Source organism: Roseateles sp., assembly GCF_044373315.1.
Lineage (GTDB): Bacteria > Pseudomonadota > Gammaproteobacteria > Burkholderiales > Burkholderiaceae_C > JACDQM01.
Genome location: NZ_JBILQK010000031.1, coordinates 1 through 40,418, shown reverse-complemented (window position 1 = coordinate 40,418; position 40,418 = coordinate 1). Strand labels below are relative to the sequence as shown.

42 protein-coding genes, 2 tRNA genes and 2 pseudogenes are annotated in these 40,418 nt (G+C 63.6%); 19 read left to right on the top strand and 27 right to left on the bottom strand.

The features are described from left to right. Positions 1 to 2: 2 nt before the first annotated feature. The 6 genes from ACIQ67_RS09575 (at position 3) to ACIQ67_RS09550 (ending at position 3,881) form a co-directional block, all read left to right on the top strand. A complete protein-coding gene (locus ACIQ67_RS09575) occupies positions 3 to 794 on the top strand; it encodes an ABC transporter ATP-binding protein (RefSeq protein ID WP_397534136.1) in 792 nt (263 codons plus the stop codon). Next, positions 791 to 1,570 carry a lipid asymmetry maintenance ABC transporter permease subunit MlaE gene (mlaE, locus tag ACIQ67_RS09570; protein WP_397534135.1) on the top strand — a complete coding sequence of 260 codons (780 nt, stop codon included), beginning with the start codon at positions 791 to 793 and terminating at the stop codon, positions 1,568 to 1,570. The genes ACIQ67_RS09575 and mlaE overlap by 4 nt, the downstream gene beginning before the upstream one ends. A gap of 14 nt (positions 1,571 to 1,584) precedes the next feature. Then, entirely contained in the window at positions 1,585 to 2,064 is a 480-nt protein-coding gene (gene mlaD, locus ACIQ67_RS09565; RefSeq protein ID WP_397534134.1) for an outer membrane lipid asymmetry maintenance protein MlaD, read from the top strand. Positions 2,065 to 2,069: 5 nt separating this feature from the next. Next, a complete protein-coding gene (locus ACIQ67_RS09560) occupies positions 2,070 to 2,843 on the top strand; it encodes a VacJ family lipoprotein (protein ID WP_397534133.1) in 774 nt (257 codons plus the stop codon). A gap of 75 nt (positions 2,844 to 2,918) precedes the next feature. After that, positions 2,919 to 3,557: a phospholipid-binding protein MlaC gene (locus ACIQ67_RS09555; protein ID WP_397534132.1), complete on the top strand. Its 639-nt coding sequence runs from the start codon at positions 2,919 to 2,921 to the stop codon at positions 3,555 to 3,557. A gap of 3 nt (positions 3,558 to 3,560) precedes the next feature. After that, positions 3,561 to 3,881, top strand: a complete 321-nt coding sequence (locus tag ACIQ67_RS09550) for an STAS domain-containing protein (RefSeq protein WP_397534131.1) — start codon at positions 3,561 to 3,563, stop codon at positions 3,879 to 3,881. Positions 3,882 to 3,899: 18 nt separating this feature from the next. On the opposite strand, the gene ACIQ67_RS09545 is transcribed toward ACIQ67_RS09550, so the two are convergent. Beyond that, a complete protein-coding gene (locus ACIQ67_RS09545; protein WP_397534138.1) occupies positions 3,900 to 4,757 on the bottom strand; it encodes a MurR/RpiR family transcriptional regulator in 858 nt (285 codons plus the stop codon). A 19-nt stretch (positions 4,758 to 4,776) separates the two neighbouring features. Continuing rightward, a complete protein-coding gene (gene zwf / locus ACIQ67_RS09540; RefSeq protein ID WP_397534130.1) occupies positions 4,777 to 6,222 on the bottom strand; it encodes a glucose-6-phosphate dehydrogenase in 1,446 nt (481 codons plus the stop codon). A gap of 235 nt (positions 6,223 to 6,457) precedes the next feature. Here zwf and tal point away from each other — a divergent pair, with 235 nt between their 5' ends. The 3 genes from tal to ACIQ67_RS09525 are packed head-to-tail and all read left to right on the top strand — an operon-like array spanning position 6,458 to position 9,665. Next, positions 6,458 to 7,405, top strand: coding sequence for a transaldolase (gene tal / locus ACIQ67_RS09535; protein WP_397534129.1), 948 nt, complete (start codon positions 6,458 to 6,460; stop codon positions 7,403 to 7,405). Further along, positions 7,405 to 9,045 (top strand): glucose-6-phosphate isomerase, encoded by a 1,641-nt coding sequence (gene pgi / locus ACIQ67_RS09530; protein ID WP_397534128.1) that lies wholly within the window; start codon positions 7,405 to 7,407, stop codon positions 9,043 to 9,045. The genes tal and pgi overlap by 1 nt, the downstream gene beginning before the upstream one ends. Continuing rightward, positions 9,042 to 9,665: an HAD family hydrolase gene (locus ACIQ67_RS09525; protein WP_397534127.1), complete on the top strand. Its 624-nt coding sequence runs from the start codon at positions 9,042 to 9,044 to the stop codon at positions 9,663 to 9,665. The genes pgi and ACIQ67_RS09525 overlap by 4 nt, the downstream gene beginning before the upstream one ends. Here the strand turns inward: ACIQ67_RS09525 and ACIQ67_RS09520 are convergent. The 6 genes from ACIQ67_RS09520 to pilB form a co-directional block, all read right to left on the bottom strand. Beyond that, positions 9,648 to 9,848, bottom strand: coding sequence for a DNA gyrase inhibitor YacG (locus tag ACIQ67_RS09520; protein ID WP_397534126.1), 201 nt, complete (start codon positions 9,846 to 9,848; stop codon positions 9,648 to 9,650). The two genes, ACIQ67_RS09525 and ACIQ67_RS09520, sit on opposite strands and share 18 nt — an antisense overlap. Further along, a complete protein-coding gene (gene zapD, locus ACIQ67_RS09515; RefSeq protein WP_397534125.1) occupies positions 9,845 to 10,600 on the bottom strand; it encodes a cell division protein ZapD in 756 nt (251 codons plus the stop codon). Before zapD ends, ACIQ67_RS09520 begins: the two co-directional genes overlap by 4 nt. 102 nt (positions 10,601 to 10,702) lie before the next feature. Continuing rightward, complete coding sequence (coaE, locus tag ACIQ67_RS09510; protein ID WP_397534124.1) at positions 10,703 to 11,302, bottom strand: dephospho-CoA kinase; 600 nt, start codon at positions 11,300 to 11,302, stop codon at positions 10,703 to 10,705. Positions 11,303 to 11,338: 36 nt separating this feature from the next. After that, the gene (locus ACIQ67_RS09505; protein ID WP_397534123.1) at positions 11,339 to 12,271 is read right to left on the bottom strand and encodes a prepilin peptidase; all 933 of its coding nucleotides are present in this window, start codon (positions 12,269 to 12,271) and stop codon (positions 11,339 to 11,341) included. Between the two features lie 9 nt (positions 12,272 to 12,280). Next, positions 12,281 to 13,504: a type II secretion system F family protein gene (locus tag ACIQ67_RS09500; protein WP_397534122.1), complete on the bottom strand. Its 1,224-nt coding sequence runs from the start codon at positions 13,502 to 13,504 to the stop codon at positions 12,281 to 12,283. 71 nt (positions 13,505 to 13,575) lie between these two features. After that, positions 13,576 to 15,303 carry a type IV-A pilus assembly ATPase PilB gene (gene pilB, locus ACIQ67_RS09495; RefSeq protein ID WP_397534121.1) on the bottom strand — a complete coding sequence of 576 codons (1,728 nt, stop codon included), beginning with the start codon at positions 15,301 to 15,303 and terminating at the stop codon, positions 13,576 to 13,578. A gap of 297 nt (positions 15,304 to 15,600) precedes the next feature. On the opposite strand from pilB, the gene ACIQ67_RS09490 reads away from it, so the two are divergent. Then, positions 15,601 to 16,209 carry a c-type cytochrome gene (locus ACIQ67_RS09490; protein WP_397534120.1) on the top strand — a complete coding sequence of 203 codons (609 nt, stop codon included), beginning with the start codon at positions 15,601 to 15,603 and terminating at the stop codon, positions 16,207 to 16,209. Between the two features lie 70 nt (positions 16,210 to 16,279). Here ACIQ67_RS09490 and ACIQ67_RS09485 read toward each other — a convergent pair whose 3' ends face one another. The 8 genes and pseudogenes from ACIQ67_RS09485 to ACIQ67_RS09450 all read right to left on the bottom strand — a co-directional run bounded on the left by ACIQ67_RS09485 (position 16,280) and on the right by ACIQ67_RS09450 (position 23,421). Continuing rightward, positions 16,280 to 17,563 (bottom strand): FCSD flavin-binding domain-containing protein, encoded by a 1,284-nt coding sequence (locus ACIQ67_RS09485; RefSeq protein WP_397534119.1) that lies wholly within the window; start codon positions 17,561 to 17,563, stop codon positions 16,280 to 16,282. 620 nt (positions 17,564 to 18,183) lie between these two features. Beyond that, positions 18,184 to 18,522: pseudogene (locus tag ACIQ67_RS09480) on the bottom strand (transposase); the annotation flags it as partial. Continuing rightward, positions 18,501 to 19,655: a Fic family protein gene (locus tag ACIQ67_RS09475; protein ID WP_397534118.1), complete on the bottom strand. Its 1,155-nt coding sequence runs from the start codon at positions 19,653 to 19,655 to the stop codon at positions 18,501 to 18,503. The gene ACIQ67_RS09475 and the pseudogene ACIQ67_RS09480, both read right to left, overlap by 22 nt. A 341-nt stretch (positions 19,656 to 19,996) precedes the next feature. Then, complete coding sequence (locus tag ACIQ67_RS09470) at positions 19,997 to 21,364, bottom strand: type II toxin-antitoxin system HipA family toxin (RefSeq protein WP_397534117.1); 1,368 nt, start codon at positions 21,362 to 21,364, stop codon at positions 19,997 to 19,999. Between the two features lie 3 nt (positions 21,365 to 21,367). After that, a complete protein-coding gene (locus ACIQ67_RS09465; protein ID WP_397534137.1) occupies positions 21,368 to 21,655 on the bottom strand; it encodes a helix-turn-helix domain-containing protein in 288 nt (95 codons plus the stop codon). Positions 21,656 to 22,015: 360 nt separating this feature from the next. Next, positions 22,016 to 22,186: a hypothetical protein gene (locus ACIQ67_RS09460; RefSeq protein WP_397534116.1), complete on the bottom strand. Its 171-nt coding sequence runs from the start codon at positions 22,184 to 22,186 to the stop codon at positions 22,016 to 22,018. Between the two features lie 168 nt (positions 22,187 to 22,354). Next, positions 22,355 to 22,431 (bottom strand) — tRNA-Pro (locus ACIQ67_RS09455). Positions 22,432 to 22,491: 60 nt separating this feature from the next. Further along, a complete protein-coding gene (locus ACIQ67_RS09450) occupies positions 22,492 to 23,421 on the bottom strand; it encodes a polyprenyl synthetase family protein (protein WP_397534115.1) in 930 nt (309 codons plus the stop codon). A 319-nt stretch (positions 23,422 to 23,740) separates the two neighbouring features. On the opposite strand from ACIQ67_RS09450, the gene rplU reads away from it, so the two are divergent. The 4 genes from rplU to proB all read left to right on the top strand — a co-directional run bounded on the left by rplU (position 23,741) and on the right by proB (position 26,713). Then, a complete protein-coding gene (rplU, locus tag ACIQ67_RS09445; protein ID WP_195797624.1) occupies positions 23,741 to 24,052 on the top strand; it encodes a 50S ribosomal protein L21 in 312 nt (103 codons plus the stop codon). A 35-nt stretch (positions 24,053 to 24,087) separates the two neighbouring features. Then, complete coding sequence (gene rpmA / locus ACIQ67_RS09440) at positions 24,088 to 24,345, top strand: 50S ribosomal protein L27 (protein ID WP_397534114.1); 258 nt, start codon at positions 24,088 to 24,090, stop codon at positions 24,343 to 24,345. 170 nt (positions 24,346 to 24,515) lie between these two features. Continuing rightward, the gene (gene cgtA / locus ACIQ67_RS09435; protein ID WP_397534113.1) at positions 24,516 to 25,595 is read left to right on the top strand and encodes an Obg family GTPase CgtA; all 1,080 of its coding nucleotides are present in this window, start codon (positions 24,516 to 24,518) and stop codon (positions 25,593 to 25,595) included. Continuing rightward, positions 25,592 to 26,713, top strand: coding sequence for a glutamate 5-kinase (gene proB, locus ACIQ67_RS09430; protein WP_397534112.1), 1,122 nt, complete (start codon positions 25,592 to 25,594; stop codon positions 26,711 to 26,713). The genes cgtA and proB overlap by 4 nt, the downstream gene beginning before the upstream one ends. A 40-nt stretch (positions 26,714 to 26,753) precedes the next feature. Here the strand turns inward: proB and ACIQ67_RS09425 are convergent, their stop codons facing one another. Further along, positions 26,754 to 27,362: an RNA pyrophosphohydrolase gene (locus ACIQ67_RS09425; RefSeq protein WP_397534111.1), complete on the bottom strand. Its 609-nt coding sequence runs from the start codon at positions 27,360 to 27,362 to the stop codon at positions 26,754 to 26,756. Between the two features lie 132 nt (positions 27,363 to 27,494). Here ACIQ67_RS09425 and ACIQ67_RS09420 point away from each other — a divergent pair, with 132 nt between their 5' ends. After that, positions 27,495 to 29,240, top strand: a complete 1,746-nt coding sequence (locus ACIQ67_RS09420) for a proline--tRNA ligase (RefSeq protein WP_397534110.1) — start codon at positions 27,495 to 27,497, stop codon at positions 29,238 to 29,240. Continuing rightward, positions 29,237 to 29,851 carry a lytic transglycosylase domain-containing protein gene (locus ACIQ67_RS09415; protein ID WP_397534109.1) on the top strand — a complete coding sequence of 205 codons (615 nt, stop codon included), beginning with the start codon at positions 29,237 to 29,239 and terminating at the stop codon, positions 29,849 to 29,851. The genes ACIQ67_RS09420 and ACIQ67_RS09415 overlap by 4 nt, the downstream gene beginning before the upstream one ends. A gap of 25 nt (positions 29,852 to 29,876) precedes the next feature. On the opposite strand, the gene ACIQ67_RS09410 is transcribed toward ACIQ67_RS09415, so the two are convergent. The 6 genes from ACIQ67_RS09410 to hemA form a co-directional block, all read right to left on the bottom strand. Beyond that, positions 29,877 to 30,458 carry a UbiX family flavin prenyltransferase gene (locus ACIQ67_RS09410; RefSeq protein WP_397534108.1) on the bottom strand — a complete coding sequence of 194 codons (582 nt, stop codon included), beginning with the start codon at positions 30,456 to 30,458 and terminating at the stop codon, positions 29,877 to 29,879. 7 nt (positions 30,459 to 30,465) lie between these two features. Further along, positions 30,466 to 30,777 carry a Grx4 family monothiol glutaredoxin gene (grxD, locus tag ACIQ67_RS09405; protein WP_397534107.1) on the bottom strand — a complete coding sequence of 104 codons (312 nt, stop codon included), beginning with the start codon at positions 30,775 to 30,777 and terminating at the stop codon, positions 30,466 to 30,468. A 95-nt stretch (positions 30,778 to 30,872) separates the two neighbouring features. Next, complete coding sequence (locus ACIQ67_RS09400) at positions 30,873 to 31,499, bottom strand: hypothetical protein (RefSeq protein ID WP_397534106.1); 627 nt, start codon at positions 31,497 to 31,499, stop codon at positions 30,873 to 30,875. A gap of 123 nt (positions 31,500 to 31,622) precedes the next feature. Then, on the bottom strand, positions 31,623 to 32,465 hold the full coding sequence (gene prmC, locus ACIQ67_RS09395) for a peptide chain release factor N(5)-glutamine methyltransferase (RefSeq protein WP_397534105.1): 843 nt from the start codon (positions 32,463 to 32,465) through the stop codon (positions 31,623 to 31,625). Continuing rightward, a complete protein-coding gene (prfA, locus tag ACIQ67_RS09390) occupies positions 32,462 to 33,547 on the bottom strand; it encodes a peptide chain release factor 1 (RefSeq protein ID WP_397534104.1) in 1,086 nt (361 codons plus the stop codon). Before prfA ends, prmC begins: the two co-directional genes overlap by 4 nt. Positions 33,548 to 33,619: 72 nt before the next feature. Continuing rightward, the gene (hemA, locus tag ACIQ67_RS09385; protein ID WP_397534103.1) at positions 33,620 to 34,921 is read right to left on the bottom strand and encodes a glutamyl-tRNA reductase; all 1,302 of its coding nucleotides are present in this window, start codon (positions 34,919 to 34,921) and stop codon (positions 33,620 to 33,622) included. A 93-nt stretch (positions 34,922 to 35,014) separates the two neighbouring features. Here hemA and ACIQ67_RS09380 point away from each other — a divergent pair, with 93 nt between their 5' ends. After that, positions 35,015 to 35,287 (top strand): hypothetical protein, encoded by a 273-nt coding sequence (locus ACIQ67_RS09380; protein WP_397534102.1) that lies wholly within the window; start codon positions 35,015 to 35,017, stop codon positions 35,285 to 35,287. Here ACIQ67_RS09380 and miaB read toward each other — a convergent pair. The 3 genes from miaB to ACIQ67_RS09365 all read right to left on the bottom strand — a co-directional run bounded on the left by miaB (position 35,277) and on the right by ACIQ67_RS09365 (position 37,255). Continuing rightward, a complete protein-coding gene (gene miaB, locus ACIQ67_RS09375) occupies positions 35,277 to 36,614 on the bottom strand; it encodes a tRNA (N6-isopentenyl adenosine(37)-C2)-methylthiotransferase MiaB (protein ID WP_397534101.1) in 1,338 nt (445 codons plus the stop codon). The two genes, ACIQ67_RS09380 and miaB, sit on opposite strands and share 11 nt — an antisense overlap. Before the next feature lie 91 nt (positions 36,615 to 36,705). Continuing rightward, positions 36,706 to 37,104: a hypothetical protein gene (locus tag ACIQ67_RS09370; RefSeq protein ID WP_397534100.1), complete on the bottom strand. Its 399-nt coding sequence runs from the start codon at positions 37,102 to 37,104 to the stop codon at positions 36,706 to 36,708. A gap of 74 nt (positions 37,105 to 37,178) precedes the next feature. Next, positions 37,179 to 37,255, bottom strand: a tRNA-Met gene (locus ACIQ67_RS09365). A gap of 98 nt (positions 37,256 to 37,353) precedes the next feature. Here ACIQ67_RS09365 and ftsY point away from each other — a divergent pair. Continuing rightward, positions 37,354 to 38,412, top strand: a complete 1,059-nt coding sequence (gene ftsY, locus ACIQ67_RS09360) for a signal recognition particle-docking protein FtsY (protein ID WP_397534099.1) — start codon at positions 37,354 to 37,356, stop codon at positions 38,410 to 38,412. 79 nt (positions 38,413 to 38,491) lie between these two features. Here ftsY and ffh read toward each other — a convergent pair whose 3' ends face one another. Continuing rightward, the gene (gene ffh, locus ACIQ67_RS09355; RefSeq protein ID WP_397534098.1) at positions 38,492 to 39,883 is read right to left on the bottom strand and encodes a signal recognition particle protein; all 1,392 of its coding nucleotides are present in this window, start codon (positions 39,881 to 39,883) and stop codon (positions 38,492 to 38,494) included. 50 nt (positions 39,884 to 39,933) lie between these two features. Between ffh and ACIQ67_RS09350 the strand changes: the two are divergent. After that, positions 39,934 to 40,418, top strand: a pseudogene (locus tag ACIQ67_RS09350) (cytochrome C assembly protein); the annotation flags it as partial.

Below are 40,418 nucleotides of genomic sequence, written 5' to 3'. Positions count from 1 at the left end.
TGATCGAGTTGCGCGACGTCAGCTGCGGCTACGGCGATCGCGTCATCCTTGAACATGTGAATTTGCAGGTGCCGCGCGGCAAGGTGCTTGCGCTGATCGGGACCTCCGGCGGCGGCAAGACCACGGTGCTGCGCTTGCTGGGTCGGCAGATCCGGCCTCTGTCCGGCCAGGTGCTGTTCGACGGCCAGGATCTCGCGACGCTCAACAGTGATCAGCTGTATGCCGTGCGGCGTCGCATGGGCATGCTGTTCCAGTTCGGCGCGCTGTTCACCGACCTGTCGGTGTTCGAGAACGTGGCCTTCCCTTTGCGTGAGCACACCAAGCTGTCCGAGACCATGATTCGAGACCTGGTGCTGATGAAGCTGAATGCGGTGGGGTTGCGCGGCGTTCGCGATCTGATGCCCTCAGAGATCTCCGGTGGCATGGCGCGCCGGGTGGCCTTGGCCCGCGCGATTGCGCTGGATCCCGACCTGGTGCTTTACGACGAGCCGTTCGCCGGCCTGGACCCGATTTCGCTGGGCGTGGCCGCACGCCTGATCCGCGACCTCAATGATGCGCTGGGCCTGACCAGCATCATCGTCTCTCATGACTTGCACGAGACCTTCGCGATTGCCGATCAGGTGGCGATGATTGCCAATGGCCGGGTGGTGGCCCAAGGCACGCCCGAGCAGTTGCGGCACAGCGAGGATCCGCTGGTGCAGCAGTTCGTTGGCGCGCAGGCCGATGGGCCGGTGCATTTCCATCAGCCCGCCGACCCTGTGGCGCGCGATTTTGGTGTGGGGCTGGGCCTATGAAGCTGGTATCCGCACGCGTCGGGCGCGGTCTGCGCCTGCATCTGGCCAGCATCGGCTGGAGCGCCCGCCTGTTCCTGCAATTGCTCAAGCGCAGCCCGGCCGCACTGATGCGTTTCGGGCTGGTACGCGAGCAGATCTTTTTCTTGGGCAACCACTCCTTGTCCATCATCGGCGTGTCGGGACTGTTCGTCGGCTTTGTGCTGGCGCTGCAGGGTTACTACACGCTGCAGCGCTATGGCTCGGCCGAGGCGGTCGGGCTGCTTGTGGCGCTGAGCCTGGTGCGTGAACTGGGGCCGGTGGTGGCCGCGCTCTTGTTTGCCGGGCGGGCGGGCACCTCGCTGACCGCTGAGATCGGTTTGATGAAGGCCGGCGAGCAGTTGACCGCGATGGAGATGATGGCGGTCGACCCGGTGACCCGGGTGCTGGCGCCGCGCTTCTGGGGTGGCGTGATCGCGATGCCTCTGTTGGCTGCCGTGTTCTCGGCCGTGGGCGTGATTGGCGGCTGGCTGGTGGCTGTGAAGCTGATCGGCATCGATGAGGGTGCCTTTTGGTCGCAGATGCAAGGTGGGGTAGAAGTGTTCGCTGACGTGGGCAACGGCGTGATCAAGAGCGTCGTGTTCGGCGTGACGGTGACCTTTGTGGCCCTGCTTCAGGGCTATGCCTGCAAGCCCACGCCCGAAGGTGTGGCCCAGGCGACGACGCGAACAGTGGTTGTGGCCTCGCTGGCGGTGCTGGCGCTGGACTTCGTGCTGACCGCGATGATGTTTTCGATTTGACAGGGAGTACGAGCATGCAAGCATCTCGTCATGACGCATTGGTGGGTTTTTTCGTGCTGCTGGGTGGCGCGGCACTGTTGTTCCTGGCCATGAAGGCCGGCAATCTGCTGAGCCTGAACTTCGATGAGACCTACCAGCTGACAGCCAAGTTCGACAATATCGGCGGCCTGAAGGCGCGTGCGGCGGTGAAGAGCGCCGGTGTCGTGGTGGGGCGGGTGGAGTCGATCAGCTTCGACGACAAGAGCTTCCAGGCGCGGGTCGTCATCAATCTTTACAAAGGCGTTGCATTCCCTAAAGACAGCTCGGCCAAGATCCTGACGGCTGGCCTGCTGGGCGAGCAGTACATCGGACTTGAGCCGGGTGCTGACGAGAAGAACCTGGCGGCGGGCGACATCATCAGGCAGACCCAGTCTGCCGTTGTGCTGGAGAACCTGATCGGCCAGTTCCTCTACAACAAGGCCGCAGACTCCGGCACCTCTTCTGGAGCGAAGTGATGCAAATGCGGTATCCGTCCGACGCTGAGCGCCGAGGGCGCGGCCTGACGATGCTGCTGGCGTTGGCGCTGCTGCTGACGCTCGGCGGCTGTTCCAGCCTGCGTGCTGGCTTTTCACAGGGTCAGAAGCTTGATCCTTGGGAGGCCTGGAACCGCAAGGTGTTCGCTTTCAACGAACGTGTGGACGAGGCCGTCCTGAAGCCGGTCGCCACCGCCTACAGCGAGATGGTGCCGCGGCCGGTGCGCCTGGGGATCGACAATTTCTTCGGAAATGTGGCGGACGGCTGGTCGGCTGCGAACCTTTTCTTGCAAGGCCGCTTCAAGACCGGTGTGCAGCAGACCATGCGCTTCGCGGTCAACTCGACCCTGGGTTTTGTCGGCGTGCTGGATATCGGCAGTGAGGTTGGGCTGGAGCGCACGACCGAAGACATGGGCAAGACCTTTGGCCGCTGGGGTGCCGGCACTGGCGCCTACATCGTGTGGCCCTTGTTCGGTCCGTCTTCGGTGCGCGACACGCTGGCCATGCCGTTGGACTGGCGGGGCAGCCCCTCTCAGGTGTTCGACGTGGGCGAGGTGCAGTTCGGCATCTTTGCGCTGCGCACTATCAACACGCGCGCGAACTTTCTGCGTGCTGGCGAGATGCTGGACGGCATCGCACTGGACAAGTACACCTTCATCCGCGATGCCTACCTGACGCGCCGTGGCAGTTTTGCCGACGATTCGGGTGACGAGTACGAGGTCATCACGCCGCCCAAGGGCGATCCGCAAGCCGGGCCCTGAAACCAAACCGCTGCGGCTGCGTTGTATTGCTGGCCTGGCCGGTTGTGCTGGGCTGAACTGAAAGGATCTATCGAAATGTCTGCTGTTTCCAAACGTGCGCTGCTGCGCAGCTTGATGGTGCTGGGCTTGGCTGCCGGCCTGAACATTTCGGCCCAGGCGGCCGATGCCAGCGCCCCCGATCTGCTGATCCGCCAGCTTTCGCTGGAGACCATCGAGGCCGTCAAGTCCGACAAGGCCATCCAGGCCGGCGATATCCAGCGCATCATCACTCTGGTCGACACCAAGGTGATGCCGCATGTGAACTTCCAGCGCATGACCTCCTCGGCCGTAGGCCGCTTCTGGCGTCAGGCGAGCCCGGACCAACAGCAACGCCTGCAGGCCGAATTCAAGACCCTGCTGGTGCGTACCTATTCCGGTGCTCTGGCGCAGGTCCGTGATCAGAGCGTCGCCTTGAAGCCGCTGCGCGCTGCGGCGGACGACACCGAAGTCGTCGTTCGCACCGAGGTGCGCGGCAAGGGCGACCCGATCCAGCTCGACTACCGGCTTGAGAAAGTCGGCAGCGTCTGGAAGATCTACGACGTCAATGTGCTGGGCATCTGGCTGGCGGATCAGTACCGCAACAGCTTTGCGCAGGAAATCGGCGCCAAGGGCATCGATGGACTGATCCAGGCGCTGGCCGACCGCAATGCCAAGGCCGCCGGCGGCAAGTCCTGAGTCATGACACTGGCGATGTTGAAGCTGCCTGATGCCGTCCATCTGGCCGAGGCTCCAGTCCTCTGGGCCGGGCTTGAATCCAGTCTGCGGGCTGAGGCGGCACAGATCGGCAACGCGGCCGGGCGCCAGCTGCAGCTCAATGCCGGTGAACTGCGCAGCTTCGATTCAGCCGCCCTGACCCTGCTGCTGTCCGCCGCCCGGCTGTGCAGCCAGCAGGGGATGACGCTGCAGATCCAGAATGCGCCGCCCAAGCTGCTGGAGCTGGCGCGGGTCTATGGCGTGGATGAGTTGCTCTGGCCGACGGCCGCTCAGGCTGCCGCCTAGCAAACAGCGCCAGGGCGCTCACACATAGCGCTTGCTGCGCAGCGTGCGCTTGATTTCCTGCAGCGTCGGTCGCAGTGCCTGACCCATGGCCAGTGCCACGCCGGTCGTCAGGATGTCGATGGTGGTCAGGTGCAGCAGGCGCGACACCATCGGGCTGTAGCGTTCGAAGTCCTCGGGATGGTCCACCGTCAGCAGGATCTGGCCGGGCAGCTGCCCCAGCGCGGCCAGTGGTGAACCACTGGCCGTGATCACGATGGTGGTGGCACCGCGCTTGCGGGCGACCTCGGCCACCTCGATCAGGTCGCGGCTGCGGCCCGAATTACTGATCAGCACGGCGCAGTCGCCGGGGTTGAGCATGGTGGCGCTCATCAGCTGCACATGGTTGTCGCTCCAGGCGGCCGTGTTTATGCCCAGGCGGAAGAGCTTGTGCTGCGCGTCCAGCGCAACGATGCCTGAGTTGCCGACGCCGTAGAACTCGATGCGCCTGCCATTGATGCCGGCCTCCGACAGTACCTTGATGGCGCGCTCGAAAGCGTGCCCGGCGGCTTCATTGCGGTAATGCAGGAGCGCAGCAACGGCGTTATCGATCACCTTGACGATCAGGTCGCCGGGCTTCTCATCTTCATCCACCGCGCGATGCACGAAGGGCACGCCTTCATTGACGCTGCCGGCCAGCTTGAGCTTGAAGTCTGCCAGGCCGTCATAGCCGACGCTGCGGCAAAAGCGCACCACCGTTGGCTTGGAAACATGCGCGCGATCAGCCAGCTCGCTGACCGGTAACGTGGCGAAGGCGCGCGCATCGCTGAGCAGCAGCTTGGCCACACGCTGCTCGGCCGGAGGCAGGGCAGGGATCGCGGCCTTGACGCGGTCGAGGATGGTCATGTGGAGATCGCTTTCAATGCTCTTCCGCCCAGGCGAAGCCATCGCGTGCAACCAGTGCGCTGGCGGCCGGCGGGCCCCAGCTGCCGGCGCTGTAGGGACGCGGACCGCCGCCGTCCAGACGCCAAGCGTCCAGGATGGGTTCAACCCAGCGCCAGGCCTGCTCTTGCTCATCGCTGCGAACGAACAGGTTCAGCCGCCCGGCGATGGCGTCCAGCAACAGGCGTTCGTAGGCGCCGACCCGGTTGGCGGCAAAGGCCTTGTCGAAGTCCAGATCCAACGAGACCGGCGCCAGCGCCTCGCCATGTGCGCCACCCTTGGCCGCCAGCAGGTGCAGCTCAAGCCCGTCCTCGGGCTGCAGCTTGATCACCAGCCGATTGGCCTGGCTGGTGCCCGGGAAGATGGGGTGCGGCACGGGTCGGAAGTTGACGACGATCTGGGCATCGCGGGCAGCCAGACGCTTGCCGGTGCGCAGGTAGAAGGGCACGCCGGCCCAACGCCAGTTCTGCACCTCGGTGCGCAGTGCGACGAAGGTCTCGGTCTGGCTCTGCGCCGGGATCTTGCCTTCGTCCAGATAGGACACCACCGCCTTGCCGTCCACCGCGCCAGCGCGGTACTGGCCGCGCACCACATCCCTGGCCACCGTCTCCGCACTGAAAGGCTTCAGCGAGCGCAGCACCTTGAGCTTCTCATCGCGGATGGCATCGGCATCGTTGGTCGACGGCGGCTCCATCGCGATCATCGTCAGCAACTGCAGCGCATGGTTCTGGATCATGTCGCGCAGCGCGCCGGTGCCGTCGTAGAACGGACCACGTGTGCCGACTCCCAGTGACTCGGCCAGTGTGATCTGGATGTTGGCGATGCTCTCGCGCCGCCACAGCGGCTCGAAGAGCGCATTGCCGAAGCGCAGTGCCATCAGGTTCTGCACCGAAGGCTTGCCCAGATAGTGGTCGATGCGGAAGGCCTGCTCTTCCTTGAACACCGAGCGCACCACGCGGTTGATCTGCTGCGCGCTGGCCAAGTCATGGCCCAGCGGCTTCTCCAGCACGATGCGCACGCGCGGGTCGTTGAGACCGGCTGCGCCCAGTTGCTCGCAAATCTGCGTGAACAGGTGTGGGCTGGTGGCGAGATACAGCACCACCGTTTCTGCCTGCCCAGTCGCCAGCCACTCCTTCAGCCGCAGGTAATGCTCAGGCTGGGAGAGGTCCATGCGCCGGTAATGCACCAGCGCCGCGAAGCGCTCGAACTCTTCGTCACTGGGGCGCTTGGGGCCTTCGACCTCGCGAAAGCGCTCCTTCAGCCACTCGCGGTAACGCTCGTCGCTCATCTCGTCGCGGGCGACCGCAAGAATGCGGCCACCGCCGGGGAGCTTGCCGTGCCGGAAGGCCTGAAACAGCGCAGGCATGAGCTTGCGCCAGGTGAGATCGCCGGTACCGCCGAAGAAGACGAGATCGAATGACATGCCGTGCCTTGGTGCTGTGCCCGCTCGCGCATGGCTGAGACGCGAAGGCACTTGATGTAACAAAGTTTCTGGAATTATGATGCATAAGTTTCTTGTCGCGGTCAACTGCTACCGACCCGGCTGCTTGGTGCCATGGGCGCCAGCGCTGGGGGAACTGCGGACTTCGCATGTAACTTGAGATCGGCCGCGCCCGGGTCTAATCGGGGTGCTTGCAGCATCCTTGTCTGGAATCACGATGAATCAGCTCGAACAACTGAAGGCTTTCACCACGGTTGTTGCCGACACCGGCAACTTCCTGCAACTGGCGCAGTTCGCACCGCGCGATGCGACCACTAATCCCTCGCTGATCCTGAAGGCGGTGCAGTCCAGCGACTACGCGCCGCTGCTGAAGGACACCGTACAGGCCCACCGCGGCCAGCCGCTGGACCAGATCGTGGACCAGGTGCTGGTGCGCTTCGGCCTGGAGATCCTGAAGGTGGTGCCCGGCCGCGTGTCGACCGAAGTGGACGCCCGGCTGAGCTTCGACAAGGCGGCAACCATCGCACGTGCCCATCGCATCATTGGCCTGTACGAGGCCGCTGGCATCGGTCGTGACCGCGTGCTGATCAAGGTGGCATCGACCTGGGAAGGCATCCAGGCGGCGCGCGAGCTCGAGCGCGAAGGCATCCGCTGCAATCTGACGCTGCTGTTCTCGTTCTGCCAGGCGGTGGCCTGCGGCGAGGCCGGCGTGCAGCTGATCTCGCCCTTTGTTGGCCGTATCTACGACTGGTACAAGAAGAGCGCCGGCAGCGCCTGGGACGAGGCGGCCAGTGCGGGAGTTAGCGATCCTGGCGTGAAGTCGGTGACCCAGATCTACAACTACTACAAGAAGCATGGCATTGCCACCGAGGTGATGGGCGCAAGCTTCCGCAACGTCGGGCAGATCCAGGCGCTCGCCGGCTGCGATCTGCTGACCATCAGCCCCGAGCTGCTGGCACAGCTGCAGGCCAGCGAAGCGCCGCTGCCATGCGTGCTGGATGCCGAAGCTGCGCGTGCGGCCGATATCGCGCCGGTCAGCCATGACGAGGCGAGCTTCCGCTACGCGCTGAACCAGGACGCCATGGCGACCGAGAAGCTGGCCGAAGGCATCCGTGCATTCGCGGTGGATGCGGGCAAGCTCGACCAGATCATCCAGGGCTTGTGATGGCACACACACGCTGCGATCGGAGCCCGGTCTGGGCAGAACTGCGGGCGCACTACGAGCGCAGCGGGCAGGGTTTCGACCTGCGCGAGGCGTTCGCGTCGGAGCCATCGCGCTTTGAAGCTTGGTCGTTTCAGGCGCCCGAGGTGTTCGCTGACCTGTCCAAGAACCGCATTGATTCGGTCGCCCTCGACTTGCTGATGCAGCTGGCGCGCGACTGCGGCCTTGAGGCAAGGCGCGATGCCATGTTCAGCGGGTCCATCATCAACGCCACCGAGGGCCGTGCGGTGCTTCATACCGCACTGCGCGCGCCGGCCGGTGCCGCTCCCTTCAGCGACGAGGTGCAGGAGGCGCTGGAGCGCATGCTGGCCTTCGCCGAAGGCGTGCGCGATGCGTCAGCCAGCGGCATCCGCGACATCGTCCACATCGGCATCGGTGGCAGCGACCTCGGTCCGGCCATGGTGGTGGGTGCGCTGCGGTCAGCCTCGGACACCTACTGCCAGCCGAGCCAGCGCCTGCACTTTGTTTCCAACGTCGATGGGCACGATCTGGCCTCGGTGCTGCCTGAGCTCGATCCGCACAAGACCTTGTTCGTGATCGCGTCCAAGACCTTCACCACCCAGGAGACCCTGGCCAATGCACTGGCCGCCAGAGACTGGTACCTGACGCATGGCGGGAAGGACATTGCCCGTCACTTTGTCGCCACCACCAGCAATGTGCAGGCGGCCGCACAGTTCGGCATCAGCACCACCTTCGGCTTCTGGGACTGGGTGGGGGGGCGCTATTCGCTGTGGTCGGTGATCGGGCTGCCGATCGCCATCGCGATCGGCGCGCAGAACTTCAAGGCGCTGCTGGCGGGTGCGCACGCAATGGACCAGCATTTTCGTGAGCAGCCCTTCTCGCGCAATCTGCCGGTGCTGCTGGGTCTGCTGGATGTCTGGTATCGCAACTTCCACGGCTTCAGCAGCCGTTGCATCGCGCCTTATCACCAGGGATTGAAGCGCCTGCCCGCCTACCTGCAGCAGCTTGAGATGGAGAGCAATGGCAAGGGTGTGGACGCGGACGGGCACGCCTTGCCGTTCGGCAGCAGCCCGGTCATCTGGGGCGAGCCTGGCACCAACGGCCAGCACGCCTTTTTTCAGATGCTGCATCAAGGCACGGATGTGATTCCGGTGGAGTTCATCGCGGTGCGCCATCCCGAGCATGGCTCGCATGTCAGCGGTGCACTGGACGCGCTGCTCCAGAAGCAGCACCAGATGCTGCTGGCCAATTGTCTGGCCCAGTCGCAGGCGCTGATGCAAGGCAAGACTGTCGAGCAGGCCCTGCATGAGAAGGCACCGACGGCGGCCAGCAATCTGGGGGCATTGACCGTCGCCCGGCACCGGAGCTTTCCTGGCAATCGCCCCAGCACCACCTTGCTGATGGATCGACTGACCCCGCGCGCGCTGGGGGCCTTGATCGCCTTGTATGAGCATCGTGTGTTTGTCAGCGGTGCGCTGTGGGGCATCAACAGCTTCGATCAGTGGGGTGTGGAACTGGGCAAGGCCTTGTGCAACCAGCTGCTGCCGCGCCTTGACAGCGGCGATGCTGCGGGCCTGGATGGCTCGACGGCCGGGCTGATGAACTGGCTGCGCCAGCCATGAACATCGTCTTCGATTTCGGTGGCGTGGTGTTCCGCTGGCACCCACCGAGCTTGCTGGCGCGGGTCTTGCCGCAGCGTGTGAGCAGCCCGTCCGAGGGGGTGGCCGCCGCGGCCACCTTCTTTCAGAACTACGGCGGCGACTGGGGTGCCTTCGATCAGGGCCTGATAGGCGCTGACGAGGTGGTGGCGCGCATCAGCGCGCGCACCGGCTGGTCGAGGGAGGAGGTGCAGCGGGTGGTGGATGCGGTGCCGGACGAGTTGCAGGCAGTGCCGGAGACGGTGGCGCTCATCCAGCAACTCAAGGCCGCCGGTCATCGTCTGTTCTATCTGTCCAATATGCCTGAGCCTTATGCGGATCATCTGGAGCAGCACCATCCGCTGAAGGACTGGTTTGAAGCCGGCGTGTTCTCGGGCCGGGTCAAGCTGTCCAAGCCGCGTGCCGAGGTGTTTCAGCTGGCGACCGAGCGTTTCGGCGTGGCGCCTGAGAGCTGCCTGTTTCTCGATGACCATCCGGTCAACATCGAGGCCGCGCTGGCCTTGGGGTGGCAGGCGCTGCACTTCAGCACGGCAGCGAACGCACGCGCTGAGTTGCAGCGGCAGGGCTTACTGCTCCCGGGCTGAATCGTCCGTGGGCGGTGCCGCTTCGACGCGGAAACTCTCGCTGGCCCAGGCGCCGAGATCGATCTGGCGGCAGCGCTCGCCGCAGAAAGGGCGCCACGAATTGCTGGGCGCATAGATGCTGTCGCCACCGCAGGTGGGGCAGCGCACGATGCGTGCGGCGGGAGTCGGGTTCGGCGTGCTCATGAGCACAAGGTCAGCTCGAAGCTGGTGTCCTGCGCGGCCAGCTTGAGCCGACCTTCCTCGTCCTGGCGCATCAGCCTGATCGACACCATCAAGCGGTGGCCAGTGATCTCGGGAATCAGCCCCAGACTGGGATCGATGCGCATGCGCAGCAGTTGGTAGGTGCGTCCGGCCGGCAGGCTCTGCTGGAACTGGCCGCCCTGGGCAGCCACCTTGTGGGGCGCCCCGGAATCGCGCAGCAGACCCAGAAGCACACGCAGGGCTTCGGCCAGCGGCATCAGCGATTGCGTCCACTGGATCAGGTCGTTGCGGCGGCGCACTGGCAGGAACTGCTGCCAGGTGTAGTAGGCCGGCAGGTCGAACTCGCAGGTGCCGCCCGGAATGCTGATGCGGCTGCGGATGCTCATCAGCCAGTCGTTGGTGGTCAGCGCATGGCCGGCCTTGCCGCTGAGCTGGTTGAGACCGGAGAACGCGTGATCAATGCGCTGCACCACTTCGTCCAGCGCGCTTTCCGAGATGGCCGGATTGCCGCGGTAGCTGTTGAGCAGGGCCTTGTGGCGCTCAAGTTCCTTGAGCAGGTCGGATTTCAGGTCGGCGCGCGAGGCGACGTCCATGATCTCGAAGATGGTCACGAGGGCGAAGTGATGGTCCAGCGCGGTATCGCGCGGGATCAGCTGCCCCAGACGGTCGAACAGATGTTCCAGACGCAGCATCGTGCGGATGCTCTCGTTGAACGGATATTCGTAGAGGACCAAGGCGGCCGTTCCTTGTCGGTGAGCACAGATCGATGGCGCCCAATGCGCCGGCACCGATTGTTTCACATGCGCGCGTCTCCCGGCCTGGGCTTTGCCCTTGAATCACGCCATGCCGGCGCCTTGCCAACGCTTTGCCAGCGTCAGGACTTGCTGGCGCAATTCGTCCACGCTGTAGCGCTCGTTGTAGATCACGGCATCTGCCGCACCGCGCCGGCTGGCCCGGCTGGCCTGCTGCTTGAGCACGGCCTCGACGCCTTCGCGCGTCCAGCCCGAGCGTTGCATGACGCGCTGAATCTGCGTCTCTTCCTCGCAGTCCACCACCAGGACGCGATCGACCCGCTGGCGCCAGCGACCTGATTCGACCAGCAGGGGCACATCGAAGACCAGCAGCGTCGCCTGGGCCGCCGCGGCGCGGGCTTCGGTTTCCCTGCTGATCATCGGGTGCAGGATGGCTTCCAGGCGCCGGCGCGCATCGGGGTCGCTGAAAGCCAGCTCGCGCATATGCGCCCGGTCCAGCGCGCCGCGGCTGTCCAGCGTTTGTGGCCCAAAGGCTGCGGCCAGCGCCGGGATGGCGCCGCCGCCTGGGCCGGTCAGTTCGCGCGAGATCGCATCCGCATCGATGACGGCGGCGCCGCATTCAAGCAGGAAACCGGAGACGGTGCTCTTGCCGCTGCCGATCCCGCCGGTCAGACCGATACGCATAGGCGATGGCTCACGCTTGAAGCCGCGTACACCGCTTCAGGCCCAGCCCATCCAGCCGAGCACGCGCTCCGAGCCGGCAAACAGCACGACCAGGCCACCGCCCGCCAGAAAGGGGCCAAAGGGCACGTAGCGACCTTCGCGCAGGCTGCTGGAGAGCTTCATGCCGATGCCGACCAGCGCGCCGATCACCGAAGCGCCCAGCACGATGGGCAGCACCATCTGCCAGCCCAGCCAGGCGCCCAGGGCGGCCAGCAGCTTGAAGTCGCCGTAGCCCATGCCTTCCTTGCCGGTGGTCAGCTTGAAGAGCCAGTAGACCGACCACAGCGATAGGTAGCCTAGCAGGGCGCCGCTCAACGCTGCCGTCAGCGACACGCCCGTCCACCCCATCAAGGCTGCGGCCAAGCCGGCCCACAGCAAGGGTTGGTTGATGGAGTCGGGCAGCAAGGTGGTGTCCCAGTCGATGGCGGCCAAGGCGATCAGCGCTGCAATGAAGCCACACCACAACAGGCTGGCAGGCTGGGCGCCGAAGCGCCAGCCGATGGCGGCGAATGCCAGTCCGGTCAGCAGCTCGATCAAGGGGTAGCGTGCCGAGATGCGTGTCTTGCAGGAGGAGCAGCGGCCGCCCAGGCGCAGCCATCCGAGCAAGGGCAGATTCTCGTGCCAGGCCAGCTGGTGGCCGCATTGCGGGCAGCGTGAACGCGGCGTCGCAATGCCCAGCGGTGCCAGCTTCTCGAACTGCTGGCTTGCATCGCCGGCGGCGATGGACAGCTTGTCAGCCAGTGGCTTGCTGAGGCCACCGGTGCGCAGCAGGCTGCTGACGTCCGCCAGCTGTGCTGCGGCATCGGCCAGCCACTGGCGCTCCATGATCTGCGGCAGGCGATGGATCACCACATTGAGAAAGCTGCCGATGCACAGGCCCAGCAAGCCCAAGCCCCAGGGTGTGAGCAGCCAATCGAAGTAGAAGCTCATAGACGTGTATCAGACCACCTGGCCGAGCTTGAAGATGGGCAGGTACATCGCCACCACGATGCCCCCAATGAGGGTGCCCAGGATCACGATGATGAAGGGCTCCATCAGGCTGGACAGCGCCTTGACGGCCTCGTCCACCTCGTCCTCATAGAACTCGGCGGCCTTGGACAGCATGTGATCCAGTGAACCGGATTCCTCGCCGATCGAGGCCATCTGGATCACCATGGTCGGGAAGATGCCGGTGTTCTGCATCGAGGTGGTCAGGGCCGCGCCCGTGGAAACTTCACGTTGGATCTTCTCGGTGGCTTCGGAAAACACGGCGTTGCCTGACGCACCGCCCACCGAATCCAGCGCCTCGACCAGCGGTACGCCGGCGGCGAACATGGTGGCTAGCGTGCGCGTCCAGCGTGCGATGGCTGACTTGTAAAGCAGGTCACCGAACACCGGGATCTTGAGCAGCAGTCGGTCCATGGCCTTCTGCATCTTCTCGGAGCGCTTCCAAGATTGGAAGAAGAAGTAAAGGCCACCGCCCAGGCCGCCGAACAATGCCCACCAATAGGCGACGAAGAACTCCGACATGGCAATCACCATCAACGTGGGCGCAGGCAGATCAGCGCCGAAGGAGGTGAAAACATCCTTGAAGGAGGGAACCACGAAGATCATGATGACGGCCAGCACCACGATGGCCACGATCATCACAGCGATCGGGTAGGTCAGGGCTGACTTGATCTTGTTCTTGAGCGCGACAGTCTTTTCCTGGTAGATCGCCAGTCGGTCCAGAAGTGCCTCCAGGATGCCGCCCGACTCACCGGCTTCGACCAGGTTGCAGTACAGCGCATCGAAATACATCGGGTGCTTGCGGAAGGCCGACGACAGGCTGGTGCCGGTCTCGACATCCTGGCGGATGTCGTTGAGCAGGCGCGTGAGGCGTGGGTTGGTGCTGCCGCGGCCGACGATGTCAAAAGCCTGCAGCAGTGGCACACCAGCTCGCATCATGGTGGCGAGCTGGCGCGTGAAAACGGCGATGTCCTTTTGCTTGATCGACTTGCCACCGCTGACGCGGCGCTTCTTGACCTTGCTGACGAGCACCCCCTGGCGGCGCAGGGTGGCGCTGACCATCGCTTCGCCGCCGGCGCGGATCTCGCCACGCACGATCTTGCCGTTGCGGTCCTTGCCCTCCCACTCGAACACGAATTCCTTCACGCCGCCCTTGGCGCTTGCGCTTGTCGCCATATCACCTCCTGGGGATTCGTCGACCGGCCGCTGGCGGCCGGTTGCTGTCACTGTTGTGGTACCGCTGCTGATTACTCATTGGTGGCTGCAAGCACTTCTTCCAACGTTGTCACACCTGCCCTGACCTTGACCAGGCCGGATTGACGCAGGTCCCGCACGCCTTCGGCGCGCGCCTGGGACGCAATATCCATGGCTGTGCCTTCGGACAGGATGATGCGCTGGATGGCCTCGCTCACTGGCATCACTTGGTAAAGGCCGACTCGCCCCCGATACCCGTTGTTGCAACTTGAGCAGCCGACTGCGCGGTAGGGCTTCCAGCTGCCATCGAGGTCGACCTCGGCATAGCCGGCGCGCAGCAGTGCGTCGCGCGGGTATTCGGCCGGCGCCTTGCAGTTCTCGCACAGCCGCCGAGCCAGCCGCTGCGCGGTGATGAGGAGCACGCTGGAGGCGATGTTGAACGGGGCCACACCCATGTTGAGCAGACGGGTGAGTGTGGTCGGCGCGTCGTTGGTGTGCAGCGTGCTCATCACCATGTGACCGGTCTGCGCGGCCTTGATGGCGATATCGGCTGTTTCGAGGTCGCGGATTTCGCCGACCATGATCACGTCCGGATCCTGGCGCAGGAAGGACTTCAGCGCCGCGGAGAAAGTCAGCCCGGCCTTGTCGTTGACGTTGACCTGGTTGATGCCTGGCAGGTTGATTTCGGCCGGGTCCTCGACCGTGGAGATGTTGACGCCCGGCTGGTTCAGGATGTTCAGGCAGGTGTAGAGCGAGACGGTCTTGCCCGAGCCGGTCGGGCCGGTCACCAGGATCATGCCGTAGGGCCGCTGGATACAGGCCAGCAGCCGCTCCTTCTCGATCTTCTCGTAGCCCAATGCCTCGATGCCCAGCTTGGCTGAGGACGGATCCAGGATACGGATCACGATCTTTTCGCCGAACAAGGTGGGCAGGGTGCTGACCCGGAAGTCGATCGCCTTGGCCCCGAACTTGAGCTTCATGCGGCCGTCCTGCGGCACGCGGCGCTCGGCGATGTCCATGCGCGAGATCACCTTGATGCGCGAGGCCAGCTTGTCCTTGATGGCAATCGGCGGCTGGGTGATTTCGCGCAATTCACCGTCAACCCGGAAGCGGACTCGGTAGTGGTACTCGTAGGGCTCGAAGTGAAGGTCCGATGCCCGCATATTGATTGCATCGATCAACATCTTCTGCAGAAAACGCACCACCGGCGCGTCTTCCACATCGGTCATGTCGGCGGCTTCTTCTTTCGCCGCAGTGTCTTCCTCGGCGATGTCGAAGTCGAAGTCGCCGCCTGCAATGGCTTCCAGCGCTTCACTGGCGCTGGCCCCGCTGCCGGCGAGCAGCTTGCTCAGCTTGTCGTGTTCGACGATCACCCATTCCGGCTGGAGCTGGGTGGCGAACTTGATGCGCTCGACTACTTCCTGGTCGGTTGGGTCGGCGCCACCAATGAACAGCCGGTTCCCGCGCCGGCCCAGCACCACCACCTGGTACTGGTGAGCCAGCTTGGCATCGATGATGTTGTGGGGCAGTCGCTGCGGATCGACGGCGTTCAAATCAAGCAGCGGCAGTGCCAGCGCAGTTGACAGCGTATGCGCGAGCTCAACTGGGGACACGGCGCCAGCGCCAACGACGGTGCTGACGAAGTTGAGCTTTTTCTCGCGAGACTGTCGAACGAAATCCTCAGCAGCGCGCGATGGCAGCTTGCCGGCATTGACGAGGACGCGAGCCACGCCTGAGAGGCTGGAGTGCGCTGGCTCGCTCAGTGAGTTGTCCACATGCATAAGGTTGACGTTGCGGCAGGAGCAAGGCGCTCAGGGCCAAAACGTGTTGGCGGGGCATGATGGCCCATGGTTTGAGACTGTAAACCGAGCGCCACCCGATAGTGTGCGCGCGCTGAACTCTCTCCCCGCTTTGCGACTTACTGCCGGGCGATTGATGTGCGCGCGCATCACTTCTCTCGTGCCAGGGCGGGCTTGCCTGCATTCAGGTGCCTCATATATTCGATTCGGCTAATATCTGCAGCATCGTCCATTGTCGGCGCGCCAAGCGTCGAACGAGACGCGGAGATAGGGGTGAAGATGAAGCGATTTTTGACGATGGTGGCGCTGTTCGGGGGCACTGCCATCGCGGGAGCCCAGACGCTGGCGGGCGCTGAGTTGGCGCGTGCCGAAGAGATCGTGCAGGGCAAGTGCTTTCTCTGCCATGGCGCTGATGGTGAGAGTTCGAGTCCGGTGTTTCCTCGCTTGGCCGGACAGCATGCGGCCTATCTTGCGCGCCAGCTGAGTGACTATCAGACCGGCAAGCGCAAGAGCAGCACCATGCAGCCGATGGTGGAGGGGCTGAGTGCCAGCGACTTCAAGGTCTTGGGCTTGTACTTCGCGTCTCGCCAAGCGCAGCCTCACTCTGTTGAGGACGCTGAGTTGGCTCAGGTCGGGCGGTTCATCTTTCTGCGTGGCAATCCCTTCACTGGCGTAGCGGCCTGCGCCAGTTGCCACGGCGTCAAGGGCGAAGGCAACGAACAGCTTCCGCGTCTGGCCGGGCAGCATGCGCAGTACACCGAGGCTCAGCTGCGTCAGTTCAACAAGCGCGAACGCAACAATGACAACGCGGTCATGCACAGCATCGCCAGCAAGCTCAGCGAGCTGGAGCTCAAGTCGGTGTCGGCGTACATCAGCGGCTTGAATTGAACAAGGGCGGTGCGCATGCGCAACCGCCCCTGTTCGTAGACCGTCAGACAGCTGGAGATAGCTGTCTGTCTCAGCCCAGCATGTCAGACCAGATGTTTTGAGCCCAGGACAGGGCGTATCCGCCTTCCAGTTGGTTCGCGCCCGCGGAGACGCCACCTGAGCCCGGCACGGCCTTGAAAGTCTTGTCGGTGCTGTCGTACTGATGCACAGATGCGACGTGCACCACATCGCGCGCCGTGACAAAGCTGTAGCAGGTGTTCATCACGACCGGCGTGCTGCTGACCGCTTCGCCCTTCAGCAACTGGATGATGGCGGCCGCCGCCACCTTCGCGTGTTGATTGGCCATGTGCCCTGACTTCGGCATGGCTGGAGCTGGGAAGGTGGCATCGCCCAGCACATGGACGCCCGGCGCTGCGGTCGACTCCATCGTCAACCAGTTCACGCCAGCCCATCGGTTGTTGATATTCACCAAGCCGGCCGAGACCGCCAAGTCAGCTGCCCGCTGGGGCGGAATCACGTTCAGGACGTCGGCCTTCACGTCTTCGAACTCAAGCCTGGCCAGGCGCCCGCCATTGGCGACTTCCTTGATCTCAGCATTCGGGCGGTACTCCAGCAGGCCGTCGTAGTGCTGCTTGAAGGCGCGCTCGAACAATGCCTTCTTCGACTGGATTTCAGGATTGCCGTCCAGCACCAGTACCTTGGACTTGGGCTTGTGCTGTTTCAGGTAGCTGGCCACCATGCACGCGCGCTCGTAGGGCCCAGGAGGGCAGCGATAGGGCACCTTGGGGATGCTCATCGCAAACACGCCGCCGTCTGGCATCGCTTCGAGTTGTCGGCGCAGGGCGGCGGTTTGGGGCCCGGCCTTCCAGGCGTGCTGAACTTGCCCGGCGTCCAGTGCAGCCTTCAGCCCACCGACCTGATCAGCCATGAAGTCGATGCCTGGAGAGACGATGAGGCGGTCAAAGGCCAGTTCGCTTCCGTCAGCCAAGCGGACCTTCTTGGCTGCTGCATCGATGGTTCGGACCTCGCCCTGCAAAACCTTGATGCCCAGGGCCTTCAAACCATCGTAGCCGCGGGTGATGTCGGCCATCTGCTTGTGTCCGCCCAGCACCAGATTGGAAATCGGGCAGGAGATGAAGTTGGGATTGCGCTCGACGAGAGTCACGTCAATATTGCCGCCCCACAGCTTCAAGTAGCGCGCAGCCGTTGCGCCACCAAAACCGCCGCCGATGACCACGACGCGTCCGATCGAAGGGCCGCTTGCGGTGCTGGCGCAGCCGCTCAGACCGGCCGTCGCGAACAGGGCACCGGCTGCGAGCAGGCGGCGGCGATTGAGTCCTTGTTCTTGAATCATTGAGGTCTCCTGAATCACTTCTTGTTGGGTTGGGCTGCGAAGAACTCAGCGATCAAGCGAATCTGCTCGTCGGTGTAGCCCTTGGAGATCTGATGCATGATCGTTGCCGGGCGCGTGCCAGCCTTGTACTCATTCATCATCTGGATCAGTTCCGCTGCCGGGCGGCCTGCCAAAGTTTTCATCTCGCCAACTGCAACGCCGTTCGTGCCATGGCAATTGGCGCAAGTCGCGGCCAGATTGCGGGCCAGGTGGATGTTTTGGGCCTGACTCCAAGGCGCAGCCAAGGCGAGGCTCAAGGGGATGAGCAGTTGCAGTTTGGTCATGGTGTCTCCGTTTTGTGGATCGGTCGTTGCTGAGGCAGTGGCAGCATGGCTGACGCCACTCTTTCCGGTTTCAACTGTAGCCCTGTTCCGACATGGGCGGCCGATCCCTTTGAGGCTGAGCGGGCAAGCCTGTGCGCCTTCACCGTGTGGCTCCATCGGCCCGATTCGGATCTTTGCTGGCAAGCAGCAAAATGGCTTGGAATTTGCCCTTTGCGCCTGGGCAAGGACCGAGAGGGAGGGCGACGCTCGTCGACGCGGGCGGCCAGCACACAGCGCTCGTGGCCATTTGAGCGGTTCAAAGTCAGAGCCCTTTGCAAGGATCGCCCACACCGTGCGTGCCATCTTGTTGGCCAGCGCCACGACCGCAACGTTGTGGTGTCGTCGTTCGAGAAGTCGAGTGATCCAGCCCGACCTTTCTGCTCTTGCAATCACGGCTCTGGCGCCAGCGATCAGCAACGTGCGCAGATAGGTGTCCTCACGCTTGGAGAAGCCAAGCTGCTGGGTCTTGCCACCGGTGCCAACCTGGCGCGGCGTCAGTCCGACCCACGACGCAAATTGGCGGCCCGACTTGAATGCCGTGAAGTCCCCGACCGCGGCCACCAAAGCTGAAGCCGTCAGATCACCCACGCCCTGAATGCGCCGACCCAACCCGGGAGCTTCACGTAGTAGCGTGTGGAGCGTCCGCCGCCGACCTGTTCAAGCAGCCCCAGGGCTTCCATCTCGATGAGCTCGCGCGACGCAGTCGCACGCGAGGTCGCGGCGATTTTTTTGTATTTCTCAGTGCTCATCCCACCCTCGAATTCCCCTGGCCCAGCGTTGAGGAGCAGGTTCAGGACTTTGCGCTGGCGTTCGTTCAAGGGCTTTGTGCTGTGCTCGAGCCAGAACCGAGCCTTGACCAACGTGTCATCAACCACCCGAGAGGCGGCCTCGCAGGCCGCTTGCATCTGCTCGACGAACCAGCAGACCCACTCGGTGACGTCGACGCTTCCATGTTGCGCCTTCTCGAGTTGGGCGTAGTAGTCGTTGCGCCGTTCGAACAAGCGCTGCGACGTTCGAAAGAGCCGGCTGACTTCGCCGCTGTCGCGGGCCAGAAGCAGGTCCACAAGGACCCGGCCGACGCGGCCGTTACCGTCTTTGAAGGGGTGGACGGTTTCGAACCTGAGATGCGCGAGTGCCGCCCTGACCAGGGTGTCGAACTCAGCTTCGGCATTGAACCAATCGAGTAGCCGGTCCATCTCAGTCGGGACACGCACGGAAGGCGGTGCCTCATAGTGGACTTGCTCGCGACCGACCCGTCCGCTGACGATTTGCATCGGCTCTTCGTGTGCGCGGTAGCTGCCGACCATGATTTTGGTCATGCCGGAGTAGCCCGTGGGGAACAACGCGGCTTGCCAAGCGTGTAGGCGCTCATGCGTCAGCGGCTCAGCGCAGCGAGTCACCGCGTCGTCCATGATGTCGAGAAGACCTTCGACATTGCGCGGCGCGTTAGGCCCGGTTTGGTCGCCAACGCCGAGCCGACGGGCGACCGAACTGCGCACGGCAGCGAGGTCCAGCCGTTCGCCCTCTATGGCCGCCGTGGCCATTGCTTCCTGGCTCCAGGCCTCAGCTGCCAGTTCCTGCTGCTGGTCGAACCCCAGCACGGCCAGTTTGCCTTCCACCACCCCTTGAGCGCGGCGTGCCTTAGCTACGACCTCGCCGACTTGGACGGCGTCGTAGCGCAGGTTTGGCCACTCGGGCTGCTCCCAGACGTAGCGAAGGTCATCGGCCATGGTCGTGGGTGGTGAGTCGAATGTTGGCATTTTCAACTCAAATACTGAGTCGAAAACGCAGTCTATTCGACTCAGGATGCCTTTGTTGGCTTATTTGCCGCAAATTTTGAGGTGATTTCACGGGGAATTCGACTCGATCAGGGCAGACGGCCTGGCGAGCGCGGCGCGTTCTGGGGGAAGGTTAAAAAGAATACCTACGCATGACATCGTCATTTCTTGTTTGGCCTGTCAGCGAGGGGAACCTTGGTTCCCCTTACCCAGAGACGAGATTCCGCAATCGAGATCGCGGTGAGTACGAAGCGGAAGGGCGTGTTCTCGAGGGTGCTGAGCGCGTGAAGGCCTTATCCGATTGCCTTAAGCGCCCCACCGAGGCGCTGCGCGGCCTCATGCAGCCCGCTGAAGATGCTGTCTGCGACTGGCATTGGAAAGCCGTCAGGTAGCAGGGCGCGCACTGCGCTGATGACGGCGGGCGTACGAGTCACAACGTCGTCGATCAGAAACTCGACCTTGCGACCATCCTCCGTGACCACACCGTGCCTCGCCCCTAGCGCGACCCAGTGACGGCGCAGGATGTCGCGCATCTTCCAGTGCGCATTCTTGGAGCGCACGGCCATGGCCATCTTGACCTTGTGCGGGGACATCTTCGCCGGCCCTTCGCCGAGCACTGGGTAGGCTGACAGGACGTCGTACAGCGGGGTGAGTTGATAGCGCCCCCCGGGGCGCAGGAACAGGCTGAAGTTCTTGGCATGGCCGTCGGTGGCGCAGAGCATCCAGAACAGCAGCTGTGCGGTGAAGAAGTGGCGCCGATCCTGCTCACGTGTCATGGACCCGTCAAGCAGATCGAGGATGCGATCCATGCCAGGTCCGCCATCGGTTTCGTACTTGGCTTCTGGCGATACCCCTGTGGCCTGGCACATGTCCTCCTGCGGGAGTCGGATGAGGCGGCTATCGCCGACTGGTGACGTCCACCGCGCGCGGTCGAAGCGCTCGACTACGAGCACCTTGACGTCCTCGAACTGCATCGGCTGGCAGGCCGCGACGGGCAGGCCGAACTCCTTGAGGATCAAGGCGCAGAGCCATTCATTTTCGACTGAGTCGCGCATATCGAGCTTCATGCCGCCAATCAGGCCGAGTGGGAGCTTGAAGATGTGTGTGGTCGGCGTACTGCAGCGCGGCAAACACCATTGCCCGTCGCGAAGAAGCAGGGCTGTCTTTTCCTGAGCGCCGGCGATGGAGATGCGGAACTCGTCGTCCTCGTCCCCCCGGCCCAGGGTACTGGGGCTCGTTGTTCCGCGCAGCAACTGGGCGACCTGGGCTTCACTCAGCGGTTCTGCCTGCAAGGGGGCTGTGCCTGCAGAGACCTGGCCCTCGGGTAGTACTTCGAGCGCGCCCACGCAGTCCCGGCCAATCTCGGCGAGTAACTCGAAGGCGCCGGTCGAGCCCGTCCTGAAGCGGCGCGCCAGGCGCTCGCGGATGTCCTTGCTGTCGGGTAGCAGGTTCTCGAAGTAAGCGCGAACCTTTTCGCCGTGATGGGGCGCGTTTCCGGGCGTGAATGGCAAGGACAGGGACAAGGGCCGACCCTGTTCCGATTGGGTCCATGCTAGGTCGTACTGGAGCCTGTCCGGGGCATTCGGCGCAAGTGTCCAACTGCCTACAAGGGCACCGTTCATCCATAGGCAGAGCGTCCGAGAGTGCGAGCGACGTCCCATGGGTCACCAACTGGGCTGGTCGGAGCCGGGCGGCGCCTGCCCTGAGTCCTTTGCAGGCGCTGGATTGGCAGCCGGTTTGGCGAGAACCAATTCAACGCCAAGGATGTTCAGGAGCTTCAGCAGTCTGGCGGCGCCAACCGTATCCGCGTTGCGCTCCAGTGCCGAGTACGTCTGCTGTGCCACCCCAAGGCGCAGGGCAACCTCGCTTTGGGTCAGGCCAGCATCCTTGCGGAAGGCCTGCAGCAGGGTAGGCAACTGGTCAGCGGTGCGGACTGTGAAATGTGAGTTCATACAGTCTATGGGCTGTAAGTGCGGTTTACAGCATTTGATATGTATTACCAGAATACCCATTAAAAGCTGTAAAGGCAATAAACAGCTTATGGACTGTAATTTGGTGGCGAAAAAAGTGCGCCAAGCCGCCGGTCATGGGCCGTCCCGCGCCCTGTACCGTGATGCTCAGCAACACCGAAGCGCGGACTCGTCACGGCTTCCTCAGTGCCAAGTTGCGAACTGGTCAAGCCAAATCGACGGTCGAGCATGTCGATGCTTCGGCCGAAGCAAAGACGCCTGAAGCGAGCTCGGCCAGTGTTGCTCTGAATGGCGTGCGTGGGCGTCGGAAGGGCAGTGCAATGACAGACCGACTGCGGGCCATCAACGCATCTTGAAGCGTGGTTGCTCAGCCTTCGGGCGGAAGCCTTTGCTGCGCAGCTCGCCGACATAGGCCTCGACCTTGTCGAGGGCGTTGCACGAAAAGGAGCGGGTGACGTCGGGACGGTTCTTGACCGTGACGGTGATGCGAGAACGGTTCTGGATGGTTGCCATGGAGGTCTCCAAGTTGTGGAGACTCCTGTAGCCAGCGGGCTTTGTATTTCTGGGCTCTACGGTGCTGATGAACTCAGTTCCGTGCCGCAGATTTGCCGCAGAACTTATACGCGACGACCTTTTTGGGAGGTCTGCACTTCGCTAAGTGCTTGTCACGTAAGGAATTTCTGGTCGGGGTGAGAGGATTCGAACCTCCGGCCTCTACGTCCCGAACGTAGCGCTCTACCAGGCTAAGCTACACCCCGATTGCGAGTTGTCATTTGACGGGGTCAAAAGATCGCAGTCGTCCGTCGGTTGAAAGATGCTCAGAAAGAGCGCTCCACCGACTGAGCACAAAATTCTAGCAGAGCTTCGCGCCAAATTGAAGAGGGCAGCAGATTTAGTGCATCGCGGGCATGGTTGGCCTCGGTGCGGGCGGCCTCTCGAGTGGCTTCCAATGCACCGGTCCTGCGCACGATTTGCACGATGTCGTTGAGGCGCTCGACCTCGCCATGCTCAATGGCATGGCGGATCAGTTCCCGCTCGGTCTGGGAGCCGCGCTCCATGGCAATTAGCAGCGGCAGGGTCGGCTTGCCTTCTCGCAGATCGTCGCCCACATTCTTGCCAAGTGCTGCCGGGTCGCCCTCGTAGTCGAGCACGTCGTCAATCAGTTGGAATGCAGTGCCAAGGGCGCGACCATAGCTGGCGCATGCCTCTTCGATGGCGTTTTCGCTGCGGGCGAGCACGGCCCCCAGCCGGGCGCTGGCTTCGAACAGCTTGGCTGTCTTGAAGCGGATGACACGCAAGTAGCTTTCCACCGAAATGTCGGGGTCATGCATGTTCATCAACTGCAGAACTTCACCCTCCGCGATCACATTTGTCGCGTCCGCCAGAACTTCGAGCACGCGCATCTGATTGACCGAAACCATCATCTGGAAAGCGCGCGAGTAGAGGAAGTCGCCAACCAAGACGCTGGCCGCATTGCCAAAGAGCGCGTTGGCCGTTTTCTTGCCGCGCCGCATCGACGATTCATCGACGACATCGTCATGCAGCAGTGTTGCCGTGTGAATGAACTCTACGACGGCTGCAAGTTCGAAACGATCGGCGCTTGTGTGCTGCAGCGCGTTGGCGAAGAGCAGGACCAGCTTGGGGCGCATGCGCTTGCCGCCCGCATGAACGATGTACCCGGCAATCTGGTTGATCAGCGCGACATCTGAACTGAGGCGCCGGGCGATGACGGCATCGACCTCACGCATTTCTTCTGCGAGTCTCGCGAGGACCTCGGCGACTGGGGCGGGGGACGAGGCAGAAGCAGCGTGCACACTCAGCTCACATGATGGCGAAGCGGCAATTATAGGAAGACCGCTTGCGGCGGCGTCAGTGCCGGGTTTCGCGGAAGCAACGAGCCGTGTGACTGGGGCATCTTGCCCCTTGATGGTGGCGCCTGGTTTCTTTTGGGTGCTCGTGTTATAGTCGCGGGCTCTGCGCATTTCGGCGTGGGGCGAGTGCCTTGGGTTCGCGGCTTCAGTTTCGGCTGGCTGTGGGACCTGAGGTCGTTTTTTTGAAAGGGCTGATATGTACGCGGTCATAAAAACCGGCGGCAAGCAATACAAAGTTGCTGCTGGCGAAAAGATCAAGGTAGAACAGATTGCTGCGGATGTTGGCCAAGAGATTGTGATCGACCAGGTTCTGGCTGTCGGAAACGGCGCTGAACTCAAGGTTGGCACTCCCTTGGTTGCTGGCGCAAGCGTCAAAGCCACTGTTGTGGCACAGGGCAAGCACGACAAGGTGCGCATCTTCAAGCTGCGTCGTCGCAAGCACTACAAGAAGAGCCAGGGCCATCGTCAGACTTACACCGAGCTGGAAATCAGCGCGGTGAACGGCTGATACCTGCTTTCGCCAACAGTTCAAGGAGTTAATCCATGGCACAGAAAAAAGGCGGCGGTTCCACACGGAACGGCCGCGACTCCAAACCGAAGATGCTGGGTGTGAAGGCCTTTGGCGGCCAGACCATCTCCGCCGGTTCCATCATCGTGCGTCAGCGCGGCACCCGCTTCCACGCTGGTACCAACGTTGGCATGGGCAAGGATCACACCTTGTTCGCGCTGGTCGACGGCACGGTGTCCTTCGCCATCAAGGGCGAAAACAACCGCCAGACGGTTTTCGTCACGCCGGTTTGATCGTCATTGCATGACGCATTGATCGCTGGCGGAGGGCAGCAGCCGACCGCTTGGCGAGACAAGAAGCCCCGGCCCGCCGGGGCTTTTGCTTTTTCTCGGCTGCAAAGGTCCGGATGCCTCCGACCTTGTGAATTACCATCGCCCACCGAGGCGCACCCGCAGAGCAGCTTATGAAGTTCGTTGATGAAGCCACTATCGATATCGTCGCCGGCAATGGTGGTGCCGGCTGTGCGAGCTTCAGACGCGAGAAGTTCATTCCCTTCGGTGGTCCGGATGGTGGTGACGGCGGGCGAGGCGGAAGCGTCTTTGCTGTCGGTGATCTGAATCTGAACACGCTGATCGACTATCGCTATGCGCGCCGGCATGAGGCACGCAATGGAGAGGCGGGCCGGGGCTCGGATCAATACGGCGCCGCTGCGGACGACATCGTGTTGCGCATGCCCGTCGGCACCATCGTGCGTGATCTTGAGACCGACACCGTGATCGCTGAACTGCTGGAGCCGGGCGAGAAGGTCTTGCTCGCCAAGGGCGGTGATGGCGGTTTCGGCAACTTGCATTTCAAGACCAGCACCAACCGAGCGCCGCGGCAGAAGACGCCGGGCTGGCCCGGCGAGGCCAAGAAGCTGAAGTTGGAATTGCGCGTGCTGGCCGATGTCGGCCTGCTCGGGCAGCCGAACGCGGGCAAGTCGACCTTGATCTCGGCGGTGTCTAATGCGCGCCCAAAGATCGCCGACTACCCGTTCACGACGCTGTATCCGAATCTTGGCGTGGTGCGCGTTGCGCCGGAGAAGAGCTTCGTGATTGCCGATATTCCCGGCTTGATCGAAGGTGCTGCAGAAGGCGCCGGCCTGGGCCACCAGTTTCTTCGCCACCTGCAGCGCACGCGACTGCTACTGCACGTGGTGGACCTGGCGCCGTTTGACCCCGAGGTTGACCCTGTCGCCGAGGCCAAAGCCATCGTCAAGGAGTTGAAGAAGTACGACCAGAGCTTGCATGACAAGCCGCGCTGGCTGGTGCTGAACAAGCTGGATATGGTTCCAGCCGAAGAGCGTGCGGCGCGTGTCAAGGACTTCATCAAGCGCTACAAGTGGAAGGGCCCGGTGTTCGAGATCTCGGCTCTGACCCGCGAGGGTTGCCAGCCATTGATCCAGGCCATTTACGAACATGTGGCAGCCGAGCAGCGCCAGCATGTGGAGCCTGACGTTCGCTTCGATCCGGTTCGGGAGGACCAGGAGCAGGGGCGGGCATGAGTGCTCAAGTCTTGAAGGACGCGCGGCGCATCGTCGTCAAGGTCGGTTCCAGCCTGGTCACCAATGAAGGCCGTGGCGTGGACGCCGAAGCCATAGGCAACTGGTGTCGCCAACTGGCTGCGCTGGCGGCGGACGGTCGCCAGGTCGTGATGGTGTCCAGCGGCGCGATCGCGGAAGGCATGAAGCGCCTCGGCTGGGCGGTCCGTCCGAAAGAGCTGCATGAGTTGCAGGCCGCTGCGGCAGTCGGCCAGATGGGCCTGGCCCAGATGTACGAAACCAAGCTGCGCGAGCATGGCATGGGCAGTGCGCAGGTGTTGCTCACTCATGCCGACCTGGCTGACCGGGAGCGCTATCTCAATGCGCGCTCCACCTTGCTGACCTTGTTGCAGCATGGTGTGCTGCCTGTGATTAACGAGAACGACACGGTGGTCAACGACGAGATCAAATTTGGCGATAACGACACGCTGGGTGCGCTCGTGGCCAACTTGGTCGAGGCGGACGCCTTGGTGATCTTGACCGATCAGCGCGGCCTGTACTCGGCTGATCCGCGGCGCGATCCAGGTGCTCGCTTCATTGACTTTGCCACCGCCGGCGCGCCCGAACTCGAGGCGATGGCTGGAGGTGCCGGCTCGTCGCTGGGGCGTGGTGGCATGCTCACCAAGATCCTGGCTGCCAAGCGCGCGGCGAGTTCCGGGGCGTCCACCATCATTGCCTGGGGGCGCGAGCCTGATGTGCTGCTGCGCCTGGCCTCAGGCGAGGCCATTGGTACGGCGCTGCTTGCCAGCACCGCCAAGTTGGCGGCACGCAAGCAGTGGATGGCCGATCATTTGCAGATGCGAGGTGCGGTGGTGGTGGATGCCGGTGCTGCGGCCAAGCTTCTCGACGAGGGCAAGAGCTTGCTGCCGATCGGTGTGCACGAGGTGCAGGGCGAGTTCCACCGTGGCGACGTCATTGCTGTACGTGCGGCAGACGGCCGCGAACTGGCACGTGGCTTGACCAATTACTCCAGCGCTGAAGCCCGCCTGATCGCGCGCAAAGCGTCAGTGGATTTCGAGCGCGTGCTCGGCTACGCCGCCGAGCCAGAGCTGATTCACCGGGACAACCTCGTCCTCACCTGACCGGCGGCAAGGGGGCGAGCAAGGTCCCGATGCTTGAAGATCAGCCCGCACCCTGGCCTTGATCGTCGGTCGCCGCAGGGGCCTGTTCTTGCTCAACCACCTCGTGGCTGTGCGTGCGGATGCTGTCGCGGTGCGGCGGACGCATGCCCGCGCGCAGATAGCGGTTGTGTTGGTTCAACCGTGGCATGTAGCGCGCCAGTTCTGTCAGCGCCATTTGGTAGACGCCGCGCTTGAACTCGATCACCGATTCCAGCGGTACCCAATACTCGTTCCAGCGCCAGGCGTCGAACTCGGGATGATCGGTCGCGCGCAGATTCATGTCGCAATCCCGCCCCATCAACTGGAGCAGGAACCAGATCTGCTTTTGCCCGCGGTAATGCCCACGAGCATCGCGACGGATGAAATGGTCGGGAACCTCGTAGCGCAGCCAGTCACGGGTTCTGGCAATGATGCGCACGTGTTCGGCGTGCAGCCCCACCTCTTCGTGGAGCTCACGAAACATCGCCTGCTCGGGCGTCTCGCCATGCTTGATGCCCCCTTGCGGGAACTGCCAGGAATGGGTTCGGATGCGTTTGCCCCAGAACACCTCGTTCCTGTGGTTGAGCAGGATGATGCCGACGTTGGGCCGGAAGCCTTCACGGTCGAGCATAATCAACCTCGAATCTTTAGTTGGATTGATTATTGCATTGGGGCGCCCGTCGGGCGGCACCCTCGCTAACCCTCAGCACTTCAGCCAAGCCCGCGATCTTGTGGCGTTTGGCGTACCTATGCTCTGTCCCGCATGAAAGCCACCCAGTTTTTTATCTCGACGCTGAAAGAAGCCCCCGCCGACGCTGAAGTGGTCAGCCACAAGCTGATGATGCGTGCCGGCATGATCAAGCGCCTGGGCGCCGGCATCTACAACTACATGCCCATGGGCCTGCGCGTGATCCGCAAGGTGGAAGGCATCATCCGTGAAGAGATGAACCGCGCTGGCGCCGTCGAACTGTTGATGCCCGTCGTGCAGCCTGCCGAGCTCTGGCAAGAAACCGGGCGCTTCGACAAGATGGGCCCGGAGTTGCTGCGCGTGAAGGATCGGCATGACCGCGACTTCATCATCCAGCCGACCTCCGAGGAGGTGGTGACGGACATCGCCCGTCAGGAGCTGCGTTCCTACAAGCAGCTGCCGAAGAATTTTTATCACATCCAGACCAAGTTCCGCGACGAGCGCCGGCCGCGTTTTGGTGTGATGCGAGGCCGCGAGTTCACGATGAAGGATGCCTATTCCTTCGATCGTGATATCGACGCCGCCAAGCGCAGCTACCAGGCCATGTTCGATGCCTATCAGCGCATCTTCGACCGTTTCGGTCTTGAGTACCGCGCCGTGGCCGCTGATACCGGCGCGATTGGCGGCGAGGCTTCGCACGAGTTCCAGGTGATCGCCGAGACCGGCGAGGATGCCATCGTCTACTGCCCCACCAGCGACTACGCTGCCAATATCGAGTTGGCCGAAGCACTGCCGCTGCAGGCCAGTCGCGCGGTTGCGGCGCAGGCTCTGGCCAAGACGCCCACGCCCGGCAAGAGCACCTGCGCTGACGTGGCGCAGTTGCTGGGTTTGCCGCTAACGCAGACCGTAAAGTCCCTGGTGCTGGCCAGCGACGAGCTCAACGAGAACGGCGAGATCGTCAAGTCCACCGTTTGGCTGCTGCTCGTGCGCGGTGATCATGACCTCAACGAGGTCAAGGCCGGCAAGATTGAAGGCCTGAAGGGCGGCTTCCGCTTCGCCACTGTGGCCGAGATCGAGGATCACTTTGGCTGCAAGCCGGGTTACCTGGGCCCGCTCGGCTTGAAGAAGCCGGTCAAGGTCGTCGCCGATCGCACCGTGGCGAACATGGCGGACTTCGTCTGCGGCGCCAACGAGGCAGACTTCCACTACACCGGCGCCAACTGGGGCCGTGATCTGCCCGAGCCCGATCTGGTGGCCGACATCCGCAACGTCGTGGCCGGCGATCCCTCGCCGGATGGCAAGGGTGTTCTCGACATCCAGCGCGGCATCGAGGTGGGCCATGTCTTCTTGCTGGGGACCAAGTACTCCAAGGACATGAACGCCAGCTACCTGGACGAAACCGGCAAGCCGCAGCTGATGGTGATGGGTTGCTACGGTATCGGCGTGACCCGCATCCTGGGCGCGGCGATCGAGCAGAACCACGATGAGCGCGGCATCATCTGGCCGGCCTCGATCGCGCCGTTCACATTGGTGATCTGCCCGATCGGCATGGACCGCAGCGAAGAGGTCAAGGCGGCGGCGCTCAAGCTGCACGACGAGTTGAGCGCCCTGGGCGTTGACGTGCTGCTGGATGACCGCGGCGAGCGCCCCGGAGCGATGTTCGCCGATTGGGAACTGGTGGGCGTGCCGCACCGGGTGGTGTTGTCCGACCGCGGGCTCAAGGAAGGCCAGGTCGAGTACCAGGGCCGGCGTGATGCCGAAGCCACCAAGCTGGCACTGACGGATATCGTGGCCCACTTGAAGGCCAAGCTCGGGCTTTGAACGGATTGCGTCGACGCGCGCTGCTGCTGGGCGGGCTTGCTTGCTCAGCGCTGCCGGTTCGGGCTGGTACGCAGGTCGAGGAGCCGCTGGCAGATGCCGTGCGCTCGGCCTTGTCCGCTTCGGTTGCGAACACCGCGCCGCCCAAGCCTCGCTTCGAAACCACGGACGAACGCCTGGCCTACCTGCGCTGGCTCGGCGCGATGAGCGAGCGCCTGAAGTCTCGCAAAAGTGAGGCGATGACGCGCATCGAGTTTCTCGAGACGCTCTGGTACGAGAGCAAGCGGGCCGGCCTTGAGCCCAGCCTGGTGCTAGGCCTGGTGCAGGTGGAAAGCGGCTTCAGGAAGTACGCGATCAGCAGCGCTGGTGCACGGGGCTATATGCAGGTGATGCCCTTCTGGGCGCGCGTGATCGGGGATGGCCAGGCTTCGCGTCTGTTCCATATGCAGACCAACCTGCGCTTCGGCTGCGTGATCCTGCGCCACTACCTGGACCGGGAGCGTGGCGACATGTTCCTGGCGCTGGGGCGCTACAACGGCAGCCGCGGCCGGCCTGAGTATCCCAATGCGGTTTTCGCCAACCGCAGGAAATGGTTGATGCCCGGCGAAAGCTGAGGCGTCAAAGAGGTCTGCAGCGTGCTCAGCTCTGGGTGCGCAATCCGGCCCAGGCCTTGGGCTCCGCGCCTTTCACGCCCGCCAGTTCCAGCGCCCGCTCGGCGCTCTCGTTGACGATCTCATCGATGCTCTTGGGGTGGTGATAGAAGGCGGGCAGAGGCGGAAACACGATAGCCCCCATCTCGGTGGCGGCCGTCATATTGCGCAGGTGTGCGAGGTTGAAGGGTGTCTCCCGCACCATCAGCACCAAGCGGCGGCGTTCCTTCAGCGTGACGTCGGCTGCTCGTGTCAGCAGGTTGTCGCCAAAGCCGTGGGCAACCGCCGCCAGACTTTTCATCGAGCAGGGCGCCACGATCATGGCGGCGGTCGAGAAGCTGCCGCTGGCCACGCAGGCGCCGACATCGGCGGGTGAGTAGGCGAAGCTGGCCTCGCGCTCCAGCGCGTGCCGATCCAGGCCGAGTTCGTGGTGGGCGTTGAGCACGCCGGCCGGCGTGACGATCAGATGGGTTTCCAGCCCCAGCTCGCGTGCGCGGCGCAGCAGCCGCAGGCTGTAGGCCGCGCCGGTGGCGCCCGTGACCCCGATGACCAGCCGAACAGGCTGCGTCATGTCCGGCTTACTGGCTCAGCAGCTGCTGCAGTTCACCGGACTCGTACATCTCCATCATGATGTCCGAACCACCGACGAACTCCCCCTTGATGTAGAGCTGGGGGATGGTGGGCCAGTTGGCGTAGTCCTTGATGCCTTGGCGCACGGCTTCGTCCTCCAGGACGTTGAAGGTCTTCAATTCGGTCGCGCCGCAGGCTTTGAGAATCTGGATCGCGCGGCCCGAGAAGCCACACATCGGGAACTGCGCAGTGCCCTTCATGAACAGCACGACGCGGCTGCCCTTGACCAAGTCGTCGATGCGCTGCTGGACTTCATTCATATCAAATCGCCTGAGGTAGTGGATGCTGCGCCGGCCTGTTGGCGGCTTGTCGGCGCATTATCCGTGACAGAGCGATGCTGAAGGGAGCGTGGGGTTTAGTAGTTGTAGCTCAAACCGAAGTGCAACACCGGCCGCAGACGCAGATCCATCAGCGTTTCTTCCAGGCTGGGTTGTGCACCCCCACTCCGACCCAGGCGCATCACGCCGAGGTCGGCACTGAAGCCCCAACCGCCCCGCAAGGATTGACCGGTGTAGCCGATGCCGATGTAGGGGGCGCTCAGATTGGACTCGTGCTCCTGCATCGGGCTCGCCAGGCTGAGCTGACGTTGCCCAACTGAGAAAGCCTGCTGACGGGCTAGGGAACTGCTGCCCAAGGCCAGAGCGCCGCTGCTCTGCAGTAGCGACGGTGCGCCGAACATCAGCCCGCCGGTCGCACGCAAGCCACCGCGGGTTTTTGCGCCCAGCCAGGAGCCGGTCAGGTAGTAATCGCCCAGCACATTGGCGCCGACCAGTCGGGATCCGGAAGTCTTGTCGAGGCTGCTCAGTTGGACCCGAGCTTGCCAGCGCAGATCGTCCCCGGCATCAGCGCCAAGTTTCAGGCCCTGTGCCTGCGCGGGTTGAACTGCCAGCGCCAGCATCAGCAGTCCGGCGCCTTCGAGCATCGCTCGTAGCTGACTCCGCGGACGGGGTGCTTCGGTCGAAAAACGGACGGCCTTGGCCATGGCAAGCTCCTCGGAAACAGCGACGGGGCAACTGCACAAAGGCAGTGAGGAGCGATTGATGCTACGCCTGCCGATCGCTTTCTGCGCAAGCGTGTGTAAGAGAAACGACGGCCAGTTGCGGCTTTATGCGCGACCACGCCAGAGGCCGCCGCTCACGCGAGGCTGCCCACCCAGATCGCGGCGGCACTCGACGGCGCCGAAGCCTGCCGCGTGCAGCGCCTGAGCGACTGCATCGGCTTGGTCGAAACCATGCTCCAGCAGCAGCCAGCCGCCAGGTCGCAGGTGGGCTGGCGCCCCCTCAACCAGGGTTTGCAGCGCTGACAAACCGTCACCACCTGGCGTCAGCGCTTGCAGGGGTTCGTGGCGCAGGGCGGCCAGATGCGGGTCGCCGGCCGCGATGTAGGGTGGATTGCTGACGATCAGGTCGAAGCGGCGGCCCTTCAGCGGGGCCCACCAATCGCCCTGGTGAAAGCGGATATCCAGCCCCAGCCGCTGCGCGTTGGACTTTGCGGTCAGCAGCGCCTGCGCACTCAGGTCCAGCGCGTCGACGTTGGCCGTCGGGTGTCGGTGCTTGATCGCCAGCGCGATCGCGCCGCTGCCGGTGCCCAGATCAACCACGTCGGGCTGGGCCAGCGCCGCCGTCTTCAGCAACTCCAGTGCCCAGTCGACCAGCGTCTCGGTGTCAGGTCGCGGCACTAATGTGTGCGCGTTGACCTCGAGCATCAGGCCGTGGAATTCCTTCTCGCCCAGCAGGTAGGCCAGCGGCTCATTCTGTGCACTCCGGGCGACCCAATCCTGGAACCGCGAGGCTTGCTCAAGCGTCAAGGGGGCTTCGTCGTGAATCATCAACCAGCTGCGCGGCTGGTTCAGCAGCGCGCCCAGGAGCAGTAGTGCATCCAGCCGATCTACTGCGGCCTGCCGGGCATGCAGCATTGCCTCTCCAACGGTGCTGGGCGCTGCGCTCATCCGCGACCCTCTTCCAGGTTCTCCAGTTCCTGGGCCGCCTGCGCGGCCTGCAGCCCCTGGATCACGTCGCCCAGCTCACCGTCCATGATGGCGCCGAGCTTGTAGAGCGTCAGGTTGATGCGGTGATCGGTCAGGCGGCCTTGCGGGAAGTTGTAGGTGCGGATGCGATCGCTACGGTCACCGCTGCCGATCAGGCTCTTGCGGTGGGCGGCTTCCTTGGCAGCACGCTCATTCTTGTCCTTGTCGCGCAGGCGCGCGGCCAGCACAGCCATGGCCTTGGCCTTGTTGCGGTGCTGGCTGCGGTCATCCTGGCATTCGGCCACCAGGCCGGTCGGCAGGTGGGTGATACGGATGGCCGAATCGGTCTTGTTGACGTGCTGGCCGCCGGCTCCGCTCGCGCGGAAGGTGTCGATGCGCAGTTCGGCCGGATTCAGCTGGATCTCCTCGGCCTCGTCAGGTTCGGGCATCACTGCCACGGTGCAGGCACTGGTGTGGATGCGGCCTTGCGACTCGGTCGCCGGCACGCGCTGCACGCGGTGGCCGCCGGATTCGAACTTGAGCCGGCCATAGACCTTGTCGCCGTCCATGCGCAACACCAGCTCCTTGTAGCCGCCCAGATCCGATTCGTTGGCCGAGAGGACTTCGGTCTTCCAGCCCTGGCTCTCTGCGAAGCGCATGTACATGCGTGCCAGATCGCCGGCAAACAGCGCCGACTCGTCGCCACCGGTGCCGGCACGGATTTCAAGGAAGGCCGGGCGCTCGTCGTCCGGGTCCTTGGGGATCAGCGCCAGCTGCAACTCTTCGTGCAGACGGGCCAGATCGCCTTCGGCTGCCGCGATCTCCTCGCGCGCCATCTCGGCCATCTCCGGGTCAGTGAGCAGCTCCCGCGCGGCCGACAGATCGGCTTCGCGCTGTTGATAGCGCCGATAGCACTCGACCAGGCCCGAGACCTCGGACTGTTCCTTGGTGAGCGCCCGATAACGCTTCATGTCGGCGGCAATGGAGCCGTCGGCCAAGGTGGTGTCCAGCTCGGCCAGGCGATGACCCAGGCGTTCGAATTGCTGGCGCAGCGAGTCTTTCATGAGGGCGGTCCGGTGGGCTGAATAGGCGGCGAGCGAGTGACGCTGCCGCGCGGCAGGGCTTCAGCGCTGGCGCTAATGCTCAGCCGGATCGCGCGGGCTGTTGCGAAGGAACAGGCGCGACACGGTCTGGGTCAGCTGCACGCGCTGATCACCGTCCGCCGCGTGCAACTCCGCCAGGGTGCCATGCAGCATCTTCTGCGTCAGCCCCTTGGCCAGCGCCTCCATCACGGTGTCGACATCCTCGCCACGCGCCAGCAGCTTGCGGGCCCGTGCGATCTCATGGGCGCGCCAGTCTTCGGCCTGGCCATGCAGGGCCTGGATCAGCGGGACGGTATGACGCTGGCCGAGCCAGTGCACGAAACTCTGCACGCCGGCTTCGACAATGGCTTCGGCCTGCTGCACCGCAGCCTGGCGCTTTTCGCCGGCGCTTTGCACGAGGCTGGAGAGGTCGTCCACCGTGTAGAGGTAGACGTCGTCGAGCTGGGCGACTTCTGGCTCGATGTCGCGCGGCACGGCGAGATCCACCATGAACATGGGTCGATGGCGTCGCGCCTTGAGCGCACGCTCCACGGCGCCCAGCCCGATCAAGGGCAGGCTGGATGCGGTGCAGGACACGACAGCATCGAATTCATGCAGGCGCTGCGGCAGGTCGGCCAGACGGATCGCCTCCGCGCCGAGGTGTCCAGCCAGCTTCTCTCCGCGCTCCAGCGTACGGTTGGCCACCGCCATGTGCTGGGGCGTCTTGGCGGCAAAGTGGGTGGCCACCAGTTCGATCATCTCGCCGGCGCCGACAAACAGCACCTTGATCTGCGCCAGGTCTTCGAACAGCTGCGCGGCCAGCCGCACCGACGCTGCTGCCATGCTGATGGAATGGGCCCCGATTTCAGTCGAGCTGCGGACTTCCTTGGCTACCGAAAAGCTGCGCTGGAACAGCTGATGCAAGGTGGTACCCAGGGTGCCCGCCTCGCCGGCCTGCTGGACAGCCTGCTTCAGCTGCCCCAGGATCTGCGGCTCGCCCAGCACCATCGAATCCAGCCCGCTGGCGACCCTGAACGCGTGACGCGCGGCCGCACTGCCTTCCAGCACGTAGGCATGATCCAGAAGCGCGTTGCTCCCCACGCCACCGACTTGGGCCAGCCAGTCCACGGCTGGTTGGACCAGCGCAGGCGCACCCGCCACATAGAGCTCGGTGCGATTGCAGGTGGAGAGAATGGCGGCTTCGGGGAGGTTGGGGCTCCTGCCCGGCTGCAGGGTCTGGAGTTGCTGACGAAACCCGAGCAAAGTGGGCGCCAGTTGCTCCATGGAAAAGGCGAAACGCCCCCGCAGGTCCAGCGGCGCGGAGTTGTGGTTCAGACCGAGGGCGAAGACCGACATGGGCGGATTATAAAATTTGCCAGCGCTTATAAAGGCCATGTGTGTGCGCCAGCCCGACGCGACATCACATTTCTTTCCGTTTGCAATCGATCGATGAGCCCACTCGACGCCCTATGGCATTTCACCAACCTGCTGGCCCCCGCCTGGATCGTGGCGGCGCTGATGGCCATGGGGCTCAAGCTGCTGTGGCGCCGCGAACTCAAGAGCCTGTCCTGGCAGCGCCTGGCACTGTGGGGCGGCATGGGAGGCAGCATCGGCATCCTGGCGGCGCTGTGGCTGCTGGGGCGTGATGGCAAGGTGATGGGGTACGGGCTGATGGTGCTGGCCATCAGCCTGCCGCAATGGTTCTTGAGCCTCAGGCGCTGAGTGTCTCGCCGACAGGGACCTCGGCACGCAGCGAGTGCGCGAATGCCTGGGTGATCGTCACGTCGATCAGCTGGTTCATCAGGCGCGGATGGCCCTTGAAATTGACGATTCGATTGCACTCGGTGCGGCCCATCAGTTCACTCGGATCCTTGCGGGCATTGCCAGTGACCAGGATCTTCTGCGTGGTGCCGACCATGGTCTCGCTGATCTTCACTGCGTTGGCCTCGATCATGGCCTGCAACTCCTGCAGCCGTTTGACCTTGGCCTCGTAGGGAGTCGTGTCCTCCAGGCTGGCTGCAGGCGTGCCGGGGCGCGGGCTGAAGATGAAGCTGAACGAGGCATCGAAGCCGACGTCTTCAACGAGCTTCATCAGCTTGGCATGATCGTCTTCGGTTTCGCCGGGAAAGCCGACGATGAAGTCGCTGGCGATCCGGATGTCAGGCCGGATCGCACGCAGCTTGCGGATGATGCTCTTGAACTCCAGCGCGGTGTAGCCGCGCTTCATGGCCATCAGGATGCGGTCGCTGCCATGTTGCACCGGCAGGTGCAGGTGGTTCACCAGCTGCGGAATCCGGCCATAGGCTTCGATCAGCCGCGGGCTGAACTCGTTGGGATGGCTGGTGGTGAAGCGCAGCCGCTGGATGCCGGGAATCTCGGCGGCGTACTCCAGCAGCAAAGCCAGATCGGCGTGCTCGCTGGTATCGCCCATCTTGCCGCGGTAGGCGTTGACGTTCTGGCCCAGCAGATTGATCTCCATGACGCCCTGGTCGGCCAGACCGGCGATTTCGGTCAGCACGTCGTCGAAGGGGCGCGACATTTCTTCGCCGCGCGTGTACGGCACCACGCAATAGGAACAGTACTTGGAGCAGCCTTCCATGATCGAGACAAACGCGCTGGCGCCCTCGACCTTGGCCGGCGGCAGATTGTCGAATTTCTCAATCTCGGGGAAGCTGATATCCACCTGCGGGCGGCGCTGTTCGCGGCGCGCGTCAAGCATCGCCGGCAGCCGGTGCAGGGTCTGCGGACCGAAGACCACGTCCACATAAGGCGCGCGCTCAATGATGGCAGCGCCTTCCTGGCTGGCCACGCAGCCGCCGACGCCGATCATCACGCCCTTTTCCTTGAGATGCTTGACGCGTCCCAGGTCAGAGAACACCTTCTCCTGCGCCTTCTCGCGCACCGAGCAGGTGTTGAACAGGATCAGGTCTGCGTCGTCGACGTTGTCGGTTTTCTCGAAGCCTTGGGCAGCGCCCAGCACATCGGCCATCTTGTCCGAGTCGTACTCGTTCATCTGGCAGCCGAAGGTCTTGATGAAAACTTTCTTCATGAGGCATGTCGCCACCCCTGTCGGGGAGCGTCCTTTGCAATGCGCGCTGTTTGCGCGGATGAAGGGTAGAGGCCGACTGGTCTCAGGCGGCTCAGCGCTTGGACCAGGTCTGGGTGCCGGGCTCGAAGACCAGCGTTGCTGCTTCCTGTGCCGACCGAGGCCAGACCTTGTTGGCCAGTTCAGCGGCATTCAGCACCCAGATGTCCTGCAGCAGGCCTGATGTCGGCTCGACGGTGTAATGCACGATCAGCTTCTGTCCGGCCACGCTGGCGGGTTGCAGCAGCATGTGTGACTCGCTGCGCATGCGAGAGCCGGGGGCCAGCCGGGCGGGCTGGCCGTTCAGCCTGACCTCGGGCACCTGCTGCACGATCAACTCGCCGCGCAAGGCGTAGGCCGGAAACGGGCGGTGGGTCTGCGCTTGTGCCGGGCTGAGGCAGGCAATGCTGGTCGCGAACGCGAGCAGGACGGAGGCGGGTGCACAGCGATACATGGTATGTGTCCAGTGGCTGCGTTGATGATCAATGAAAAACGGCCCGAGGTTTGCTCGGGCCGTCTATCTTGTTTTGGTGGCGCTTCAGGGATTCGAACCCCGGACCTGCGGATTATGATTCCGTCGCTCTAACCGGCTGAGCTAAAGCGCCTCAAGCCCACTATTCTAGCGGCTATTTCGGAGAGAATGCAAGCACCCTTCGCGACGCCTCGGAAATTTCGGGCTCGCTGCTTTGAAAGACGCCCCCTGATGTTCAGCTTCTTCAAGAAAAAGTTCGGCGGCGCCACCGCCGTTCCTCCGGCCGTGACGACGGAGCCGGCGACCTTGCCTGCCGTCGCTCCTGAGGCAAAGCAGCCGGACAGTGTGCCCACTGGGGCATTGGTGGAGGCGGGTCCGCCTGCCTCTGCGCCACGCACCAGCTGGCTGGACAAGCTACGTCAGGGCCTGCGCAAGACGGGCTCCAGCATTGCGCAGGTTTTCACCGGCACCCAGATCGACGACGCGCTCTACGAGGAGCTTGAAGCTGCGTTGCTGATGGCAGATGCGGGCGTTAAGGCCACGCAGTTCCTGTTGGATGACTTGAAGCGTCGCGTCAAGGATGCCAAGGCGACTGAACCGTCAGTTGTGCGCGGCTTGTTGGCTGACGCGCTGACCGAGTTGCTACAGCCGTTGGAGAAGGCGCTGGTCGTCGGAGAGCACAGCCCGACGGTGATGATGGTGGTCGGCGTCAATGGCGCTGGCAAGACCACCAGCATCGGCAAGCTGACCCGCCATCTGGCCGATGCCGATGCCAAGGTGCTGCTGGCGGCGGCCGATACCTTCCGCGCTGCGGCGCGCGAGCAGTTGGGCGTCTGGGCGGATCGCAACCGGGTAGAGATCGTCAGCCAGGAGGGCGGCGACCCGTCGGCCGTGACCTTTGATGCAGTGGTGGCCGGCCGCGCGCGCGCCTGCGATGTGGTGATTGCCGATACTGCAGGGCGCCTGCCCACTCAGCTGCACTTGATGGAAGAGCTCAAGAAGATTCGGCGTGTGATTGCCAAGGCTCAGGAAGGTGCGCCGCATGAGGTGCTGCTGGTGGTCGACGGCAATACCGGCCAGAACGCGTTGACCCAGGTGAAGGCGTTTGACGACGCCCTTGGCCTGACCGGGCTGGTGGTCACCAAGCTGGATGGCACTGCCAAAGGCGGCGTGCTGGCCGCGATCGCGCGCGAACGCGCCATTCCGGTCTACTTCATCGGCGTCGGCGAGAAGCTGGAAGACCTGCAGACCTTCAATGCACGCGAGTTTGCCCAAGCGCTGCTGGAGTAGGGACGCACAGCGGCGAAGTGCCAAGAACGACCAAGCGGGCCGAGGCCCGCTTTTTGTTTGATGATCCCTTGGCTCCGGCTCACTTCATGCCCGGAGGCATCATGCCTCCGAGGCCCTTCATGCCGCCCATCTTCTTCATCATCTTCATCAGGCCGCCGCCCTTCATCTTCTTCATCATGCCTTGCATCTGGTCGAACTGATTGAGCAGGCGGTTGACGTCCTGGATCTGCACGCCGGCACCGGCTGCGATGCGGCGCTTGCGGCTGGCCTTGCTCTTGCCGTCCATCAGCAGCGCGGGGCTGCGGCGTTCCTTGGCCGTCATGGCGTTGAGGATGCCTTCCATGCGGCGCATGTCGCGCTCGGCCTTGTCCATGTCCGCCGCGCCCGCCTTGGCGGTCATCTGTGTGGGCAGCTTGTCCATCAGGCTGGAGAGACCGCCCATCTTCTTCATCTGCGAGATCTGGGCCAGGAAGTCGTTCAGATCGAAGCCGTCACCTGACTTCAGCTTGTCGGCCAGTTTCTGCGCCGCGGCGATGTCCACGCCCTTGGTGACCTCCTCAACGAGCGCCACGATGTCGCCCATGCCCAAGACACGGCCGGCATGCCGTTCTGCGTCGAACACCTCCAGGCCGTCGATCTTTTCCGACACGCCCGCGAACTTGATCGGTGCACCTGTGATCTGCCGCACCGACAGTGCGGCGCCGCCGCGCGAGTCGCCGTCCAGCTTGGTCAGCACGATGCCGGTCAGTGGCAGCGCTTCCTTGAACGCCTTGGCGGTGTTGACTGCATCCTGGCCCTGCATCGCATCGACGACGAACAGAGTCTCGACCGGGTTCAGCGTGGCATGCAGATCCTTGATCTCGGCCATCAGGGCTTCGTCGATAGCCAGGCGGCCGGCGGTGTCGACCAGCAGCACGTCGAAATAGTGCTTCTTCGCATAGTCGATGGCCGCCAGCGCGATGTCATGCGGCTTCTGATCGGGCGCGGACGGGAACCATTCGGCGCCGGCCTGTTTGGTTACCGTCTTGAGCTGCTCGATCGCAGCCGGCCGGTAGACGTCGGCCGATACCGTCAGCACCTTTTTCTTGCGCTTCTCGATCAAGTGCTTGGCCAGCTTGGCCGTGGTCGTGGTCTTGCCGGCGCCTTGCAGGCCAGCCATCAGGATCACGGCCGGCGGCTGCGCGGCCAGATTGATGTCAGCCACGCCGTCGCCCATGGTGGCGGCCAATTCCTTGTGCACCACCGACACCAGCACCTGGCCGGGGTTGAGCGACCCCACCACCTCCTGGCCCAGCGCCTTCTCCTTGACGCGGGCGATGAAGTCGCGCACCACCGGCAGCGCCACGTCGGCTTCGAGCAAAGCCATGCGCACCTCGCGCAGCATGTCCTGCACATTGCTCTCGGTGATGCGGGCCTGGCCCCTCATGGTCTTGACGAGGTGGCTCAGGCGGTCGGTCAGGGTGGATGCCATAGGGTGGCGCAGGTCGCGGCAAGCGGTGCGCTCAAAAGTACACTGTGGCCATGATTTTATCGTTCGCCCCTGCCGGCAGTGCCGGGATGCTTCTGGCGGGTTCCAGCCTGCTGGCTCTGCTGGCCTATGGCGGCGCTGCAATGTCTGCGGATTCGACGGCTTCGCGCTGGCGTGGCCTGCCGGCTTTGCTATTGCTCGGCTGGCTCGGGCACCTGTTGGCGCTAACGGTGGACATTGCCGGGCTGGGCCTGGATCTGGGCGGCGCACGTTTCGGGTTTGCGCCTGCGCTTTCGATGACGATGTGGCTGGTTGTGGCGGTTTATCTGATCGAGAGTCGGCTGGTTCCCCTGCCGGGGGCGCGCCGCGTGCTTGCCGCACTGGCCGCGCTGACCGTGCTGGTGGCCTGGTACTTCCCGGGTGAGGCGCGACCCCAAGCGGCGTCCCCGTGGGCGCCCTTGCACTGGGCCCTGGGCCTGGCGTCCTACGGACTGTTCGGTGTGGCGGTGTTGCATGCCGTCATGCTCAGCCGCGCCGA

What these genes read in the sequence shown, in the direction of transcription:
- mlaE (WP_397534135.1), top strand. Translation starts at nt 791, where the DNA reads ATGAAGCTGGTATCCGCACGCGTCGGGCGCGGTCTGCGCCTGCATCTG.
- mlaD (WP_397534134.1), top strand. Translation starts at nt 1,585, where the DNA reads ATGCAAGCATCTCGTCATGACGCATTGGTGGGTTTTTTCGTGCTGCTG.
- ACIQ67_RS09560 (WP_397534133.1), top strand. Translation starts at nt 2,070, where the DNA reads ATGCGGTATCCGTCCGACGCTGAGCGCCGAGGGCGCGGCCTGACGATG.
- ACIQ67_RS09555 (WP_397534132.1), top strand. Translation starts at nt 2,919, where the DNA reads ATGTCTGCTGTTTCCAAACGTGCGCTGCTGCGCAGCTTGATGGTGCTG.
- ACIQ67_RS09550 (WP_397534131.1), top strand. Translation starts at nt 3,561, where the DNA reads ATGACACTGGCGATGTTGAAGCTGCCTGATGCCGTCCATCTGGCCGAG.
- zwf (WP_397534130.1), bottom strand. Translation starts at nt 6,222, where the DNA reads ATGTCATTCGATCTCGTCTTCTTCGGCGGTACCGGCGATCTCACCTGG.
- tal (WP_397534129.1), top strand. Translation starts at nt 6,458, where the DNA reads ATGAATCAGCTCGAACAACTGAAGGCTTTCACCACGGTTGTTGCCGAC.
- pgi (WP_397534128.1), top strand. Translation starts at nt 7,405, where the DNA reads ATGGCACACACACGCTGCGATCGGAGCCCGGTCTGGGCAGAACTGCGG.
- ACIQ67_RS09525 (WP_397534127.1), top strand. Translation starts at nt 9,042, where the DNA reads ATGAACATCGTCTTCGATTTCGGTGGCGTGGTGTTCCGCTGGCACCCA.
- ACIQ67_RS09520 (WP_397534126.1), bottom strand. Translation starts at nt 9,848, where the DNA reads ATGAGCACGCCGAACCCGACTCCCGCCGCACGCATCGTGCGCTGCCCC.
- coaE (WP_397534124.1), bottom strand. Translation starts at nt 11,302, where the DNA reads ATGCGTATCGGTCTGACCGGCGGGATCGGCAGCGGCAAGAGCACCGTC.
- ACIQ67_RS09505 (WP_397534123.1), bottom strand. Translation starts at nt 12,271, where the DNA reads ATGAGCTTCTACTTCGATTGGCTGCTCACACCCTGGGGCTTGGGCTTG.
- ACIQ67_RS09500 (WP_397534122.1), bottom strand. Translation starts at nt 13,504, where the DNA reads ATGGCGACAAGCGCAAGCGCCAAGGGCGGCGTGAAGGAATTCGTGTTC.
- pilB (WP_397534121.1), bottom strand. Translation starts at nt 15,303, where the DNA reads ATGCATGTGGACAACTCACTGAGCGAGCCAGCGCACTCCAGCCTCTCA.
- ACIQ67_RS09490 (WP_397534120.1), top strand. Translation starts at nt 15,601, where the DNA reads ATGAAGCGATTTTTGACGATGGTGGCGCTGTTCGGGGGCACTGCCATC.
- ACIQ67_RS09485 (WP_397534119.1), bottom strand. Translation starts at nt 17,563, where the DNA reads ATGATTCAAGAACAAGGACTCAATCGCCGCCGCCTGCTCGCAGCCGGT.
- ACIQ67_RS09475 (WP_397534118.1), bottom strand. Translation starts at nt 19,655, where the DNA reads ATGGCCGATGACCTTCGCTACGTCTGGGAGCAGCCCGAGTGGCCAAAC.
- ACIQ67_RS09470 (WP_397534117.1), bottom strand. Translation starts at nt 21,364, where the DNA reads ATGGGACGTCGCTCGCACTCTCGGACGCTCTGCCTATGGATGAACGGT.
- ACIQ67_RS09465 (WP_397534137.1), bottom strand. Translation starts at nt 21,655, where the DNA reads ATGAACTCACATTTCACAGTCCGCACCGCTGACCAGTTGCCTACCCTG.
- ACIQ67_RS09460 (WP_397534116.1), bottom strand. Translation starts at nt 22,186, where the DNA reads ATGGCAACCATCCAGAACCGTTCTCGCATCACCGTCACGGTCAAGAAC.
- ACIQ67_RS09450 (WP_397534115.1), bottom strand. Translation starts at nt 23,421, where the DNA reads ATGCGTGAGGTCGATGCCGTCATCGCCCGGCGCCTCAGTTCAGATGTC.
- rplU (WP_195797624.1), top strand. Translation starts at nt 23,741, where the DNA reads ATGTACGCGGTCATAAAAACCGGCGGCAAGCAATACAAAGTTGCTGCT.
- rpmA (WP_397534114.1), top strand. Translation starts at nt 24,088, where the DNA reads ATGGCACAGAAAAAAGGCGGCGGTTCCACACGGAACGGCCGCGACTCC.
- cgtA (WP_397534113.1), top strand. Translation starts at nt 24,516, where the DNA reads ATGAAGTTCGTTGATGAAGCCACTATCGATATCGTCGCCGGCAATGGT.
- proB (WP_397534112.1), top strand. Translation starts at nt 25,592, where the DNA reads ATGAGTGCTCAAGTCTTGAAGGACGCGCGGCGCATCGTCGTCAAGGTC.
- ACIQ67_RS09425 (WP_397534111.1), bottom strand. Translation starts at nt 27,362, where the DNA reads ATGCTCGACCGTGAAGGCTTCCGGCCCAACGTCGGCATCATCCTGCTC.
- ACIQ67_RS09420 (WP_397534110.1), top strand. Translation starts at nt 27,495, where the DNA reads ATGAAAGCCACCCAGTTTTTTATCTCGACGCTGAAAGAAGCCCCCGCC.
- ACIQ67_RS09410 (WP_397534108.1), bottom strand. Translation starts at nt 30,458, where the DNA reads ATGACGCAGCCTGTTCGGCTGGTCATCGGGGTCACGGGCGCCACCGGC.
- grxD (WP_397534107.1), bottom strand. Translation starts at nt 30,777, where the DNA reads ATGAATGAAGTCCAGCAGCGCATCGACGACTTGGTCAAGGGCAGCCGC.
- ACIQ67_RS09400 (WP_397534106.1), bottom strand. Translation starts at nt 31,499, where the DNA reads ATGGCCAAGGCCGTCCGTTTTTCGACCGAAGCACCCCGTCCGCGGAGT.
- prmC (WP_397534105.1), bottom strand. Translation starts at nt 32,465, where the DNA reads ATGAGCGCAGCGCCCAGCACCGTTGGAGAGGCAATGCTGCATGCCCGG.
- prfA (WP_397534104.1), bottom strand. Translation starts at nt 33,547, where the DNA reads ATGAAAGACTCGCTGCGCCAGCAATTCGAACGCCTGGGTCATCGCCTG.
- hemA (WP_397534103.1), bottom strand. Translation starts at nt 34,921, where the DNA reads ATGTCGGTCTTCGCCCTCGGTCTGAACCACAACTCCGCGCCGCTGGAC.
- ACIQ67_RS09380 (WP_397534102.1), top strand. Translation starts at nt 35,015, where the DNA reads ATGAGCCCACTCGACGCCCTATGGCATTTCACCAACCTGCTGGCCCCC.
- miaB (WP_397534101.1), bottom strand. Translation starts at nt 36,614, where the DNA reads ATGAAGAAAGTTTTCATCAAGACCTTCGGCTGCCAGATGAACGAGTAC.
- ACIQ67_RS09370 (WP_397534100.1), bottom strand. Translation starts at nt 37,104, where the DNA reads ATGTATCGCTGTGCACCCGCCTCCGTCCTGCTCGCGTTCGCGACCAGC.
- ftsY (WP_397534099.1), top strand. Translation starts at nt 37,354, where the DNA reads ATGTTCAGCTTCTTCAAGAAAAAGTTCGGCGGCGCCACCGCCGTTCCT.
- ffh (WP_397534098.1), bottom strand. Translation starts at nt 39,883, where the DNA reads ATGGCATCCACCCTGACCGACCGCCTGAGCCACCTCGTCAAGACCATG.